This is a genomic window from Shinella sp. WSJ-2 (assembly GCF_003432075.1).
Lineage (GTDB): Bacteria > Pseudomonadota > Alphaproteobacteria > Rhizobiales > Rhizobiaceae > Shinella.
Genome location: NZ_QWBU01000001.1, coordinates 388,559 through 445,321, shown reverse-complemented (window position 1 = coordinate 445,321; position 56,763 = coordinate 388,559). Strand labels below are relative to the sequence as shown.

Sequence of the window (56,763 nt, the reverse complement as noted above, 5' to 3'; positions counted from 1 at the left end):
CGGCCTTGCCGAACTGCGCCTGGATGGCGGTTGCGATCATCACGCCGTCCTTGCCGCCGACGAGGCGGGGCGTGACGTAGTCGCCGACGGTTGGAATCATGACGATCAGAAAGGCGGAGATGACGCCGGGCAGCGAGAGCGGCAGGGTGATGCGGAAGAAGGCCTTGATCCTGTTGTCGCCGAGATCGCGCGCCGCTTCGATCAGCGTACGGTCGACCTTCTGTAGCGACACATAGATCGGCAGGATGGCGAAGGCCGCCCAGCTGTGCACCAGCGTGATGACGACGGCGTTGGAATTGTAGAGCAGCGAGGTCACCGGCTTGTCGATGAGGCCCATCGAAATGAGACCGGTGTTCATCACGCCGCCGTAGCCAAGAATGACCTTCCACGACATGACGCGCAGCAGGTAGCTCGTCCAGCAGGGCACGGTGATGAGGAAGAGCCAGAGGTTCTTGTGCACGCCGCCATGGAAGGAAATGAACCAGGCGACTGGATAGGAAAACACGACGGTGACGACGCTGACTGTCAGTGAAATCCACAGCGAGCGGACGAAGAGGTCGCGGTAGATCGGTTCCGTCAGCGCTTGCCGGTAATTTTCCAGCGTGAAGGTGCGGTCGATCTCGAGATAGTTCTGGGTCCAGAAACTGTAGGCGATGACGATGAGAACCGGGAGGAAGAGCAGCGCCAGCGCATAGAGAAAGGTCGGTGAGATCATGGCGAGGCCACGGGCCTCTTCGCTCCGCATCCAGGCCCGGCGTCTGGAGGGAGAGGATGTTTCGGCGATCGGTCCGAACGCCGCCGCCGTCATCGGGCAAGGCTCCCGCGACGACAACTTTCATAAAGGGTGAGCTTTCCCATTCCCATGGCGGTCGCCTTTTCGGCTTCGTTGTTCCCGAAACGAAACATGCGCCCAAATCCCCGTTGAAATCAAGCCCTGTTTCTGCAATATTGATTGAACGAACATTCAATATGATCGGGAAATACGAGATCTTTCATATTGTTGATCGCAGATTCTTTTCGCAAATTATCGATGGAGAGGGACATGGCGGCAATTCCGAAAACGGCGAACGAACCGGTCGAAGAGGTGGCCGACGATCTGACCCGGCTTGCCGAGCGGCATCTCGTGCAGCCCTGGCCGGTTTCGGGCTCCATCGGCGCGGAGGCGCGCGGAAGGATCGAGTCGGGCGAGGGCATCTATGTGACGGATGCGGCCGGACGAAAGCTGATCGACGGCCCCGCCGGCATGTGGTGCGTCAATGCCGGCCATCGCAACCGCGAGCTTGCCGATGTGATGGCCTCGCAGGCCATGGAGCTCTCCTATAACTCGCCCTGGTACACGACCAACACGCCGTCGGCCGTGCTCTCGGCCCGGCTCGCCGGTCATGCGCCTGATGGCGTCGACCACGTTTTCTACACGACGGGAGGCTCCTCGGCGGTCGAGACGGCGCTGCGCTTCATGCAGTTCGCCAACAATGTGAAGGGCCGGCCGGAGAAGAAGCTGATCGTCTCGCGGCAGGGCGGCTATCACGGCTCGACCTATCTCTCCGCCTCGCTCAACGGCCGGCCGCGCGACCATGACTGGATGGACAGCGCTTCCGAGCTGGTGGTGAAGCTTTCTTGCCCGAACCCGTTCCGCCGGCCTGACGGTATGAGCATCGACGCCTTCTGCGATTTTCTCGTCGAGGAGTTCCGGCAGGTCATCGAGGAAAAGGGGGCGGACAATATCGGCGCCTTCATCGCCGAGCCCGTCATGGCCTCGGGCGGCGTTATCGTGCCGCCGCCGGGCTATCTCAAGCGCATGCACGCCCTTTGCCGCGCCAATGACATCCTGTTCATCGCCGACGAGGTGGTGACGGCCTTCGGCCGGCTCGGGCATGTCTTCGCCGCGAAGGACGTTTTCGACATTGAGCCCGACATGATCACCTTCGCCAAGGGGGTCACCTCGGGCTACTTTCCGCTCGGCGGCGTGATGATCGCGGGGCGGCTGTTCGAAGAACTGCGCCGCTCGAACCATTCCGAGGCGATGTTCGCGCACGGGCTCACCTACTCCAGCCACCCCGTGGGCTGCGCGGTGGCGCTGAAGAACCTCGATATTCTCGAAGGTGGACTGCTGGCGCATACGCGGGCGGTCTCGGACCATTTCCAGGCAGGCCTTAAGGCGCTGGAAGCGTTGCCGCTGGTCGGCGAGGTGCGCGGTCTGGGGCTGATGGCCTGCGTCGAATGCGTCGCCGATCGCGTCAGCAACAATCCGCTGACGCTCGATCTGGAAGTCGGCAAGCGTATAGACAAGCATTGCCAGGAACTCGGCCTTCTGGTGCGTCCGCTCATTAACATGTGCGTGATGTCGCCGCCGCTCACCATCTCGCTTTCACAGATCGACGACATGACGGCAATCCTGCGCAGCGGCATTGAACTCACCATGGACGATCTCGTCCGGGAGGGGCTCTGGAAGGGCTAAGTCCTTCAAAAGGCTTGTTTGGAACGACCATTCCCCGGTCCAAACATTTGAGGCGCGCGAAAGCGGGCCTCTTTTTTATGCGCCCTTCAGCCTGCGTTCGGCGCGGGAGGAGCGGCCCGACCGGCTGACGCCCGACCGCAGCAAAAGCTTGCGCTGACGCGGCCCATGATGGCATTAGGGCTGCTTCTTCGGAGAATGGATATGAGCAACGACACAACAGCAGAACGGCCGTGGAGGAGACAGGCCCTTTTTGCATCGCTTTTCGCGCTGGCACCGGTTTTCACCGGGGCGCCGGCCCTTGCCACGCCGGTGCTGGTCGTCGACGCCGACAGCCGTCAGGTGCTCTACCAGGAAGATGCAGGCGCGCCGTGGTATCCGGCCTCCACGACCAAGTTGATGACGGCGCTCGTCGTCTTCGAGGCATTGAAGGCCGGTGAAGTCACCATGTCGACGCATGTGACGATGACGCGCAATGCAACGAAGCAGGCGTTCCTGGAGTCCGGCCTGACGCTCGGGCGGGCGATGACGCTGGAAGACGCGCTCTATGCCGTGATCACCGCCTCTGCAAATGATGTCGCCGTCGCGCTCGCCGAAGCCGTGGCTCCCGACCAGGCCGCGTTCGTCGCGCGGATGAACAAGACGGCCGAGCGCCTCGGGTTGACCGGCACGCATTTTTCCAATCCGAACGGCCTGTTCGACAAGGCGAACTACACAACCGCGCGAGATCTCGCGATCCTCGGCATGGAAGTGGACCGGGCGTTTCCCGGCTACCGTCGCTTCTTCCAGGCGTCCGCTGTTACGATCGACGGCAAGGAGATCAAGTCCAACAACCTGCTCCTGACCCAATTCAGCGGCACGATCGGCATGAAGACCGGCTTTATCTGTGCCTCCGGCCGCAACATCGTCGGGCTCGCGACGCGGGGCGGCCGGCGCATGATGGTGGTCATTCTCGGCGCGACGACGGAGCGCGAGCGCAACGAACGCTCGGCGCAATATCTGACGCAGGCCTTCGATGGCCGCTTGCCGACCGGTGCGGGGCCTGTCGAGGGTCTTCAAAACAAGGTCGGCGCGGTGCCGGAAGACATGCGCATCCGCCTGTGCACCGATAAGGCCGCGGCCTATGAGGCAAGCCGCGACGCGCTCTATCCGATGGGCCTGCCGGGGCAGGAAACTTTTCTGAAGGACCGCATCGCCGAGCAGGTCCACACCATCAAGACATGGGTAGATGAAACGGTGAAGGACGTGCCGCTGCCGAAGCCGCGCCCTTCATAAGGCCTGCTCAGCTTTTGAGGCCGCTGTTGGCGTCTGCCATCGCCTTCTCGTCCGGGGCTTCCTTCAGCGTCATGACCGGCAGCACCTTGCGCAGGTGGTCGTGATGGGTGCGCACGCCATATTCGAGGTCGGAGAGGTAGAAGCCGGCGAAGGCGTTCGACGTCATCGCCTCGTTTGACCAGACGGTGAGCTGCACGTCTTCGGCCTGCGTGTCGCGGTCGATGCGGAAGGCGAGGTAGCGGGCGAGCCGGTGGGCGCGGTCTTCCTTGCGGTAGCGGTAGATGCCGCCGCGCAGCATGGTCTTGCCAATGGCAAGCGGGAATTCCTGATAGAACTGGATGGTTTCCGGCGTCACCGCGATGACGCAGTTCGGGAAAAGGCCGAAATAGATCCAGGCCTTGCGCAGACGCTCCGGCAGCGTCGTATTCTCGGGGGAAATCTTCACGTAGTTGCGCACGCTCCAGCGGCGACCGGCATGTGGATTGTAGGTCGCAAACGACCGGCAGAGCCCATCGACGAAGGGCTCGTCGTAGTAGGTCGAGCCGTAGAGGTCCTGCAGCGCGGGATGGGCCATGGCGACGTGATAGCCCTCGTTGTCGACGTCGCGCACGGATTTCCAGTTGACGGGTGTTTCCTGTGTCCAGATGCCGCCGGTCGGGATCATCTCTTCGGATCGGTAGTGGGACAGCTCGGCTTCGAAGGGCTTCATCACTTCGGCGACGGAGGGCTGGGGGCCAGGGGCGAAGCGGATGAAGACAAAACCTTGCCAGACCTCGCATTCCAGCGATTTCAGCGCGAACTCGTCCTTGTCGAGCGGCGGGAAACTGCGAGGGCGGGCAGCGCCACGCAGCGTGCCGTCGAGATTGTAGACCCAGCCGTGGAACGGACAGACCAGCGCGTTGCGGCAGCTCCCCGTCTCGTCCGCCACCAGGCGGGAGCCGCGATGACGGCAGATATTGTGGAAGGCGCGCACCGTGCCGTCCTGTCCGCGCAGGATCAGTGCACGCTCTCCGACGACATCCATGGTGAGGTAGTTGCCGGGTTCGGGAATGTCGGAGACATGGCAGGCGATCTGCCAGTGCTCGCGAAAGACATGCTGCTTCTCCAGCTCCAGAAGCGCGGGGCTGTGATAACACCAGCCGGGAAGTCCGCTCCGGTCCCAATCGTTGGGAATGCTGATATCGCGGATCATCTCGTTCATGTCGCTCCCCATTATTTTGCTGAACGTTCATTCAATATAAGCACGATTTTCGTTCAAAAGGAATAGCTTGCGAAACCAGGGCGTTTTTCAATAGTGAAAACCCCTGTCACAAGGCGACCGGGGAAGGGAGATTTTCCTGCGAAGGCCGGGATGGCGACCCCGCTTAATGGCAGGCCTTGACGTGCTTGTTGACCGAGTTGCCCCAGTCGTGATGACCACCCGGCCATGGTCCCCGCCAAAGCCGATATGGAAGGCGCCGGCCTGCGAGGGGCCGCGGTGGATGTTGCGATGGTCGCGGCAACGGCGGACGGGGCGTCAAGGGCGCTGTTTTTGCTGGGACAGGCTCTAGGTTTCTCTGTTTTCGTTTGTCTTTTCGGAAAACCGGTTCCCACTTTTTCCTGACAAGCTTTAGCGATCGAGTTCGGGGTAGTAGCGGTCCATGTTGCTCGGGCGCAGCCGCTCGCCGATCAGGCAATCGACATCGCTTCCGGCGGCCCGCAGGATGCGCGCGGGCGGTTCTGCGCCGCTCACTTCGAGGATCAGCTTGCGGCGAATGGCGATGGCGAAATCCTCCGGTTCCTGCACCGGCAGCACGAAGGCGCCGGGTCCGCCGATGACGCAGTTAGAATAATAATCGTCCAGCGAGCCATAGGCGGCCGACGGACGGATCATGATGGCGAGGCCGTTGATGATGATGCCGAGCGCATTGGCGGCATCGCGCGCCGGCGTGACGGGCAGACCGAAATTGTTCGGGCCGTCGCCGGAGATGTCGATGACGCGGCGCATGCCGGAATAGCTGTTGGCATCGAAGAGCTTTGCGCCATAGGCGATGGCGCTGGAAATGGAGGTGCCGCGGCGCGTGGCGATCGGGCGGGCCTCCAGCAGGGCAGCGAAGGCATTGGCGTCGTCTGGGCCCGAGATGATCTGCCAGGGAATGTGCGAGCTGTCGCGGACGGTGCCGGCCCACTCGAAATAGGTGATGGCGATGCGGCCGGTCAGCCCGTCGCGCACGGCATTGATGAATTCGGCGTGGCGCAGCGCATCGACATAGCCGGCGCGCTGGATCTGTGCCTCCTCGATATCCATCGACCCGGACACATCGACCGCCAGGACCAGCTCCACGTCGACCTCCTCTCCGGAAGCGGCGAGCGTGGTGCCGGATGTCAGGCTCATCAGCAAGGCAAGCATCGTCAACATGACCGTCACCCATCCATGCATTTGCCATCGTCAAATGTAGCACGCGCGCGGCTGGGAAAGAGCGGCCCGTCTTCAAAAAACGGTGATGGCGGCGAATAGCGGCCGGATGGCAGCCGTCTGCCTGTGTACCCCAGGAATTGCGGGGCAGATGGGCCTTGCCCGGGAGAGTGGAGCGACATGGGGTTCAAGACTATTCTCGCAGGTCTTGGGAGCCGGATTTTCGGCCGTGCACCGGTCGCCCCATCCGGGCCACTTTCCGACGAAGAACGACTTGTTCGCGACTACGACCTCTCCCTCGTCGAGCTCCATGACGAAATCCCGACCCTCATCCCGCAGCGTGACGCCATGCGTGCCGCCTGGCGGAACGGCGATTTCGTGGCCTACCAGCGGGCTTTCGAGGCGGCGCGGGCGAGCGGTATCATCGCGGAAAACGGCAAGCCGCTCTATTCGCTGGTGCGGGACTGGTTCCTGGAGCCCTTCAGCGAGCTGCCCGACGAGGAAGAGGCGGCCCAGGCACATGAGGACGGGCTCGCGCCTTTCCGGGCGTTTTTCGAGCGCAGTCCGTCCGCGTTTTCCGCTGCCACCTATGCCGATGCGCTGCGCGTCACGGCCTTCGTGCGGCGCGGCACCGGCTGGGGTCGGGACGTCAGAGCCGACCAGTGGAAGGGCCATGAGGCGCTGCTGAAGGAGGCGGACGCGGTGCTCGACAGTCATGCCGATCCGAATGATTTCAGCTGGCGGATGAGCGATTACCGCCGCTCGGCCAACGCGGGCAGTTTCGAGACATTCAAGGCGCGTTTCGAGCGCGTCTGGCTGCTCGATCGCTACAATATCGATCTGTGCCGCGCTCATGCCCGCATGATCATGCCGCGCTGGCTCGGCCGGGATGAACGGGATCTCGAGGATTTTGCACGCCGCGCGGCCAAGCTGACCGAGGACCGTTTCGGGATGGGTTTTTATGCGCTGATCCAGCAGGCCAATACCGATGTCGGCAACCACGAGCTTGCCGATACGCTGTGCGATCCCGATCTGGTGAAGCGCGGCTTCGAAGACCTGTTGGTGCGTTTTCCCGCGCCGAGCGTGATGAACCTCTATGCCGATGCGCTGGAATGGATGGGCGACACGCCGGCGCTGGCCGATCTGCTCGAAAGCCGCTTCCGCGTGATGGTGCCGCAGATCTGGTATGGCGAGACGCGCAGCGACCGGATTTCCTATCTTTTCGCCACGCTGCTGGAAGCGGCGGAGGTGCTGGAGCAGCGCCGCGCCGCCCTATAAAGCTTCGTCCTACAGCGCCGTCAGGTCCCGGATCGCCATGCGCTTGTAGGCCTCGACCAGCGCATCGCCCTCCGTCCGCTCGACGGAGACGGCAAGCCGCATCGTGGCTTCGCCGAGATGCATGACGAGTAGCGCGGTCGCGTCGATTTTTGCAAGATCGGCCGCCGGCCGCAGCGCCTTCAGCCGCGCGCCAAGCAGGGCGCCGTTGCGGCGGCTTTCCTCTACTTCCATCGCCCGTAAAGCGCCGTCTGCCTGCACGGCCGACCAGATGTCGCGAATGACGGGCTCGGCGAGGAAGATCGCGTAATAGGTGTCGATCAGCGCGCCGAAGGCGGCGGCGAGATCCTCCATGCTGGAGACGGTGGACAGGCCCTCGGCGATGCAGGCGCGGCTTTCCTCGTTGCAGCGTTCGGCGAGCGCATGCACGACGGCGCTCTTGTCGGGAAAGTACTGGTAGAGCGAACCGATCGAAATGCCTGTGCGCTGGGCAAGCTCGCTCATGCGCAGTGCATCGCTGCCCGTTTGCGCAATCATCTCCGTCGCATTGGCAAGGATGGCATCCACCCGCTCGCGGCTGCGCTTCTGGCTCGGCGCGCGGCGCATCTGCATGTCGTTCATCGCTGTCTCCAGAGGTCGTCGCAAATCACGCTTGACAAATACGAGGATTCCTCACATTTTGCAAATATGAGTAATGCTCACATTTTGGAGGGTTAGAGATGAAACGTATTCTGGTTCTGGGTGGCGAAGGCAAAACCGGGCGTCCCGTGGTCGAGCGGCTGCGGGCAAGGGGATATGAGGTGCGGATCGGCTCGCGCTCGGCAGCGATCCCGTTCGACTGGCGCGATGCGTCCGGTTGGCCCGCAGCTCTTGCGGGCGTGGATGCCGTGTATATCGCCTATCAACCTGATCTCGCGGTGCCAGGCTCCGACGACGATATTCGCCTTGTCTCGCGCCTTGCGGCCGAAGCCGGTGTCCAGCGCCTCGTGCTGCTCTCCGGCCGAGGCGAGGATGCGGCCGAGGTCAGCGAGGAGGCGATGAAGGGGGCGGGCGTCGCATGGACGGTGCTGCGCGGCAGCTGGTTCTTCCAGAATTTCAGCGAGGGCCTGTTTGCCGAACCGATCCTTGCCGGTGAACTCGTTCTGCCCTTGGCTACGGTGCGCGAACCCTTCGTCGATACGGCCGATGTCGCAGACATGGCCGTCGCGGCGCTGACGGAGGAGGGGCATGCCGGCAAGGCCTACGAACTGACCGGCCCGCGGCTGATGACGTTTTCGCAGGCCGTGGCGGAGTTTGCCACAGCGGGTGAGCGTGCGGTCACCTATACGCCCGTCACGATCGATGCCTATGCGGAGATGTTGCGGGACGCGCAGATGCCGGAAGACGTCATCTGGCTTGTCAGCTATCTCTTCGGCTCGGTGCTCGACGGCCGCAACGAACGCCTGAGCGACGATATTCTCCGCGTGCTCGGCCGCCCGCCGCGCGATTTTGCCGATTTTGCCCGCGATGTGGCGGCAACCGGTTTCTGGAGGACCTGATCATGGCAAGCCTGTTTCCGATCCTGACCTTCCTCGCCATTCTCGCGACGGCGCTCAATGCGGGCCTGTTCTTCATCTTCTCCGTCTGCATCATGGCGGCCTTTGCGCGCCTGTCGCCGGCCGAAGGTGCGGCGGCGATGAATGCGATCAACGCGGTCATCCAGAACCCACTGTTCTTCTCAGCCTTTTTCGGCGCGACGCTGCTGTCGCTCGTCCTCGCGGTCATTGGCTACATGCAGGGCGGGGCGGCGGGGCTGATGGCGGCGGCGGGCGGGGTCGTCTTTCTCGTCGCGGTCTTTGGCGTGACCGCTGTCTTCAACGTCCCGCTCAACGATGCGCTTGCTGCGGCCCCCGCTGGCAGCGCGGAGCAGGCGACGCTCTGGCAGCGTTATCTCGATGTCTGGGTGATGTGGAACCACGTCCGCACACTGGGCTCGCTTGCTGCGGTGGCGCTCTTGGCGCTGGCCTTCCGCCAAAGCGCACAGCTGGGCTAAAAGGCCGGGCTGGCGCTCCCGCAAACGGCCTGCTAGCTCTGTCACACACAAATGCCGGAGCCGACCTTGCAGGACATCACCGCCCTTTCCGCCCTTGCCCTTTCCGCCGCCATCGCCGAACGCCGGCTGACCTGCCGAAGCGTGATGACGGCCTATCTAGACCGTATTGCAGCGATCAATCCCCGCATCAACGCCATCGTGAGCCTGCGCCCGGCAGAGGAACTTCTCGCCGAGGCTGACGAGGCCGACCGGGCGCTCTCGGCGGGCGAATACCACGGCTGGCTGCACGGCATTCCCTTCGCCGTGAAAGACCTTTCCGAGGCGAAGGGCATCCTCTGCTCCTTCGGCTCGGCGAACTATGCGGATTTCGTGCCCGACTATGACGATATCCATGTCGAGCGCATCCGCGCGGCGGGTGCCATCATCATCGGCAAGACCAATGCGCCGGAAATGGGCCTGGGCTCGCACAGCTACAATCCGGTCTTCGGCGTCACGCGCAATCCCTATGATACGGCCAAGAGCGCCGGGGGCTCCTCCGGCGGTGCAGCGGCGGGGCTTGCGGCGCAAATCCTGCCGGTCGCCGACGGTTCCGACATGATGGGCTCGCTGCGCAACCCGGCGGGCTTCAACAATGTCATCGGCTTCCGCCCGTCCTTCGGCCGCATTCCCTCGCTCGGCAATGAGCTCTTCCTCGGCCAGCTGGCCGTCAATGGTCCGATGGGCCGCACCGTTGCCGATGTCGCCGCGCTGTTTGCCACGCAGGCCGGGCATGATCCGCGCGACCCGCTGTCTTTGACCGATGAAAGCCTGGCCTATGACCCGCACCGCGATCTCGCGGACGCCCGCATCGGCTGGCTTGGCGATTTCGGTGGCTTCCTGCCCTTCGAGCCCGGCGTGCTGGAGCTTTGCCGCGCCTCGCTCGATGTTTTCCGCGGGCTTGGCTGCACCGTCGAGGAGGTCGCGCCCGATTTCGATATGGACAGGCTCTGGCAGACGTGGCGTACGCTGCGCCATTTCCTCGTCGCCAACGGTCAGGCGGCCGATTATGCCGATCCGGCAAAGCGGGCCAACATGAAGCCCGAGATGATCTGGGAGATCGAGAACGGCCACCAGCTTACGGCAAAGGACGTCTATGCCGCCTCGCTGGCGCGCAGCGACTGGCACCGCCATGTCGCCGGCCTCTTCGAAAAGTACGATTTCCTGATTCTGCCCTCCGCGCAGGTCTTCCCCTTCGATGCCGAGATGGACTGGCCGAAGACGGTCGGCGGGCGGGCGATGGATACCTATCACCGCTGGATGGAGGTGGTAATTGGCCCGACGCTCGCGGGCCTGCCCGTTGCGGCCATGCCGGCGGGCTTCGGCGACAACGGCTTGCCGGCCGGCATCCAGATCATCGGTCCGGCGCGGGCGGACCGGGATGTGCTCTCGGCGGCCGCGGCTTACGAAAAAGCGACCGACTGGTTAAGCCGGCATCCCCAATTCTAGGGATGGGGCGGCGTTCGGACACGCGAGCGCCGCATTCTCGTGAGAGGGCAATTTCGCCGGGTGGTGAGGACTGCCCAGCAAACTCCTTCAAAAACACGAGGCGCCGTTTAGGAATTGCTTACCATATTTCGTCATTCTTTGCTCGTTCGGCGGAACTCTGGAGCCCGTTGCTCCCACCGCCGCCAGCGTAGCGGCTCTCGGAGTGTTGTTTCCGCGGCTGCGTCGAGTAACGAGTTTCGGGTAACGAGTATCATGGCGTCTGTGTACAGTTCCGCGCGTTCCGCGGCGAAAACCCGTTCGGGTCGTTCCGGCGGTATCCTTCTCAGCGCATTGCTTGCCTGCGGCGTCATCGCCGGGTCCGCCTGGGCCGTCGTCTCGACGCTCGGCGCAATGCAGCATGCGGCCTCTTCGCTCTCCGAGGGTAAGAAAAGCCTTTCGGCTCCCCTTCATGTCGCGTCGCTCGCGACGGACAGGAACAGCGCCGAACGCTCGCTGAAAATCCAGAAGTTCGGCCGTCTTTCCAAGCCGTCCGAAAGCGAGCTTCGCCAGAAGCTTCTGACCGCCGAGGCGATCCAGGTCGCGCACCAGCGCAAGATTTCCCTGCAGCTTGCCGCCGTCGTGAAGCGCGAAAAAGCGAAGGCCGCGATGATCGACGCAGCCGTGGCCCGCGCCGAGCGTTCGGTCGAGCAGGAAAAGGCCATTACCGGCCAGCCGACGCTCGTCACCGCGCTCATCGAGGATCAATCCGCCCGCAAGGACATCCAACCCTTCGGCCTCGTCATGAAGAAGCCGGATGTGGAGGAGGAAAACCTCCTCAGCGAAATTCCGCTTCCGGAAGCGCGGCCGGCGCTTGAGACCGTCACCATCGAAAAGCCCGTCGTCGAGGAAAAGCCCGTTGCGCGCACCAACAAGCGCGACGATGCCAAGGCGAAGGACAGGCAAGAAGACGTCGCGCTCGTGAAGCCCGAGCGTTCGCTGTTCGGCGACCTCTTCAAGAGCAAGGGTTCCAGCACCGGCTGGCCGGGCCGTGGCACGAAGGTCGCGATCTATGACGTCTCCAACGCGACGGTCTACATGCCAGATGGCACGAAGCTGCGCGCCCATTCCGGCATCGGCAAGATGCGCGACAACCCGGACTACGAGCATATCAAGATGACAGGCCCGACGCCGGCCGGCATCTACCGCCTCAGAATGCGCGAGCAGCGTTTCCACGGCGTTGAAGCCATTCGCATGCTCTCTGTCGACGGGCGCGATCCGAAGAACCGCACGGGGCTTCTGACCCACACCAATCTTCTGCGTGGCCAGAAGGGCTCGCATGGCTGCGTTGCCTTCCAGAACTACGAGCCGTTCCTCAACGCCTTCAAGCGCGGCCACATCACGATGATGGTCGTGGTGCCGGAAATCCCGTCCTCCCGCACGCAATTGGCTGCGCTCTACCGCAAGGCTGGCGCCTGACCTGATCGCGAACCTTTCTCTTCAAAAAACGGCGCCTGTGGGCGCCGTTTTTTGTTTTGTCGTACTTTTCTTGCAAATGTTATGCGCAACAACGGTTTGGTTTAGCGAACGCTAACAATTTTCGGTCATTTCTTGCCAAATCCACCGGTTTGGGGAGCGAACGTGACTACTTTCGATTTTGGAATGAATGCCCGCGCCGTGCTTGCCGCGATGAACAAGTCGCAGGCGATCATCGAATTCGATCTGACGGGCAAGATCCTGCATGCCAACAAGAATTTCCTCGATGCAGTCGGCTACGAGCTTTCGGAGATCGTCGGCAAACATCACCGGATCTTCGTTGAGCCGGAAGAGGCGCGCTCGGCGGACTATGCGGCCTTCTGGGCGCAGTTGGCCGAGGGACGCTTTGACCAGCGCCAGTACAAGCGTGTTGCCAAGGGCGGCCGCGAAATCTGGATCGAGGCGTCCTACAACCCGGTCTTCCGCGGCGGCAAACCTTACAAGGTCGTGAAGTTCGCGACCGACATCACTGCCGCCAAGCGAAAGGCGATGGAGGACGACGGCAAGCTAACGGCGCTCAGCCGCGCGCAGGCCATCATCGAGTTCACCCCCGACGGAAAGATCCTCACGGCCAACGGCAATTTCCTGTCGGCACTCGGCTATCAGTTGTCCGAGATCGTCGGCCGGCATCATTCCATGTTCTGTCAGCCCGAGCAGGTAGCAAGTGCGGCCTATCGCGACTTCTGGAAGCGGCTTGCCGAGGGACATTTCGTTTCCGACCAGTTCACGCGTATCGCCAAGGGCGGCGGCAAGATCCACATCCAGGCTTCCTACAATCCGATCCTCGATGCCGACGGCCGGGTTTTCAAGGTCGTGAAGTTCGCGACCGACGTGACAGAGCGCGTGCGGGCGATCGAGGAGATCGGCGCGGGTCTTGGTCGTCTGGCCGAGTGCAATATCCGCATGACGATCGACAACGACTTCATTCCGGAATTCGAGCCGCTCAGGCGCGACTTCAACAATTCGATCGGCGCGTTCCAGGAAACCCTCTCGCAGGTTCTCGACCAGACTTATACGCAGAACCGCAGCGGACAGGCCATGCGCAAGGCGGCCGAAGACCTTTCCGAGCGCACACGCCAGCAGGCCGTCGCGCTCGAAGAGACTGCGGCCGCACTGACGCAGGCGACGGTTGCCGTTCGCTCCTCGACGGAGCGCACCCGCGAGACTCGCAAGCTTGTGCAAGATGCCCGTCTTTCGGCCAACACATCGGCGAATGTCGTGAACGACACGGTGAGTGCCATGCAGCGAATCGAGGCTGCATCGAGCGAGATCGTCCAGATTATCGGCGTGATCGATGAAATCGCCTTCCAGACGAACCTTCTGGCGCTGAATGCCGGTGTCGAGGCCGCGCGTGCCGGTGAGGCTGGCAGGGGTTTCGCCGTGGTCGCGCAGGAGGTGCGGGAACTTGCGCAGCGGTCCGCCAAGGCGGCGCGCGAGATCAAGACGCTGATCACCAATTCCAGCGCGGAAGTGCAGGAGGGCGTGCGGCTCGTCGGTGAAACCGGCCGGGCGCTGCGGGAGATCGAGACCTTTGTCGAAGAGATCGACCACAATGTCGATGCCATCGCCACCTCCGCCGCCGAGCAGGCGAGCGGCCTGGAGGAGATCAGCGCGGCGGTCAGCGACGTCGACCGCATCACACAGGAAAACGCCGCCATGGTCGAGCACACGACCGCGACCAGCCAGAGCCTTGCGGAAGGCGCCATCACGCTCAGCGAGCTGGTGAACCGCTTCCAGCTCAACCGCCGCGCCCGCCGCCGGGACGGTAGCGAAATCTGGACGCCGGAAGAGCGCGCCGCGCGTCTGGGGACGATGCGTAAAGCATCCTGAAGACGGAAAAAGAGCGGGGCCGGCAGGTGGCCCCGTCACGCCTTGTTGACGAAACCGTCGAGCACGCGTTTCTGGCCGGCGCGGTCGAAATCGATGGTCAGCTTGTTGCCTTCGATGGCCGACACATTGCCGTTGCCGAACTTCATATGGAAGACCCGATCGCCGACGGCGAATTTCGACGGTTCGCTCATGGTGGACTTCGCCACCAGTTCCCCGTCGATCGTCTTCGAGCGCGGGCCGCTTTCGCCATAACCGATGCGCTCCACCGCGTGGCCGGAGCGTGAGCCCCAGTTGTCGCGCGTGGCATCGGTGCGGTTGGCCTGCGCCCGACGCCAGCCGGGCGTCGAATAGGCGTTCTGGAACGGCTCCTGCTTGTCGAAGCGCGACTGGCCATAGCCGCCGCCCCGGCCATAACCGCCATAGGATTGCTCGACTTCCGCCACTTCGACATGGCCTTCCGGCAATTCGTCGAGGAAGCGCGAGGGCAGGGTCGATTGCCAGAGGCCGTGGATGCGGCGGTTGGAAACGAACCAGATGTGGCAGCGGCGCTTGGCGCGCGTGATACCGACATAGGCGAGGCGCCGCTCTTCCTCGAGGCCGGAGCGGCCGCCTTCATCCAGCGCGCGCTGATGGGGGAAGAGACCTTCCTCCCAGCCGGGCAAAAAGACGGTCTCGAATTCGAGGCCCTTGGCCGAATGCAGGGTCATGATCGAGACGGCATCCAGATCCGCGTTCTGTTCGGCATCCATGACGAGCGAAACGTGATCGAGGAAGCCGCGCAGCGATTCGAACGCTTCCATCGAGCGGATGAGTTCCTTGAGGTTTTCCAGCCGGCCCGGCGCTTCGGCCGATTTGTCCGCCTGCCACATGGCGGTATAGCCGCTCTCGTCGAGGATCTGCTCGGCAAGCTCGGTGTGCGGCGTGGTCTCCAGCAGCGATTGCCAGCGGCGGAAATCCGTGACGACGTCGAACAGCGCCTTGCGTGCCTTCGGCTTCAGCTCGTCCGTCTCGATGATATCGGCCGCGGCGGCGAGCATGGGGATGTCGCGGGCGCGGGCATAGTCATGCAGGTTGCGGATCGTCGTATCGCCAAGGCCGCGCTTGGGCGTATTGACGATACGCTCGAAAGCGAGGTCGTCGGCCGGCTGGCTGACGAGGCGCAGATAGGCCATGGCATCGCGGATTTCGAGCCGCTCGTAGAAGCGCGGACCGCCGATGACGCGGTAATTGACGCCGAGCGTGACGAAACGGTCTTCGAATTCGCGCATCTGGAAGGAGGCGCGAACCAGGATCGCCATGTCGTTGAGCTTGTGCTGCTTGCGCTGGAGCTGCTCGATCTCCTCGCCGACGGCGCGCGCCTCTTCTTCCGAATCCCAGGCCGCGTGAACGATGACCTTGTCATCGTCAGGATCGTGCCGGTCGGTGAAGAGCGTTTTGCCGAGCCGATCCTCGTTGTGGGCGATCAGATGGCCGGCGGCGCCGAGGATATGGGCCGTCGAGCGATAGTTGCGCTCCAGCTTGATGACTTTGGCGCCGGGAAAATCCTTCTCGAAGCGCAGGATGTTGTCCACCTCCGCGCCGCGCCAGCCATAGATCGACTGGTCGTCGTCGCCGACGCAGCAGACATTCTGCGGCGTGCCCTTGGGGCGCTGGGCAAGCAGGCGCAGCCACATATATTGGGCGGTGTTGGTGTCCTGATATTCGTCGACGAGGATATAGCGGAATTTCTGATGATACTCGGCCAGCACATCCGGATTGGCGCGGAACATGCGGATCGGGTGCAACAGAAGGTCGCCGAAGTCGCAGGCGTTCAGCGTCTTCAGGCGGTTCTGATAGGCGACGTAGAGTTCGCGGCCCTTGCCGTTGGCGAAGGCGCGGGCGTCGCCTTCCGGAATCTGCGCCGGATCGAGACCCTTGTTTTTCCAGCCGTCGATCATGCCGGCGAACTGTTTGGCCGGCCAGCGCTTGTCGTCGATGCTCTCGGCCTGGAGGATCTGCTTGATCAGGCGCACGACGTCGTCGGTGTCGAGGATCGAGAAATCCGAGCGCAGGCCGACGAGTTCGGCATGGCGGCGCAGGAGTTTCACGCCGATCGAGTGGAAGGTGCCGAGCCACGGCATGCCCTCGACAGCGCCGCCGACAAGCAGGCCGATGCGCTCTTTCATCTCGCGCGCCGCCTTGTTGGTGAAGGTCACGGCAAGCAGCTGGCTTGGGAAGGCGCGGCCGGTGGCGAGGATATGGGCGATGCGGGTGGTGAGCACGCGCGTCTTGCCGGTACCGGCGCCGGCAAGCACCAGAACGGGGCCGTCGACGGTCTCGACCGCCTCGCGCTGTTCGGGGTTCAGGCCGGACAGGTAGTCCGGCGCGCGCTGCGCATCGCGGGCTGCCATGGCGCGTGCGGCAATGCCGATACCGCCCGCCGGCTTGGCCGGGGCGGTGGGCTTGGCGCCGAGCTGCGGGTCTTCATCGAAGAAGGGAATGTCGTCGTAACCGCTGATCATGCGGCTCAATGTAGTGATTCGGGTCCGAAAGACCAGTTTTCCGTTCTGCTTTTATTCCGCAGGGAAAAAGATTGGCCCAGAGATTGTGGAAAGCGCCGCCGGCTCAGGGCTTTGCACGCTCCGCATCGAACACGGCATCCACGGGCAATTGCAGCGCTGTCGCCAACTGGTTCGTCTTGCCGGCAAGCGAGATGATGGCGAGCAGTTCGCCATATTGCGCATCCGTCATGCCCTTGGCCTTGGCGGCGGCAGTGTGGGAGTGGACGCAGTAGGAGCAGCCGTTGGTGACGGAGACGGCGATATAGAGCATTTCCTTGACCAGCGGATCGAGCGTCGAGGGCGTCGCGATTACGGCCTTCACCTCCGCCCAGGTGCGCTCCAGCAGCGCCGGATCGAAGGCGAGGTAGCGCCACATATTGTTGACGAAATCCGATTTCCTGACGGCGCGGATATCGTCGAAGACCGCCTTGACGCGTGGATCCGCTTCGATGTCTTCGGCTGGCTTGATGGTGCTCATGGGTGTCTCCTCCGGAAAAGGCCGGCGGCGAACCGCCGGCCGGCAGGTATCAGGCGAGGGCGAAGACGCGTGACGGGCCGCCCGTGCCGCCGCGCACTTTTGGCGCGCCGACGAAGATCGTGGCGCCCTTTGCCGGAAGCTGATCCAGATTGGCCGCGCCTTCAAGCCCCCAATGGCCGGAGGAGAGCCAGGCATAGTGCGTGGCGAAATCCGGTGAGACCCCGTAGTCGAGCGAGAGCGTGTCGACGGCGATGCCGACGGCGCTGGAATTTTCCGCGAGATATTGCACGGCTTCGACATGGAAGCCGGGAAAGTGCATCTTGCCCTCGGCATCGGCATTGCGGAACTTGTCGGTGCCGAGATGTTTGCCCCAGCCGGAGTTGAGCGCCACGCAGGCTTTCTCCGGCAGGTCGCCATTGGCTGCGATCCAGGCCTTGATATCGTCGGGCGTCAGCTGCGCATCCGGGTTGGCGTCGGCCTTTGCCCTGATATCGATGACGGCGAGCGGCACGACGAGATCGGAGACCGGGATTTCGGCGACCGACGTGCCGTCCTCGGAAAAGTGCAGCGGCGCATCGAGATGCGTGCCGGTGTGTTCGTTGACGCGCAGCTCGAAGAGATTGAACTTGTGTTCCTTGTAATTGAACTTCTGCTCGCGCCAGAACTGCTGCTGGCCGAAGAAGGTCGGGAAATCCTCGTAGAGCTCGTGCGTCAGGTCCGTCACCTTCGTTGGCGTCTGAGCGAGCGCGGGGCTCAGCGCGCCGGAACTTGCGGCGGCAACGGCCGCTCCGCCCGCAGCGGCGGCGCGGAAGAAGCTGCGTCTCGAAAGCATGCGGGATTTCACGGAGTCAATAATGCAAGCGTCGCACATGGTTTCCCCTCTCGTTCGATAGGTTTATGAAAGAATACTGAAATAGTTCGCGGCCTACGAGCCGATGGAAACGCTATCACAAGGGAAAGGAGCGTCCAGTCACGCCTATGCTCGGATAGGGCGCGGCGAGGGAAGATTTCTCCACGTTTTCTTACATTTCGGTAACGGATCGAACCTTCAATCTTACAATTCCGTAATGATCCGATTCTTTCATTGCCGGTTCATTTCCAAAACGGGATACTTGCCCTATGTCGCACTGCAAAAGGTGACGTTCGCTTCCATCGGAGAAAGAGTGCATGCGGGTTTGGAAACAGCTCCTTATCGGCCTTGGCGTCATTTCGGCCGGGGTCCTGCTCTGGGGTCGCTTCGCTCCCGGTGCAAACGGAGTGCTGACGGCCGCCGGCCTGCCGGCGTCGCTCGTCGCGGCCATCGCGCCGGCTTCCGATGAAAAGGCAGATGACGGAAATCAGGGAAGCGGCCGTCGCGGTGGTTTCGGCGGCGGGCCGACGCTTGTCGCCACCAGGCCGGTCGCCATGGCAACCGTCAACGATCGGCTGAACGCCATCGGCGACGGCGAGGCGATCCGCACGGTGACGGTCACGCCCTATGCTACCGGCAATCTTACAGAAGTCCTCGTCGAATCCGGAACGCGCGTGGAGCAGGGGGCGGTCATCGCCCGGCTCGACAGCGACGAGCAGAAGATCGCTGCCGATCAGGCGCGCGTCACCGTCGAAGCGGCCCAGCAGAAGCTTAAACGCCTGGAAAACCTGCGGTCCTCCACCAGCACGGCCGACCTGCAGGATGCGCAGACCGCGCTGAAGGCGGCGGAGCTTGCTTTGCAGAACGCCGAACTGACGCTGCGCCGCCGTGATATCACCGCACCCTATAGCGGCGTGGTCGGTATCATCTCCGTCAATCCCGGCGACTATGTCACGACCTCCACCGCCATTGCCCGCATCGACGACAGGTCGGAAATCCTCGTCGATTACTGGGTGCCGGAGCGGTTTGCCGTGAGCGTCAAGGTCGGCGGGGAGGTGAGTGCGACAGCCGTCGCGCGGCCGGGCGAGACCTTCACCGGCAAGGTGCAGGCGATCGACAACCGCATCGACCAGGAAAGCCGCACGTTGCGCGTCCGCGCGCGCATCGCCAATCCCGACGACGTGCTGCGCGCCGGCATGTCCTTCCAGGTGACCATGCGCTTTGCCGGCGATCTCTATCCGAGCGTCGATCCGCTCTCGCTGCAGTGGAGCGCCGACGGGTCCTATGTCTGGCGCGTGAAGGACGATAAGGTGGAGCGCGTGCCCGTCCATATCGTGCAGCGCAATCCTGATAAGGTGCTGGTCAAGGCCGAGCTTGCCGAGGGTGACGCGATCGTGACCGAAGGTGTGCAGACGCTGCGGCAGGGTGGCGCGGTGCGCACCGCCGAAGAGCGGCCCACGAAAGACAAACCCGCCGTCGCGGAGGGCACGTGATGTCGGGCGAGGCGAGTGGGATGAACGATGGCGGCAAGGCGGGCTTTACCGCGCTTTTCATTCGCCGGCCGATCCTTGCCCTTGTGCTCAACACGCTGATCATCATTGCCGGCCTTGCCGCTTTCACTGGCGTCGAAATTCGCGAACTGCCCTCCGTCGACCAGCCGGTCATCACCGTCACCACGGATTTCGATGGCGCGTCGCCCGAAACCATCGACCGCGAGATCACGGATGTCGTCGAGGGCGGCGTTTCGCGCGTGCAGGGCATCAAGAAAATCTCCTCCGTCTCGTCCTTCGGCCGCAGCCGCGTGACCCTGGAGTTCTCCGACACGACCGATATCAATCAGGCCGCCAACGACGTGCGCGATGCGCTCGGCCGCGTGACGAACCAGCTGCCCGACGATGCCGACGACCCGCGTGTCGTGAAGGCCGATGCGGACAGCCAACCGATCATGCGGCTTGCGCTGACCTCCGACACGCTGTCGCTGGAAGACCTCACGCTGCTGGCCGAAAACGAGATCACCGACCGCCTTGCCTCCGTCGAGGGCGTGGCCGACGTCGCCGTTTATGGCGATCAGGAGAAGATTTTCCGTGTCGATGTCGATCAGGCGAAGCTTGCCGCACGCGGGCTGACGGTGGCCGACCTGCGCAATGCGCTCGCGACCGCCGCCTTCGACGTGCCGGCGGGTTCGCTGAAGAGCCAGAGCCAGGATATCACGGTCCGCGCCACGGCCGATCTAACAAAGCCGTCCGATTTCGAAAACCTCATCCTGAAGAACCATGTGCGCCTCGGCGACGTCGCCATGGTCACGCTCGGACCGGACGAGGGCTCGACGGCACTGCGCTCCAACGGGCGGCAGGGCATCGGCCTCGGCATCATCCGCCAGGCGCAGTCGAACACGCTCGACATTTCAACCGGCGTCAAGCAGATGGTGGCGCAGTTCGGCACGATCCTGCCCGAGGGCACGCAGATCAAGATCACCAGCGACGACGCCGTCTTTATCGACGGCGCGATCCACGAGGTGGAGATCGCGCTCGTCGTTGCCGTCTTGATAGTGACGCTCGTCATCTATCTCTTCCTGCTCGACTGGCGAGCCACGCTCATCCCGACGATCAGCATGCCGATCGCACTGATCGGTACCATCGCGGCAATCTACATGGCGGGTTTCTCCGTCAACATCCTGACGCTGCTGGCGATCGTGCTCGCGACCGGCCTCGTGGTGGACGACGCCATCGTGGTGCTGGAAAACATCGTGCGCCGCCGGGCCGAGGGCCTGAAGCCGCGCGCTGCCGCCATTCTCGGCACGCTGGAAGTGTTCTTTGCGGTTATCGCGACGACGGCCACACTTGCCGCCGTCTTCGTGCCTCTCTCCTTTCTGCCCGGCCAGGCGGGGAGGCTCTTCCGCGAGTTCGGCTTCGTGCTCGCCTTCGCCATCCTGCTATCCTCCTTCGTGGCGCTGACGCTCTGCCCGATGCTCGCCTCGCGCATGCTGACGAAGGACATGACGCACGAACATACCGGCATCCTTGCCCGCATCGGCGGTGCCGCCTCACGCTTCTACCGCGCTTCACTCAGCGCCTGCCTCGGCGCGCCCTTCATCGTCTTCATCGTTGCGCTCCTCTTCACGGCGGCGGGCGCCACCTCGTTCTTCACCATCAAGTCCGAGCTGACGCCGACTGAAGACCGCTCGATGGTGATGCTGCGCATCAACGCGCCGCAGGGCGTCTCGCTGGAATATGCGCAGGACCAGATGAAGATCATCGAGGACAAGCTGCGCCCACTCTATGACGGCGGCGAGATCGTCAATATCTTCTCGATCTCCGGGCAGGGCGGCTCGACCAACAGCGGCTTCATGGTGCTGACGCTGGCGCCCTGGAGCGAGCGCGAGCGTTCGCAACAGCAAATCGTGCAGGATATCAACAAGGTGGTTGCCGAGGTGCCCTCGGTGCGCGCGTTCGCGCAGCAGCCCAACAGCCTCGGCATTCGCGGCGCCGGCAACGGCCTGCAGGTGGCGCTTGTCGGCAACGACTATACCAAGCTCGGTAATGCCGCGGCGGAACTGGTGCGAAAAATCCAGGACAGCGGCCGTTTCGAAAACGTGCGGCTCAATTACGAGGCCAACCAGGCCCAGCTTTCGGTGACCGTGGATCGCGAACGCGCGGCCGATCTCGGGATCGATATCACGGGTCTTTCCTCCGCCTTGCAGGCGATGCTGGAGGGCACGAGCGTCGTCGATATCTATGTCGACGGGCAGTCCTACCCCGTCAAACTGTCCTCCACGACGACACCCATCAACGATCCGATGGACCTCGAAAACATCTTCCTCAAGACCGGCGACGGCAAGATCGTGCCGATGTCCTCCATCGCGTCCCTGGAGGAGAAGGCCGTCGCGCCGCAGCTTTCGCGCGAGCAGCAGCTGCGCGCCGTCTCGCTCTCCGCCGGACTCAAGGATGGGCTGGCACTTGGCGATGCGCTCAGCATGGTCGAGGAGATGGCGCAACCGCTGCTGCCCGAGGGCTCGCGCCTGATGCCGATGGCGGAAGCCGCATCGCTGCAGGAAAATTCGAGCGGCCTCATCATCACCTTCGGCTTCGCCATCGCCATCATCTTCCTGGTGCTTTCGGCGCAGTTCGAGAGTTTCGTCAGTGCTGTGATCATCATGGTTACGGTGCCGCTCGGGCTGGCCTGCGCCGTCTTCGCGATGATCCTGACCGGCACGACGCTGAATATCTACAGTCAGATCGGCCTTGTGCTGCTAGTCGGCATCATGGCGAAGAACGGTATTCTGATCGTCGAATTCGCCAACCAGCTGCGTGACCAGGGCCAGGATATCCGCAGCGCCATCGAAAACGCCTCGAACATCCGCCTGCGGCCGGTCCTGATGACGATGATCGCCACCGTCGTCGGTGCGGTGCCGCTGGTGTTGGCAAGCGGGGCGGGCGCGGAGGCGCGCATCTCGCTTGGCTGGGTTCTCGTCGGCGGCCTCGGTCTTGCGACTGTCGTGACGCTCTATTTGACGCCGGTCGCCTATTTGGTCATCGCGCGCTTCACCAGCCCGCATGCCGACGAGGAGCGCCGCCTTGCCGCCGAGCTCCAGCATGCCGAGATGCTGGCGCGCGCTCGCGAGAAGGAGCAGCCGAAAGATGAGGCGCTGGCGCAGGCGGCGGAGTGACCGCCGCCGGAAATGCTTGGCATGACCGGATATTGCGGCTGGACAGCCGGGCGTCAATTTGCTGAGTAAACCTCAGAGAGTGAGGACCTTACCATGGCATTGGCGGATATCAGGACGGGCCAGCGCAACGAGACAGGGATCGCGGAGGCGGTGGCCCGACTTTCGGAGCGTTTCGGCACGCGGTTGCAGACCGGCGAGGCGATCCGCGGGCAGCATGCCCATACCACCACCTATATTCCAGCGCAGCTTCCCGATGCCGTCGTCTTCGTGGAAAACGCGGAGGAGGTGAAGGCGGTCGTCGGGCTTTGTGCGGACCTCAAGGTGCCCGTCATCCCCTTCGGCACCGGCTCCTCGCTGGAGGGGCAGGTCAATGCCCCCTTCGGCGGTATCTCGATCGATTTTAGCAATATGAAGCGTGTTCTCGAAGTGAATGCCGAGGATCTCGATTGCACCGTCGAGCCCGGTATCACGCGCGAGGAGCTGAACGTCTATCTGCGCGATACCGGCCTGTTCTTCCCCATTGATCCCGGCGCCAACGCGTCGATCGGCGGCATGGCCTCGACGCGCGCCTCCGGCACCAATGCCGTGCGCTACGGCACGATGAAGGACAATGTCCTCGCCGTCACCGCCGTCACGGCGACCGGCGAGGAGATCCGCACCGCCCGGCGGGCGCGCAAATCCTCCGCCGGTTACGACCTCACGCGCCTTCTCGTCGGCGCGGAGGGAACGCTTGGTGTCCTGACCTCCGTGACCCTGCGCCTGCAAGGCATTCCGGCCGTCATTGCCGGCGGTATCTGCGGTTTTCCGACGCTGAAGGATGCCAGCAATGCGGTGATCATGACCATCCAGCTCGGCATTCCCGTCGCCCGCATCGAATTGCTCAACACCTTGCAGATCAAGGCCTGCAACGCCTATTCCGGGCTTGACCTGCCGGAACAGCCGACTCTGTTCGTGGAGTTCCACGGCACGGAGGAGAGCGTGCGCCTGCAATCGGAAGACTTCGGCGCGATCGCCGCCGAATGCGGCGGCGGCGAATTCCACTGGAGCGCCGACGCCGAGGAGCGGGCGAAGCTCTGGAAGGCCCGGCACAATGTCTATTGGGCTTCCAAGGCGCTGCGGCCCGGCTATGAGGCGATCGCGACCGATGTCTGCGTGCCGATCTCGCGGCTGGCCGATTGCGTGGCGGAGACCGAGCGGGACATAGAGGCCCATGGTCTGCTGGCGCCGATCGTCGGCCATGCCGGCGACGGCAATTTCCATGTCTGCGTGGTCTTCGACGACAAGGACCCGGCCCATGTGGAAAAGGTCGAGGCCTTCGTCGGCCGTCTCAATGCCCGCGCGCTCTCCATGGACGGCACCTGCACGGGTGAACATGGCATCGGCCAGGGCAAGCAGGCTTTCCTGCCGACGGAGCTTGGCGGCACGGTGACCCTGATGAAGCAGATCAAGCTGGCGCTTGATCCCGACAACATTCTTAATCCCGGCAAGATTTTTTCGACCCTGTAGCGGCCTTTCGCGTTATCCTGACGCAGGTAATTGGAATTCGAGGCATGCGGCGTGCTTTCTAGGATCATGCTTATCGGTGGCGGCTTGGTGGTGGTGGCGCTCTTTGCGGCGCTGCTGGCGCCGCTCTTCATCGACTGGACGAGTTTCCGGCAGGATTTCGAGCGGGAGGCGAGCCGCATCATGGGCCGCCCCGTCACCGTGCATGGCAGCGTCGATGCCCGCCTTATCCCGTTCCCGTCCGTGACACTAAACGACGTGCGCGTCGGCTCGCCGGAGGAGGGCAAGCCGCTGGTCGAGGTTGCGCGGTTCTCGATGGATGCGGAACTGGCGCCGTTCCTCTCCGGCGAGGCACTGATCTTCGATATGCGCATCGAGGAGCCGAAGGCGCGGATCAAGCTCTTCAAGGACGGCACGCTCGACTGGGCGCGCGGCCGCAAGTCGGATATTCCCGCCCGCACCGTCATTCTCGAAAATGTCGCCATCATCGGCGGCGATATCGAATTCGTCGACGAGCAAACGGGGCGCACGCGCCATGTCACCGGGCTCGATGCGCAGATTTCGGCGAAAACGCTGGCCGGTCCCTGGCGCATCGATGGGCGCGGCGCGCTCGATGGCGAGAGCGGGGCTTTCCAGCTGTCGAGCGGGCAAGTGGAGAATGGTGCGCTCTCCATGCGCACCCGCATCGTGCCCGACAATCTCGCTTTCACCGCCGATCTCGACGGCGCGCTCAAGATCGTCGATTTCCGTCCGCAATATCAGGGCGGGTTCACCGTTTCGGAGAAACAGCGGCCGAAGGGCGACGCGCCCGGCGATCCAATCCGCATAGCCGGCAAATTCGAGCTTTCCAACGAGCGCGTGCGCATTCCGGAATATCGGCTGGAAGCCGGGCCTGCCGCCGATCCCTATGTGGTGACGGGCGAGGCGACGCTAGACACCGGCCGCGCGCCGGAGTTCCTGTTGATCGCCGATGGCCAACAGATCGACGTTTCGCGTATCGGCGCGAGCGGCGAAACCGGCAAGACCGGCCGCGACCCGCAGCTTTCCGCCCGTCAGCGGCTTCAGGCGCTGTTGGCGATCGCCGCCGACATTCCGATCCCTCAGGTGCCCGGCCGCGCCAGCCTTTTCCTGCCCGCCGTTGTTGTGGGCGATACGACGGTGCGCGAGATCCGCCTCGACGTGAAGCCCGACGGCGATGGCTGGCGCATTGATCGCGCGGATGCGCAGCTGCCTGGACGCACCGCACTGGAGGCGAAGGGGCGGCTGACATTGCGCGAAAACCGCGGCTTCGTCGGCAACCTGCTGGTTGCGTCGAACCAGCCGTCGGGCCTCGCCACATGGCTTGCCGGCTCCGTCGATCCGGAAATCCGCAAGCTGAAGACGGCAGGGTTTTCCGCCGACGTTAACCTGACCGATGCGTTGCAGCGATTCGAGAATCTCGAAATCGCCATTGGCGGCGCGTCGCTGAACGGCCGGCTGGAACGCGAATCCCGGAGCGATGCCGCGCCGACCCTGTCCTTGGAATTGCGCGGCAACGAGGTTCAGCTGGAATCTCTGCAAGCGCTCACCGGTCTCGTCGCCGGCGATGCCTCGCTCGGCACGCTGGCCGACCACGCGATGGCGCTGGATATCAAGGCGGATCGCTTCATCGCTTTCGGTGAGACGGCCAGCGGCGTCAATGCGGCGCTGTCGGTGAAGGATGGTTTGCTGACGCTGAGCCATCTCGATGTCGCCGCGCTCGAGGGGGCGACCCTGTCGGCCAGCGGCACGCTTGGCGGAACGCTGCTGGAGCCGAGCGCCGGCATCGACGTGAAGCTGAAGGCGCAAGCCATGCGGCCGGTCGGCGATCTCCTTGCGCGGCACCTGCCAGCCCATCCGCTTCTCAGCCGTTTCATTGCCAATGCTGGCTACTATGACAATGCCGACCTCTCCATCCGCGCGACCATGGCGCAGGATAAGCCGGCGGTGCTGACCGTTACCGGCCCCGTCAACGAGGGGCGTCTGGAATTGAAGCTCTCGGCGGAAAGGCTGGCCGATCTCCTGGCCGGCAGCCGCTTCGAGTTGGAGGGCAGCCTGTTCAACCCGCAATCCGTCGTACTCGCCGGGCAGATCGGGCTCGATCCGCTGCCCTTCGACGGCGAGCCTGACGCCAGCGCCACCTTCCGCGTGGCGCAGCCGCAGGGGGGGCCGGCAATGGTATCGGCCGCCTTCAACGCGGGCAGCACGACGATTTCGGCGAAGGGTACGGCAGTGATTTCCGCCGACCGGTTCCTCGACGGCACGCTGGCCGTCACCGCCAAGAGTGATGACATCGAACCCTACCTGATGATGAACGGCATTGCCGCGCCGCAGGCGGGCGCGGGCTTGCCGGTCTCCTTGCAGGCCTCGGTCGCGATCAGTCCCGAAGCCGTCGCTATCACGCATATTGCCGGGCAAGCGGACCGCAACGCGTTTTCCGGTAACCTAAGCTTCGATCGCGCGGCGACCGTGCTCAAAGGTACGGGCGCCCTGCATTTCGATACGGTCGATTTCGCCTTCCTGGCTGAGGCCATCGCCGGCCCGGTGCAAGATGTCGTCGAGGGCGGGCTCAATACCGCGCCGCTGGTGCAGCCGCTGCAGGATGCCGCCGATGTCTCCGTCGCGCTGTCGGCCGTTTCCTTCTGGCCCGGGCTTTACGGCGCGGTTGAGGATTTCAAGGGCAATCTCCAGTGGAAGGGTGGCGAGCTGACGCTCGACGATATGGACGGCGGCTGGCTCGGCGGGCGGCTTTCGGGCCGCCTCAAGGTGGCCAATGCCGATGAGAACGGCCTCTTCGAGGCGCGCGCACGCCTGACGGGCGCCGATCTGTCGAAGATCGCCTGGACCGGACCACAAGGTGCCGTCGCCACCGGCAAGGCGGATGTGACGCTCGCCGTCGATGCCTCCGGCAAGAGCATCAGGAGTATGGTTGAGGGCGCGAGCGGTTCCGGCGAGGTGCACGTTTCCGACCTGACGCTGCACGGGCTCGATACCGGGGCGCTGGCGATGCTACTGGCGAATGCAGACCGTATCGAGGGTGATGTCACGCCTGAACGGGTCGCAAACTTCGCTGTTGATGCGGTTCTTCAGAAGGAAGCGGCCCTTGGCGAGGTGCGCATTCCCTTTGCGCTGGCCGGCGGCAGGCTGCGCGTGCAGAGCGTGACGGCCGAGGATGCGAAGGCGGCTCTGACGGGCGATGCGGATGTCGATCTTGCCGGCGATACCATGACGGCGCGGCTTGCCGTCAGCTACAAGGCGGGCGAGGAGGCGCTGGCGGGCGCCGAACCGGAAGTGGTTCTCGGCTATCGCGGCCTTGTCGAGGCGCCCGGTTTCGAGATGGACGTGCAGCCGCTGGCGAATTTCCTGTCGCTGCGCCGCTTCGAGACGGAGCGCCGGCGGGTCGAGACGTTGCAGGCCAATGTGCTGGAAAAACAGCGCCTTCGTCGGGAGGCGGCGCTTTACCGTTCCCGTGCCGAGGCGCGGGCGGCCCTTGCCGAGGCGACACGTTTGCAGGCCGAGGAAGAGGCGCGCCGCAGGGCCGAAGCGCTTGAGCGGCTGGAGCAGGAGCGTTCGACGCGCGCCGCCGCCGAGGAGGCCGAGCGCGTGCGCCGCAAGGCTGCGGACGACGCGCGCCGTCTCAAGGAAGCCGAGCAGGAGGCGCGCCGGCTTGCCGAGCAGCGGGCGGCCGAAGAGGCGCGCAGGGCGGAAGATGAAGCGAAGCAGCGCCGTCTGGTCTCGCCCGGAGAGGATGTCGAGCGCGGCGAGGACCTGCCGCCGATCGATGGTGGGCAGCTGAATTTCGACGGCCTGCCGGGCGTCAACTGACCGGGCTGTCGGCCACTCGTTCCTTCAGCCATTCCAGCACGTAGAGCCGTAGCGCCGAGGAGAGATTGTCGTCCACGGCGCGCGTATCGTCGATCTCGCGGATGAGGGCGGCGAGCGGTAGCGCTCGCCCGTCGGCGATACCCTTCAGCATGTCGTGGAAGGCCGGCTCCAGCGAAAAGCTCGTGCGGTGGCCGTGCAGGGTGGTGGAATATTTGCGGATCATGCCTTGCGCATCGATTCAAGGGTTTGGGAAATCGATTCCGGTTTTTCCGGCAAAGGCTTGAAAAGCTTTCAGTCCTTCGTCTCGTCGGGCCGGTCGGATTGATCGAGCCGGCCCTGATCGAGGGTCTTTTCCGCTTTCTCGTTGATGGCGCGCGTCAATGTCTTCTCGGCCTTCGTCCGACCGAAGGTCAGCCGGTTCTGCTCGGCCTGCTTTTCCTTTGCGGAGCGGGCCTTCTGCTTGCGGAACTGACGAAGATTGACGACGTCGCCGCTCATCGGAAGCTCAGTTCTTCTTGCGGAAGGAATCGAGCGAGACGACCGAGCCGCCCTTGTTATCGTCGCCACCCGTCGGAGGCGTGGGCTCTTCGCCCGCATCCTCGGCTTTTTCGGGGGAGGCGGGATAGGCGGTGATCTCGGCGGAGTGCTCTTCCTCCTCCTCGGCCGCCGGAACGTCGAATTCCAGCTCGAAGCTCACCGAGGGGTCGTAGAAGCCGCGGATGGCATTGAACGGAATGACCAGCTTTTCCGGCGTATCGGAGAAGGAGAGGCCGATCTCGAACAGGCTCTCGGTGACCTTGAGGTCCCAGAACTGGTGCTGCACGACGATCGTCATCTGCTCGGCATATTTCGCCTTGAGGTGCTGCGAGATGCGCACGCCGGGGGCATTTGTCAGGAAGGTGATGAAGAAATGGTGCTCACCAGGCAGGTGGCCGGTCACCGCGACTTCGGACAAAACCTTGCGAATGACGCTGCGCAGCGCGTCCTGGGCGAGAATGTCGTAGCGAATGTGGTCTTGCGCCATCCGTTCCTGTCTTTCTTCCTGCTGCCTTTATATTCAGGCATTACGTCTCATCTCATGCCTTCCGGCACGAGTCATCTGGCACAGCTATAGACCATTTCAACGGATTGGAGAAGGTGAAGGCTTCTGTTGCCAGGTGCCTTCGGACCCCGCCTGCCGGTGCGACCCGTCAGGACTTTGAGTGAAGTGTCACACCGCGATTAAGCAGCGAGACGAGCTTCCGCATAGTTGTCGTTTGCAACTACAAGTTTAGCCCGATAACGGTGGTACAATGCCGAGCAAAAAGTCGATCTTTACGCCCTTGTCGATCCTATTTCGCCCCCATCAAAAGCCGGTCCGTCAAGGATTGACCGGTTTTTGGTGGAGGCGCCGGGTACCGCCCCCGGGTCCAATGGGTTTATTACACCGCCCGTTTATTGCCATAGCTGCCGAGGCAGCACGTCACATATAGGCATTCCCCGCTTCCAAGAAAAGGGTTTTGTGACGGGAATTCCGATTTACCTTCAGGCGGTTTCGGCAAGTGGCGGGGCTTCGTTCGCCCAGCGGCTCTGGAATTCGGCGAGCGGGACGGGCCGGCCAAAATAATAGCCCTGGAAAATCGTGCAGCCGAAGGACTGGAGAAGCATCAGCTGTTCCTTTGTCTCGATGCCTTCGGCGACGACGGAAAATTCCAGCATGCGGGCAATGTCGAAGATGCTTTTCAAGAGGATGCGGTTGCGTTTGCTCTGCGGCGCGTCCTGCACGAAGGATCGGTCGATCTTGATCTCGTGGATCGGCAACTGGCGCAGGTGGCTGAGCGAGGAATAGCCGGTGCCGAAATCGTCGAGCGAGAGGATGATGCCGGTGGCGCGCAGTGAACGCATCTTCTCGACGATGCCGTCGACGTCGTGGACCATCATGCTCTCGGTCAGCTCCAGCTTGAGGCGCGTCGGATCGAGTTCGCGCGCCGTTATGCGGGCTAGCAGGGTCTCGACGAAATCGGCTCTCATGAACTGGTCGACGCTGACATTGACCGATAGTTTCAGATGGCGCGTCGGCTCCTCCTGCTGCCAGAACGCAAGCGTGCGGCAGGCCTCTCCCAGCACCCAGTCGCCAAGCGCCGGCATCAGGCCGGCCTGTTCGGCCGCGGGAATGAATTCGGCCGGCGAAATATAACCTCCGCCGGGCCGCTTGCGGCGCAGCAACGCTTCGGCACCCGACACCTTTCCGGCTTCATCCACCTGCGGCTGGTAAAAGAGCTCGAATTCCCGGTTGGTAAGGGCGGCCTTGATATCGCGCGCCTGATCAAGGTTTCGCGCGAATTTCAACTGCATCACGTAAATGCCGCCGCACAGCAGAGTGACGGCGATGATCGAGTTCACCCAGGTGCCGAAGGTGCGGAATTCGTCTGCGATCGGCTGCGTCACCGGGGCGGTGAGATTGGTGCTTGAGAAGACGATGAACGACCCGAGGCACAGCACGATGACGGCAAGCTGCAGTCGTGAACGCTCGCGCTGGTAATTGATATAGCCGAGCAAAGCGAGGACCAGAAGGAAGATATGCGTGACGCGCGGCGCCACGGTGTCCGGGACGTCGAAGACGAGGCAGAAGACCAGAATGATGAAGAAGAAGGAGACCTGAGAGAACAGCAGGGCCGCTGAGAGTTGGCGGCGATGCGCCAGGAGAAAGCTCATAAGAGCGACTGCGATAACGGCGATATCGATGCCGACCAGGGCCCAGGCCTGCCGGGATGCAAAGAAGATACCCCAGCCGAGCGCCATTGCCGCAACGGCCAGAGAGGCGGCGCCATAGGCAAGCCAGAATCTCTGCGAATGGTCTTCCGTCTGTCGCACTTGCCGCTACCGTCGTTATAGCGGCGTGACTACCGTTTGCCGCTGCCTACATCTCTACGTGGTATTCCTTCAGAAAGTGCAAAAATGTAGGTGCTGCCCCTGTGGGTTTCGGAGATCGCCCATTGTCACTTGACTCACCGCTTGTGCAGGAAAACCATGGCCGCGCGTCAGGCTCGCCATGATGGCAGCACGCATGTCGATCGTAGAGGAGACAGCATGACCGATTATCTTGCAGATGTCCGCAAATATGACAGCGGTGCCGACGAGGCCGTCGTCAAGAAGATCGTGAGCCATCTCGGCATCGCGCTGCGCAACCGCGACTCCTCGCTTGTCTCCTGCTCCGATCCCGCGGAGCTCGAGCGTGTAAAGGAGAAATGGTGCAGCAAGAAGTTCGGTGTCACGGGCGACGCTGCCGATAAGGCGGTCGAGGCCGTCTGCAAGACGATGGCCGACGATCGGACGAAGTCGCGGGTCACCTTCTACTATCTGACCGCCAAGGAACTCGGAAAACTCGGCGCGCTCGCCTGAGAAAGGCTCAGCCTGAAAAAACAACGTCCTTGAGGAAAACGGGGAAATCCCATTTCGCTCTTTGGTCGTCGCCGTTCGCGCATTAGTATCTCACGCTAAACAACGAATCGGCGGCGACCATGCAGCAATATCTCGACCTTCTCGCCCATGTGATGGAAGACGGCTCCGACCGCGGAGACCGGACCGGCACGGGCACGCGCGGCGTCTTCGGTTACCAGATGCGCTTCGACCTGTCGGAAGGTTTTCCGGTTCTGACCACCAAGAAGCTGCACCTGCGCTCGATCATCCATGAACTGCTATGGTTCCTGAAGGGCGACACCAATATCGGCTATCTCCACGACAATGGTGTCACCATCTGGGATGAATGGGCCGATGAGAAGGGCGAACTCGGCCCGGTCTACGGCTATCAGTGGCGCTCCTGGCCGACCCATGACGGTCGTCATCTCGACCAGATCGTTGCCGTTATCGATAGCATCAAGCGCAATCCGAACTCCCGCCGTCACATCGTCTCGGCCTGGAACCCGGCGCTCGTCGACGAGATGGCGCTGCCGCCATGCCATTGCCTGTTCCAGTTCTATGTGGCGGACGGCAAGCTTTCCTGCCAGCTTTACCAGCGTTCGGCGGATATCTTCCTCGGCGTGCCGTTCAACATCGCCTCTTACGCGTTGCTGACCATGATGGTGGCGCAGGTGACGGGGCTGCGGCCTGGCGATTTTGTGCACACGCTTGGCGACGCGCATATCTATGCCAACCATTTCGAACAGGTGCGCACGCAGCTGACGCGCCGGCCGAAGCCGCTTCCGTTCATGAAGATCAATCCCGATGTGAAGGACCTTTTCTCCTTCAAATTCGAGGACTTCGAGCTGGTCGGCTACGAAGCCGATTCATCCATCAAGGCGCCTATAGCCGTCTGATTTCCGGGAAACCGCATGAGCCAGGTCAAGATCGTCCTCGTCGTCGCCGTGGCGAAAAACGGCGTTATCGGCCGCGACGGCGACCTGCCGTGGCGCCTGCCGTCCGACCTGAAGCGTTTCAAGCAGCTGACGCTCGGCAAGCCGGTGCTGATGGGTCGTAAGACATGGGATTCGATCGGCCGGCCGCTGCCGGGGCGCCCGAACATCGTCATCACCAGGGATACGACATTTTCCGCACCAGGCGCGGAGGTAGTCTCCTCGCTCGACGCGGGGCTTGTTTCCGCGCGGCGCGAAGCCGAAACACTCGGCGTAGATGAGGTCTGCATCATCGGCGGCGGGCAAATCTATGCGCAGGTCTTCGACCGCGCTGATATTCTGCATGTCACCCATGTCGAAGCTGACGTCGAAGGTGACACGCGCTTTCCCGAAATAGACCCCGCCGTCTTCGAGAAGGTCGTCGAAGAGCCCATTCCCCAGGGCGAAAAGGACAGCCACGCCATGCGCCTAGTCACATGGCGTCGGAAAACAGCGGCTTAGAGCCCCAAATCGCGTCGATCACGAACTATTTTGCTGCACGGGCGCGCATCCCGTCGTGGATTTGTTGAAAGGTGCCTGAGGGATACCTATAACGGGTTCACCTAGCGTTGCGCGGCGAAACAATCCGCGAAACACTCAGCAACAGATCGATGGCTGGTTTTCGCGGTTTGCGGAGATGCGCCAAGGGGACATGAAAGAAAGAGGTATTGATGCCCTGGAGCAATCAGAATGGCGGCGGCGGCCCTTGGGGTGGCGGCGGCAGCGGCGGTGGTGGAAACAATCAGGGGCCATGGGGGCAGGGTCCGAACCGTCCTCGCGGCGGCGGTGGCGGCAATGGCGGCCCACCGGACCTTGAGGAAATCATCCGGCGCGGCCAGAACCAGCTGAAGAACGTCATGCCCGGCGGTTTCAACGGCGGCGCCGTTGTGATCGGCCTTTTGCTTCTCGGTGTCTTCTGGCTGATGAACTCCATCTACACCGTTCAGCCGGACGAGCGCGGCGTCGAGCTGCGCTTTGGCAAGCCCAAGCAGGAAATCTCCATGCCTGGCCTGCACTTCCACATGTGGCCCTTCGAGACGGTCGAACTCGTCAAGATCACCGAGCAGCAGCAGAATATCGGCCGCCGCGCGGCTGCGTCGAATTCCGATGCCTCCGGCCTGATGCTGACGGGCGACCAGAACATCGTCAACGTGCAGTTCTCGGTGCTCTATTCGGTCACAGACCCGCAAGCCTATCTCTTCAATCTCGAATATCCTGCCGAAACGCTGCAGCAGGTCGCCGAAAGCGCCATGCGCGAGGTTGTCGGCCGCCGTCCGGCGCAGGATATCTTCCGCGATAACCGTCAGGCGATCGCCGAAGGCGTGAAGACGACGATCCAGGCGACCATGGACGCCTATGGCGCCGGCATCTCGATCAACACCGTGGCTATCGAAGACGCCGCTCCGCCGCGCGAAGTGGCCGACGCGTTCGACGAAGTGCAGCGCGCCGAGCAGGACGAAGACCGCTTCGTCGAAGAGGCGAACCAGTACGCCAACCAGAAGCTCGGTCTTGCCCGTGGTCAGTCCGCGCAGATCCGCGAAGAGGCGGCCGCCTACAAGGACCGCGTCGTCAAGGAAGCAGAAGGTGAGGCGGCTCGCTTCCTTTCCATCTACGAACAGTACAAGGCAGCGCCCGATGTCACCCGCAAGCGTCTTTTCCTTGAAACCATGGAAGGCGTGATGAAGAACTCCAAGAAGGTCATCATCGATGAAAAGCAGGGCGGACAGGGCGTGGTTCCCTTCCTTCCCCTCAACGAGCTTGGTCGCACTGCCGGCCAGCAGGCAGGAGGCACGCAGTAATGGGTAACCGTTTGCCAGCCATCCTGATCGCCATCGGCGTTCTCCTGTTCATCGCCTATTCCTCGGTGTTCGTCGTCAACGAACGCCAGCAGGCGATCGTCATCCGCTTCGGCCAGATCCAGGACGTCAAGTCCGAGCCCGGCCTCTATTTCAAGCTGCCCTTCGGCTTCATGGACGCCGACAGTGTCCAGTACATCCAGGACCAGGCGCTGCGCTTCGATCTCGACGATATCCGCGTGCAGGTCTCAGGCGGCAAGTTCTACGAGGTCGATGCCTTCGTGGTCTATAAGATCACCGATGCCCGCCGCTTCCGCGAAGCCGTTTCGGGTGACCGGGAATCGGCGGAATCGCGCCTGCGCACCCGCCTCGATTCGGCTCTGCGCCGCGTCTATGGTCTGCGTGGCTTCGAATCGGCTCTCTCCGAAGAGCGCGCGTCGATGATGCGCGAGGTTCGCGGCGAGTTGACCAATGACGCCTCGAACCTCGGCCTGACGATCTCCGACGTTCGCATCCGCCGCACGGACCTGACGCAGGAAGTCTCGCAGCAGACCTTCGACCGCATGAAGGCCGAACGTCTGGCGGAAGCCGAACTCATCCGCGCCCGTGGTAACGAAGCCGGCCAGCGCCGCCGCGCCATCGCCGACCGTCAGGTCGTCGAGTTCATCGCAGCGGCCCAGCGCGATTCGGAAATCCTGCGCGGTGAAGGCGAAGGCGAGCGCAGCCGCGTGTTCGCCGAAGCCTTCTCGCAGGATCCTGCCTTCTTCGACTTCTACCGGTCGATGAGTGCCTATCGGGAAGCGATGGGGACGTCGGACACGACGCTCGTGCTCTCGCCGCAGTCGGAGTTCTTCCGCTACTTCGAGGACGCTGCCGGCACGAAGCCTGCCGCATCCGCGACGACCGGCACGGCCACCACGCCGGCAACGGCAAACTGACGACATGGCCGATTTCCTAATGGGAATCGCCTTCTTCCTGATCATCGAGGGGCTGGTGTACGCACTGGCCCCTTCGGTTTTGCGGCGCATGGCGGAGATGTTGCCGCAGGTTCCCGAAAACCAGCTCAGAGCGAGCGGGCTCTTTGCCATCGGGCTCGGCGTGCTGATGGTCTGGTTCATCCGGGGTGCGTGACGGCGGCCCTTGCAGGAACCCGCGAAGACGGGCATGACTTTCACATCAATTCACCGTGGCGGACTGATTTTTGCCGTATCCGGGGCAAACACTCGCCATGAGATCCGGAACGAATGGGGATGCCTGATATGGCTTTGAAGACGACGTCCAGCGCAGCCAAGGCGGCGCTTGCGCTCGCGGTTACTTTCTCGCTGGTGGCAGGACCAATCGCCGTACCGGCCGCCGCGCAGGTGAAGCCGACGAACAACGGTCCCGAATCCGTGGCCGACCTCGCCGAGAGCCTGCTCGACGCCGTCGTCAACATTTCCACCTCGCAGAACGTCAAGAGCGACGACAAGGCGCCCATTCCGCAGGTGCCGGAGGGATCGCCTTTCCAGGATTTCTTCGACGAATTTTTCAAGGGCGAGGGCGGCGAGGGCGGCAATCAGGGCCAGACGGTCAATTCGCTGGGCTCCGGCTTCGTCATCGACCCCTCGGGCTTCATCGCGACGAACAACCACGTTATCGAGGGCGCCGACGATATCGAGGTGAATTTCGCCAATGGCTCCAAGCTGAAGGCCAAGCTCGTCGGCACCGACCCGAAGACCGACCTTGCGCTGCTCAAGGTCGAGCCGAAAGCACCGCTGAAAGCCGTGCCCTTCGGCGATTCCCGCACCATGCGCATCGGCGACTGGGTGATGGCGATCGGCAATCCGTTCGGTCTTGGCGGTTCGGTGACGGTCGGCATCATTTCGGCACGCGGCCGCAACATCAATGCCGGCCCCTACGACAACTTCATCCAGACGGACGCCGCCATCAACCGCGGCAATTCCGGCGGCCCGCTGTTCAACATGCATGGCGAGGTTATCGGCATCAACACCGCCATCATCTCGCCCTCGGGCGGCTCGATCGGTATCGGCTTCTCCGTGCCGACCGAGCTGGCGCAGAACATCTTCACGCAATTGCGTGAGTTCGGCGAGACCCGCCGCGGCTGGCTTGGCGTGCGCATCCAGCCCGTCACCGACGATATTGCCGAAAGCCTCGGCATGAAGGAGACCAAGGGCGCGCTGGTGGCTGGCATCATCAAGGACGGCCCGGTCGATAACGGCTCGATCCAGACGGGCGACGTCATCACCCGCTTCGACGGCAAGGATGTGCATGAGATGCGCGACCTGCCGCGCGTCGTCGCCGAAAGCCCCGTCGGCAAGGCGGTCGATGTGCTGCTGCTGCGCGACGGTAAGGAGATCACGGTCAAGGTGACGCTCGGCCGTCTCGAGGACGGCGAGAAGCAGGCCGATGCCGGCGATGAGCTGGTACCGGAAGAAGGCACGATCGAAGAGGGCACGACGCCGGACACCGGCGAGAAGGCCGCGCCCGCCCCGGCCGATCTGGTGCTCGGCATGGCGATCAGCGATCTCGATGCGGATGCCCGCAAGACCTTTGATATCGTCGAAAGCGTCAAGGGCGTCGTCATCACCGAGGTCGCGCCGGATTCGGCCGCGGCCGAGCGCGGCATCGTGCCGGGCGACGTGATCGTCGAGATCGGCCAGGAAGCGGTGACCACGGCCGAGGAAGTCACGACCCGCGTCGACAAGCTGAAGTCGGAAGACCGCCGCAACGCGCTGATGATGATCGCCAACCATACGGGCGCGCTGCGCTACGTCACGGTTCGCATCGATTGAGACAAAAGGGTGAGTCCCGTCAGGGACTTGCCGGCATTCTCGGACAGAGTGAATCAGGCCGCTGGAGCATCGCTTCAGCGGCCTTTTGTATCGCTCAGCCGGTCACGAAGTCGGACTTGCGGTAGCCCTGCAGGTAGAGCAGCGCGGTGAGATCGCCGTGGTCGATGCGGATTTTCGCCTCCGCCGCGACGGCGGGCTTGGCGTGTAGCGCGACGCCGGCACCGGAGAGATGCAGCATGCCGAGGTCGTTGGCGCCGTCGCCGACGGCCATGGCTTCATCAGGGGTAATGCCGAGGCGCGTGGCGATGTCGTTCAGCGCATCCACCTTTGCCTGCTTGCCGAGGATCGGCTCGGCGACTTCGCCGGTCAGCTTGCCGTCCACGTCGAGCAGGATGTTGGCGCGGTTCTCGTCGAAGCCGAGCGTCGCGGCGATGCGGCTCGTGAAGACGGTGAAGCCGCCGGAGACGAGTGCGGTGTAGTAGCCCTTGGCCTTCATGGTGGCGATGAGTTCGCGCCCGCCCGGCGTCAGCGTGATGCGCTTTTCGATGACCTCGTCGACGACGGAGATCGGCAGGCCCTTGAGCAGCGCGACGCGCTCACGAAGGGCGGGCTCGAAGGCAATCTCGCCGTTCATGGCACGGGCGGTGATGGTCGCGACCTTGTCCTTGAGGCCGACTTCGGCCGCCAGTTCGTCGATGCATTCCTGGCCGATCATCGTCGAATCCATGTCGGCGATCAGGAGCTTCTTGCGACGCGTCTCGGCATCCTGCACGGCCAGATCGACCGGCGCGTCGCCGATGACGGCGCGGATTTTGCTACCTGCTTCACTCGGATCGCTGTCGTCCCGAAGCGCGACATCGCAGGCAATGCCGTCGGCGAGCCAGTAGAGGCCGGAGGCATTGACGGCCTCGGCGGCCTTTTCGGCGAGTGCCGGGGTCAGAACAGGGTTTGACGGATTGGCGACAAGCGTGGCAACGAAAGCCATGATGGAAAACCTTGATCGAAAGCAGGACGCGATCCTGATAACGGGCCCGACGGCCAGCGGCAAGTCCGCGCTTGCCGTGCGGCTGGCGGCCGAGCATGGCGGCGTGGTGGTCAATGCCGACAGCATGCAGGTCTATGACACGCTAAGCGTTCTGACCGCCCGCCCGCAGCCCGAGGATATGGGCGGCATCGAGCATCGCCTCTACGGCCATGTGCCGGCCGGGGTGGCCTATTCCACCGGCGACTGGCTGCGCGAGGCGACCGCGCTTGTGAGGGAGCTACGGGAGCGCGGCAAACGACCGGTCTTCGTCGGCGGCACCGGCCTCTATTTTCGCGCGCTGACTGGCGGGCTCTCGGATATGCCCGCCATTCCCAACGGTGTCCGCGAAAGGGTGCGTGCGCGACTCGCAGCCGAAGGCGCCGAGGCGCTGCACTGGGAGCTTGCGGAACGTGACCCGGAAACGGCGGCACGGCTGATGGTTGGCGATGGCCAGCGCATCGTGCGGGCGTTCGAGGTGATCGAGGCGACGGGCAAGTCGATTTCGACCTTCCAGTCGGCGTCCGGGCCGGCGGTGATCGATCCGGAGCGGGCAGAGAAGATCGTCGTACTGCCGGACCGCGCGGTGCTGACTGCCCGCATCGACCGGCGTTTTGGCCTTATGCTCAAGGCGGGGGCGGTTGACGAGGTGAAGGCGCTGCTTGCGCAAGATCTCCCGCCGGCCATGCCGGTCATGAAGGCGATCGGCGTGCCGCAGATTGCGGCGATGCTAGCGGGCGAGATGCGCGAGGCGGACGTGATCGAGCGTGGCGCGGCCGCGACCCGGCAATATGCCAAGCGGCAGATGACGTGGTTCCGCAACCAGCTCGACGAAAGCTGGCGGCGGATCGATCCTCTGGTTGCGATTTAGCGGCGGATGAGGCTGCTGAGTGGTTTCTTGAGAAGCTGTTCGCGGATGGAGCCTTCGCGCCTTGGCGTTTCCTGTTGCTGTTCGCCGAAGGCCGGGCGAGGCGGCTGGCGATAGGGATCGGCCGCCGGGCGTGGCTGTTCCGTCGTCAATTCGCGGCGAATGGTTTCGAACCGGTCCTGCGTCGGCTGATCATAGGCGCTGGCTGCGCCCGGAAGCATGTCCGGACGGTAGGGCTCGTGCGTCGGCGGCGCGGATGCGGCCGGACGATAGGGATCCTGCACCGGCGCTGCGGTAGCCGGGCGGGGGGCGTGGGCTGCGTTCTGCAGCGTGTCGATATAGTCCTCCTCGTCCTCGTAGGGCGCATCCTCGTAGCCGGTCGGCAACGCGGCGCCTTGGCCTTGCGTGGCGAGATAGGAATTCTGGAACCCGGAAATATCCGGCCCGGTTATGGCGCGCATGCGCGCGACGATATTGCGCAGATCGACGCTCTGCGGCGTGTCATCGGTGACCTTCACACCGGTGCCGTTCGCTCTCGGCAGGCGGCTTGCTTCGACGCGGGAGAAGCGCATGCGCATCGGCACGGCGACGGCCTCGCCAAAGGCGATCGCCTCGCCGTTGCCGATCGAGGAGATGAAGCTCGTGGTCGAAGATGAAGAATTCGGGATCGCCGAGCGGATGATTTCCTGGTCGTGATCGTTGGCAAGGCGCATCGCGAAGATCGTCGAGCACTGCGACAGGATCGTCGGATCGAGTTCGCCGGGGCGCTGCGTGATGATACCGAGCGACACGCCGTATTTACGGCCTTCCTTGGCGATGCGGGCAATGGCCTGACGTGTCGGGATGAAGCCGAGCTTCGGATCGGCCGGCACGTAGCGGTGCGCCTCTTCGCACACCACCAGCATATGCACGCCGCCATTGCTCCACAGACCGATTTCGAAGGCCATGCGGCAGAGCACGGAGGCGACCGAGTTGACGACCTCCGAGGGAATACCGGCGAGCTGGAACGTCGTGACCGGCTTGCCTTCACCGGGAATGCGGAAGATGCGGGCAATGGTGTCGAGGATCGTGTCGGTGATCGTGTTCGAGGAGAACATGAAATGGTAGCGCGGATCGTTGATCGCCGACATGATCTTGACCTTGAGCGAGCGCAGATGCGGCTTTTCCGCCCGCCCTTCGAGCCGGCCGATACGCTCGTCGATGAGCGCCAGCAGGTCGGCGATGCGGAAGGGCACCGGCGTGTCCGAGGTCACCGAGCTTTTCTCGCTGGTGCGGCGCATCAGGCCGTTGTCGCTGGAGCCGCGGAAGGCGCGCTTGGCCTCTGGGATCAGGTCGCGCAGAATATCCATTTCTTCCGGCACCGGCGGGCGGCCGCGGAAAACGACTTCGGCGAATTCCTCCAGCCGGAACAGCCAGAAAGGCAGGTCGAGCGTATCCGTGTCGATGACCACGGCGAGGTCGCCGAAGGCAGAAGCGAATTCGTTGTGCGGGTCGAGGATCAGCACGCGCAGGCGCGGATCGGCCTGGATGGCCTTGTGAAGCAGAAGCGTGATGGCGGTCGACTTGCCGACACCGGTCGTGCCGACGATAGCGAAATGCTTTTCCAGCATGGAAGGCACATGGAGCGTTGCGTCGATGCTTTCGTCCTGTGTCAGCTTGCCGATGGCGCAGACATCGTTCTTGCCGGTGTCGTAGACCTTGGCGAGGTCGGAGGCGCGGATGCGATGCGCGATGGCGCCGAGATGCGGATAGTCGGTGATACCGGCGGAGAATTCCTCGCGGCCATCAGGGCCGACATGGACCTCGCCGAGCAGTTCGACTTCGATGCGAAAGACGGTGTCGCGGTTTTCCACCCAGCTCTGCTGGTCGGTGGACATGGAGTAGACGAGGGCGACGACGCGGTTACGGCCGACGGAGATCGAGATGAGGCGGCCGACTGCCCAAAGTTCCGTTAGCGCTGTCTGCCCGCTTTCGGCGACGGCACTGATCGTAGCATGCGAGCCGTTGCAGGCCACGACGCGACCCATCAGACGGTTGCCCTGCAACGCGTCGTCCCGGCGTTCCTGTTCGCCTGCCACTATAGAACTTTGAAAATCATTGTTCAGCAATCACGGCACTCCTTGCCATCAAAGGCGAATTCTAGCCGAGGCCGCTTAATAAGACGTTTCGTGTTGATGCGGCTTTGCGCCACCCTTTCCCGCCGGCGCCGAGTTGCGTGCCATTTCGGAGCAGAGGGAAAAGCGTTGACGCGCCCCGTCTTTGTGGCTAACACTTCGAGCCATGAAAAATCTGATGGTTGTTATTCTTGTGGTGGGAACGCGCATGGGCAGGGTGGTGTAACCACCCGGCGAAAGCACCCATGCGCGGTAAGCAGGCTCCTCCAAGGGGCCTTTTTTTATGCCCGAAAATTCGATAAGCACCCTGGAAATACGAAAGAGACGGACGGGAATCCGATGAGCGGAACAGAAAACCAGATGACAGGCGCCGAAATTGTCTTGCAGGCGCTGAAGGACAACGGCGTAGAGCATATCTTCGGCTATCCCGGCGGCGCGGTGCTGCCGATCTACGACGAGATCTTCCAGCAAGACGATATCGAGCACATTCTCGTTCGCCACGAGCAGGGCGCCGGCCACATGGCCGAGGGCTACGCTCGGTCCACCGGCAAGGTCGGGGTCATGCTCGTCACGTCGGGTCCGGGTGCGACGAATGCGGTCACGCCGCTGCAGGACGCGCTGATGGACTCCATCCCGCTCGTCTGCCTCACCGGTCAGGTTCCGACCACGCTCATCGGCTCGGATGCCTTCCAGGAATGCGACACGGTCGGCATCACGCGCCCCTGCACCAAGCACAACTGGCTGGTCAAGGACGTCAACGACCTCGCGCGCATCATCCACGAGGCGTTCCGCGTCGCGCAGAGCGGCCGTCCGGGTCCCGTCGTCGTCGATATTCCGAAGGACGTGCAGTTTGCCACCGGCACATACACGCCGCCGTCGGCTGCGCCGATTCAGAAGTCCTACCAGCCGAAGCTCTCGGGTGATGCCCGCGCCATAGAAGCGGCCGTCAGCCTGATGAAGGGTGCGCGCCGCCCGATCATCTATTCCGGTGGAGGCGTCGTGAATTCCGGCCCGGAAGCCTCGCGCCTGCTGCGCGAACTGGTCGAGATCACCGGCTTCCCGATCACCTCGACGCTTATGGGCCTCGGCGCCTATCCCGCCTCGGGCAAGAACTGGCTGGGCATGCTCGGCATGCACGGTTCCTACGAGGCGAACATGGCGATGCATGACTGCGATGTCATGGTCTGCATTGGCGCGCGCTTCGACGACCGCATCACCGGCCGCCTCAACGCCTTCTCGCCGAACTCGAAGAAGATCCACATCGATATCGACCCGTCCTCGATCAACAAGAACGTCCGCGTCGACGTTCCGATCCTGGGCGATGTCGGCAATGTCCTGGAAGACATGGTCCGCCTGTGGCGCGCCGGCGCTAAGGACTACGACAAGGCCATCCATGCCGACTGGTGGACGTCGATTGCCAAGTGGCGTGCCCGCAACTCGTTCGCCTACAAACACAGCGACGATGTGATCATGCCGCAATATGCGATCCAGCGTCTCTATGAGCTGACCAAGGACCATGACACCTACATCACGACGGAAGTCGGCCAGCATCAGATGTGGGCGGCGCAGTTCTTCGGCTTCGAGCAACCGAACCGCTGGATGACGTCGGGCGGCCTCGGCACGATGGGCTACGGTTTCCCGGCGGCGATCGGCGTGCAGGTCGCGCACCGCGACAGCCTCGTCATCGATATCGCCGGCGACGCCTCGATCCAGATGTGCATTCAGGAAATGAGCTGCGCGGTTCAGTACAATCTGCCCGTCAAGATCTTCATCCTGAACAACCAGTATATGGGCATGGTGCGCCAGTGGCAGCAGTTGCTGCACGGCAACCGCCTGTCGAACTCCTATACGGAAGCCATGCCGGACTTCGTCAAGCTGGCGGAAGCCTATGGCGGCGTCGGTATTGCCTGCGACAAGCCCGGTGATCTCGATGCGGCCATCCAGGAGATGATCGACGTCAAGCGGCCTGTGATCTTCGATTGCCGCGTGGCGAACCTCGCCAACTGCTTCCCGATGATCCCCTCGGGCAAGGCGCACAACGAAATGCTGCTGCCCGACGAGGCCACGGACGAAGCGGTCGCCAACGCGATCGACGCCAAGGGCCGCCAGCTCGTTTGATGAAAAGGTAGACACTGATATGAACGCACACCTTCAACCCACCGGTTCTGCCTACTTCATCGCCAAGGAAACCCAGGTTGCGGAGAGCCACACGCTCTCCGTGCTCGTCGACAACGAGCCGGGCGTCCTTGCCCGCGTCATCGGCCTGTTCTCCGGCCGCGGCTACAACATCGAAAGCCTCACGGTTTCCGAGACAGAGCATGAATCGCACCTGTCGCGCATCACCATCGTGACGCGCGGCACGCCGAGCGTACTCGAGCAGATCAAGTCGCAGCTCGAGCGCATCGTGCCCGTGCACCGCGTCGTCGACCTCACCGTGCGCGCCAAGACGCTCGGCCAGGAACGGCCGATCGAACGGGAAGTGGCGCTGGTCAAGGTCGTCGGCTCCGGCGAGCTTCGCCAGGAAACGCTGCGCCTCGCCGATGCCTTCCACGCCAAGGTGGTCGACGCGACGACGGATCACTTCATCCTGGAAATCACCGGCAAGTCCTCGAAGATCGACCAGTTCGTCGCGATCATGAAGCCGCTCGGCCTCGTCGAAGTCTGCCGCACCGGCATCGCGGCGATGAACCGCGGCCCGCAGGGCATGTGAGGTTTCTCACGGTTTGAGTTCGGCAAAGGGCCTTTCCGGAAACGGAAAGGCCCTTTGTTTTGCTCAGATCATCTCCAGCGGCCGCTTGCGGGTCGATGGCGGGAAGGCTTCGTCGAGCAGGCGCAGGTCTTCCGAGGTCAGGCGGATTTCCGAGGCGCGGAAATTGTCGCGTACGCGCTCCGGGGATCCAGATTTCGGGATGGCGATGACCCCGGCCTTGGTGAGCAGGAAGGCAAGCGCCACCTGGGCGGAGCCGACATTGTGGATGCGGCCGATCTCCTCCAGAACAGGATGGCCAAGCAGGCGACCCTCGTCGAGCGGCGAATAGGCCATGATCGGGATGCCCTGTACCTGGCTCCAGCGCAGCAGATCGAATTCGATGCCGCGGCGGGCGAGATTGTAGAGCACCTGATTGGCGGCCGGGCGATGCGGCTCGGCGTCTTCCAGGAGTTCTTTCATGTCGGAGACATCGAAGTTCGAGACGCCCCAGGCGCCGATCTTGCCCTGCGCCTTCAAGGTTTCGAAGGCCTCGACCGTCTCGGAGAAGGGGTGACGGCCGCGCCAGTGCAGAAGGTAGAGTTCGATATGGTCGGTGCCAAGGCGCTTGAGGCTAGCCTCGCAGGCGGCGATCGTTCCGGCGCGGCTGGCATTGTAGGGCAGCACCTTGCTTACAAGGAACACCTCCTCGCGCCGCCCCTTGATGGCTTCGCCGACGACTTCCTCGGCGCCGCCATCGGCATACATCTCCGCCGTGTCGATGACGGTCATGCCGAGATCGAGCCCGGCGCGCAGGCTTGCGGCCTCCTCGGCCATCGATGCTTCGCCTTCGCCCATATGCCAGGTGCCAAGGCCAAGGGCCGGGACCTGTCGTCCGCCGGGAAGGGTGACTGCCGGTAGTTCCGCTTTCATGCTGCACTCCACGAGAGACGCCATACATCAGCAACCGGAATTGTATGTATGACAAGAATTGGCTGGTCGTCCCCAAGAGATGGACTATCAATCGGAAAAAACAATCCGGATCAGAAGAGACTGCCATGCAGATCGAAATCTTTCTGGCGCTGCTGGTCTTCGCCTTCACGACATCCGTCACGCCCGGTCCGAACAACATGATGCTGTTCGCCTCGGGCGTGAATTTCGGTTTCGTGCGCACGATCCCGCATATGTGTGGCATCGGGGTCGGCTTCCTTGTGTTGCTCTTGGCCGTCGGTTTCGGGCTCGGCGCGCTGCTGGAGGCCGTGCCGCTGGTCTATACCGCGCTGAAATTCGCGGGCGGCGCCTATCTCGTCTGGATCGCCTGGAAGATCGGCACCTCGCGCTCGCTCGGCGAGGGCAAGGCCGGCGCGCGGCCGATGAGCTTCCTTGAGGCTGCCGCCTTCCAGTGGGTCAATCCGAAAGCCTGGGTCATGGCCGTCTCAGCCATGGCGACCTATACCAATTCGGCCAATTATACGATGAGCGTCCTGATCGTCGGCATTGCCTTCGCCATCGTCAATTTCCCGAGTGTTTCGACCTGGGCCGGCTTCGGCTCGGCGCTGCGTGAGTGGCTATCCGTTCCGGTGCGGTTGAAATGGTTCAACATCACCATGGCGCTGCTGCTCGTCGCCAGCCTCTGGCCGATGTTGCGCTAGCGGCGTATGAAAGGGCGAAGCCGGAGGAACAGCCGTGTCGCACGACCACGACCATGACGACCATCACCATCACGACAATCATTTTTCGCCGATGGAAGCGCGCGTGCGGGCGCTTGAGACCATCCTGACGGAAAAAGGCCTGATCGATCCCGCGGCGATCGACGTCATCGTCGAGACCTATGAGACGAAGATCGGTCCGCGCAACGGTGCCCGCGTGGTGGCCAAGGCTTGGGCGGAGCCGGATTTCGCCGACTGGCTGAAGCGCGATGCCACGGCGGCCATCGCTAGCCTCGGCTATACCGGCCGGCAGGGGGAGCATATGCGGGCGGTGTTCAACGATGGTGAAACGCACAACCTCGTCGTCTGCACGCTGTGCTCCTGTTACCCCTGGTCCGTGCTCGGTCTACCGCCTGTCTGGTACAAGGCGCCGGCCTATCGCTCGCGTGCCGTCATCGATCCGCGCGGCGTGCTCGCCAAATTCGGTGTGACTCTTCCCGAGACCCAAAAAATCCGCGTCTGGGATTCGACGGCCGAGCTGCGCTATCTCGTCGTGCCGCAGCGGCCCGAGGGGACCGAGGGGCTGGACCAGGAAGCGCTCGCCGATCTCGTGACGCGCGACGCCATGATCGGCACGGGGCAGGCGCTGGCGCCGGAGGCCCGGTCATGAACGGACCGCATGATCTCGGCGGCCAGCATGGCCTCGGTCCGGTCGCGCCGGAGCCTAACGAGCCGTATTTTCACGGCGACTGGGAAAAGCGCGCTCTGGGCGTGACGCTATCCTGCGGTGCCTTCGGCGCCTGGACGATCGACGAGAGCCGGCATGCGCGCGAAAACATCCCGCCCGCCACCTATCTCTCGGCGAGTTACTACGAGATCTGGATCCGCGCGCTCGAGACGCTGTTGCAGCGCCATGGCTTCGTCAGCCGCGAGGAGCTGGCCGCGGGCCGGATGCTGGAAAAGGGTGCCGCGCCAAAGCGCATCCTGAAGGCCGATATGGTGCCGGCGGTGCTTGCCAAGGGCGGTCCCTGCGACCGGCCGGTGGAGGCCGCACCGCATTTTGCCGTTGGCGCGTGCGTACGAACCCGCAACTTCAATCCGACGACCCACACGCGCCTGCCGCGTTATGCCCGCGGCAAGGTCGGCGTGGTCGAGACCGTGCAGGGTTCCTTCGTGTTTCCCGACGACAATGCGCACGGCAAGGGGGAGAGCCCGCAATGGGTCTACACCGTCGTCTTCGATGGTGGCGAAATCTGGGGCGAGGGTGCAGCCCCCGGCCTGACCGTCTCCATCGATGCCTGGGAGAGCTATCTTGAGCCGGTGTGAGACGCTTGCCGACACGCCCGGCCTGCCGAAATCCGCCGAGGGTGATCCGGTCTTCGCCGAGCCCTGGCAGGCGCAGGCCTTTGCGATGACGGTGCGGCTGCACGAGCAAGGCGTGTTTTCCTGGGCCGAATGGGCCGAGGCGCTTTCACGCGAAGTGCATCGGCCCGGCCGTGCCGCCGATGGCGCCGACTATTTCGATTGCTGGGTGGCTGCTCTGTCGTCGTTGCTCTCCGAGCGAGGTGTGGCAAGCGAGGCGGAACAAACAGCACTTTCCGATCGCTGGGCGCGTGCCGCCGAGGCGACGCCGCACGGCAAACCCATCCTGCTTGAAAACGCCGGCTAGATCCGGTCCGCCACGAAGCGGGCAAGCCACGGGCCGATGAAGGTCACGAGGATCAACCGCGCCGTCTGCAAGGTCATGACGAAGGCGATGTCGACATTCGCGGAGGCGGCGATGACGGCGACGGAATCGAGGCTGCCGGGGCTGGTGGCGAGATAGGCCGTCAGCGGATCGACGCCGAGCAGGAAGACGAGCGCTGCCGCCAGCAGGCCCGAGAAACAGAGCAGCGCGACGATGGAGAGCACCGTCGGCAAGAGGGCGCGACGCGCATGCAGGAGGATGGCGCGTGTGAAGCCGAGGCCGATATTCCAGCCGAGCAGTGCAAATGCGATGACCAGCAGCCACTGCGGCAGGACGATCGTCACTGTGCCGGAGGTGTTGAGCACCGAGGCAAGCGCAAAGGGCAGGAGGAAGGCGCCGGCCGGGATGCGCAGTTTCTGAGCGGCAAGGCCGGCGAGGATTCCGATGGCCAGCATCGCAACGAGCGGAAGCAGAGGCACCGGTTCGAACCAGGCATGCGGCGGTGCGGCGCCACCCTCATGGCCGGCGAAATGCGCGACCAGCGTGGCAAGGCTCGCGACGAACAGCACGCGCAGATATTGCATGAAAGCGACGAGGCGCATATCGGCGCCATAGGCTTCCGCCATCATCAGCATGGAGGAGGCAGCGCCTGCCGAAGACCCCCAGATCGCTGTCGTGCCAGGCAGGACACCGGTGCGCGCGATCATCCAGCCGCTGAAGGCGCTGACCGCGATCACGGAAAAGACGATGGCGAGGATGAGCAGCCAGTTGTCCAGGAAGGTGGCTACGAAATCCTGCGACACCGTGCCGGCGATCATCAGGGCCAGAACGACCTGCACGACGAAGAAGCAGAGGCGCGGCAGCCGGATCGTGCCGCCCGCGAGCGCCACGACGATGCCGGCAAGCATTGGGCCGATCATCAGTGCCGCCGGAAAGCCGGTCATGTAAAGCGGCGTGGTCGTTACCAGGGAAAGGCCTGTAACGCAGGCCCATTGCAGGGCGGCTGGCAGCTGTCCGACGCCGGAGGGGCCGGATACGGTTTCGTCTGGGGTCGGGGAGGCGGGGGACACATCATCGCTCCGTGGATCGCGTTTTCCATACAGCGGCGACGTCGTGGCGAATAGGGCCAAAACAGGGGGTAGGTGGATCGGGCGACCGGTGAACGAAGCCTCGCCCCTTGCTTCAAGCGCGCGAATCCTGCCAAGTCCGGGCATGGAATTCGCACCCCAACAGGATGAAGCGCTCAAGGCCGTCGCAAAGTGGCTGAAGGATGGGCGCGAACCGCTTTTCCGACTGTTCGGCTATGCCGGAACGGGCAAGACGACGCTGGCGCGGCATTTTGCGGAAAATGTCGACGGGGAGGTGCTGTTTGCCGCCTTCACCGGCAAGGCCGCGCAGGTTCTTCGTTCCAAAGGCGCAAGCAATGCCAAGACGATCCATTCGCTGATCTATCGTCCACGCGGCGAGGAAGAGGTATCGGACGAGGAGACGGGCAAGACCTCGATCTCGCCGATGTTCTCGATCAACCGCCAGAGCCCGGTCGCCAAGGCGGCCCTCGTGGTGGTCGACGAATGCTCGATGGTCGATGAGGCGCTCGGCCGCGACCTGATGAGCTTCGGCACGCCGATCCTCGTGCTCGGCGATCCCGGTCAGCTGCCGCCTGTTTCCGGCGGCGGCTATTTCACCAATCAGGAGCCGGATTACCTTTTAACGGATATTCACCGGCAGGCGCGCGACAACCCGATCATCCGCCTCGCCATGCAGGTGCGCGAGGGTAACGAGATCGGTTATGGCGACTACGGTGCTGCCCGCGTCATCGGCCGCAACGAGGTGGACCAGTCCCTGGTGCTGGAGGCCGATCAGGTGCTCGTCGGTACCAATCGTACGCGCCGGCGCTACAACCAGCGCCTCCGCGAGCTGAAGGGGTTCACCACGGACTATCCGCAATCCGGTGACAAGCTGGTTTGCCTGCGCAACGACCCGGCCAAGGGCCTGCTCAACGGTTCGCTCTGGCAGGTAATGAGTTCGTCCAAGGAAACGGTGAAGCCCGGCATCAACCTGATGATCCGGCCCGAGGACGACGACATGGATCGCGGCGCTGCCAAGATCAAGCTTTTGAAGGCGGCGTTCGAGAACCTCGAGGAGGAAATCCCGTGGTCGACGCGCAAGCGCTATGACGAGTTCGATTTCGGCTATGCGCTGACCGTGCACAAGGCGCAGGGTTCACAGTGGAACGACGTCGTGCTGTTCGACGAGAGTTTTGCATTCCGCGACACGCGTGAACGCTGGCTTTACACTGCCATTACGCGCGCCGCGGAAACGCTCACCGTCGTGCGTTAAAGGGTGGGACCCGCACGACGCCCGCTTTTTTCAGGAAGCGGATGGTAAAGGCCGGTCATCATGTCCGGCCGCTTGACGCCAGCCTTAATGGCCGACGATTCCGAGCATGACCGCCTTGGCGACGGCCTGGAAACGGTTGTTGCTGCTGAACTTGGCGATGATGTTCTTTTCCATCACTTGCACTTCGCCGGGCTCGACTTCGAGCGCGCGGGCGATGCGGCTCGTCGGATAGCCCTCGGCCATCAGCGTGAGACAGCGCAGTTCCGCCGCGCTCAGGTGCGCCTGCGGCGTATTGTCGTTGGTCTCGGGTTCGAGCGCGCCGGTGAAATCGAGCAGTTCGTTGATCTGCTGCATCTGGCGGCGGATTGTTGACTGCTGGGCGGCGAGCTCGCGTTTGCGCGCCGTCATCGCCGTGCGGAAGATCGCATCGGCCTCGTCCTGGCTCTCTGCGGAGGACAGGCGCTCCAGCAGTTCCTGGATGACGGCGACGGGCATGCCCGTCTCGCGACAGGTGTTGACCACCGACATCTGCTGAATCTCTTCAGGGCCGTAAACGCGCATCGGGCCGACGCGGGCGGCCTTCAGCAGGCCCTTTTCCTCGTAGAAATGCAGCGTGCGGTGCGTGACGCCGAAGGCATTCGCCATATCGGCGATCGCCAGGCGGCCCGCCGGCAAATTTTCCGGAAGCGGGGTCACAGGCAGATAGCGGATGGATTTACGCGCGCCGGCGCGGACGTCGGCGGTGGCTTTCTTCGACTCGTTCGTCATCATGAAAGCAACCCGCAAAAAAGAAGATCAGTCATGTCATTACCCCCGGTCGCCGGCCTGAGCCCGTGCCGAGACGAGGCTTCAAGACGACGAAAAACGCCCCACTTTCGCTTGCGTCTGCTTCGGCCTGTCCGCCAAAAAGCCGCTTACGACCCTGCCAGGGTTGCAGATCCATCTCGCGAGGAGAGTGTGCAGGGATCCGAACCCCGGAGCGGCACAGAATACCAATCCGCCAGGTTCATAAAATAAACCCTAGGGCTGAGTGTGCCTATCGTTATATCTAGGGATGTATTTTCTGGGCGGGCTTCCTGCTTTGCAGCGAGGGGAGAGCGGATTATCGCGTCAGGGTGGCGCCGGCTTCCTCGAGGATCGCCGCTTCGGCCAGAGCGGCATCCGGCGTGATCGCGCAGGCCGCCGGCTGGCGGAAATGCGGCGTGCCGCGCGGGGTTATCTGGCTGGTGTGGGAGAGGCATTCCATCACGCTGCTGGCTGTCCCCTTGCGAATGGCGTGACGGTAGAGTGGCCCGCTGGCCGATAGTGTCCGTGCGGCGAAGGCGACGGCTTCATAGGCGATGCCGGCCTCGCTGTTCAACTGTTCACGCGAAAAATGCCGGGCATAGATCGTGGCGCCGGATTGATCATGGATCAGCCGCGCATAGACACCGAGCCCATCCGGCCGGTTCTCCACGCGGATGGAATAAGAAAGCGGCAGCGGCGCGCCGGTCTGGCGCGTGTCGGCCAGGCGCACGGTGCGGTGATACTCTGCCGAATTGGAGATGGCGCGGGCAAGTGCATTGCATTCGCCGCTCTGCGGCCAACATTGCAGGATGTGCAGCTGCGGCAGCATTTCGACCATTCCGCCGAGCCTGTTCTGCATCGATAGCACCTGCTGAACCTTGGCAACGGCCGCATTGGTGGCTTCGGGATAGAAGGATGGTGCCAGGAAGAGCAATGGCAGCAGGGAGAAGAGAGCGAGCGGCGAGGAGATGGGCTTGGGAAGCCAGGAGCGTTTCGGCCTTGGAGCGTTTTGGGAGAAGTGTGGGGTCGGTTCGACCGCATCGGCCGCCAAATCGCCGCCGACTTGCGGAGCGATTTGTGCGAGGCTGTATTCCGGGACATAGCTGCCGAGCGGCACGCGGATGCGCAGCTGTTCAGCCGTGCCTTCGGTCTCGTAATACTGCTCGAGAAGCTTGCGCAGCTTGCCGGCCTGCACGCGCACCAGTGGATCATTGCCGGCATCGAAGCCCGGCGGGCGGCCGAATACGTCGATGCCGATGCTGTAGCCCTTGAGCTGGGCGGCTTTGCCCGCCAGTTCGTTTTCCACGACATAGGATAGGAACGAGCGCAAACGCTCGGAGCGGGCGAAGGTTTCGCTGGCGATGACGGCATGAAGCGCGCGCCGCACGAGATCGCACGCCGGCCTGTCGGTCCTGCTCATGGTGTCGCCACAGAGGAGGCCATCGTCGCTGCCTGAGTTCCTTCCCAATTTCGGAACAGACGCGGCCGGAATGACCGCTACCCCCAAAAATCACGGTGAGTTTAGCGGTGATTCTTGATGAACGGCAAGGGGTGGTTGACCACGTGTGCGGCAATTGTCAGCGACCGCAGGGTCATCCGGCGTTTTCAGGCGATTGCCCTTGTGGAAACAACGCGCTAGACCTTGTTTTCAGTCATAGGAGCCCGCGTCGTCATGCCTGCGAAACTGTCGGTCAATCTCAACGCAATCGCCATGCTGCGCAACCGCCGGGATCTGCCCTGGCCGAGCGTCACGGCCCTTGGCCGGATTGCGCTTGAAGCGGGCGCCAGCGGTCTGACAGTGCATCCGCGCCCGGACCAGCGTCATGTGCGCTTCAGCGATCTCGGCATGATCCGCAGCCTCATCGACAGCGAATTTTCCAGCACGGAATTCAACATCGAAGGTTTTCCAGAAGAGAACTTCATGTGTCTCATCGACGAGCACCGTCCCGAGCAGGTGACGCTGGTGCCGGATGACCCGTCGCAGGCCACCTCCGACCACGGCTGGGATTTCCGCAAGAACCACAATCTGCTCGGTAACATCATCGAGCGGCTGAAGAAATTCGGCCTGCGTGTGTCTGTCTTCGCGGATGGGGAGCCGGACCGCGAATCGCTAACGATCGCCCGCGATCTCGGCGCCGACCGGATCGAGCTTTATACCGGGCCTTATGGCGGTTGCTACGACAATCCGGCGGAAGCCGTGCGGATGCTCGAACTGCTGGGAGAAACGGCGGATATCGCGTTCGAACTCGGCCTTGGCGTCAATGCCGGTCATGATCTCACGGTCGCCAATCTGCCGGCGCTGGTCGCCCGCATTTCCCGCCTCGAGGAGGTCTCCATCGGCCATGGCCTGACCGCCGATGCGCTGGAATACGGCATGGCGGAGAGCGTGCGTCGCTTCCGCCGCGCTTGCGGCCAAGAGGTCTGACGGCAATGCGGCGCCCCTTCGGAGCGCCGCATCTTTATCGATCAGCCGAGAAACGCTGCCTTGCTGGCGGCGACGAAGTCCTCGAATTCGGTTGGCTTGCGGCCGGATAGGGCTTGCGCATCGCCGGTGACGGCTGCGATCTTGCCTTCGCGCGTGTTCGCATCGAAGGAGACGATGGTGGGGATGAAGCCTTCCGGCAGGCCGGCACCCTTCAGGCCCTCGGCAAGCTGGGCATCGGTGACATGGACGACTTTCAACGGCTTGCCGGTGGCGGCAGAGACGATAGCGGCGATGTCTTCCGCGGTGCGCGCCTTTGTGCCCGTCAACGTATAGATATTGCTCTCATTGCCGGCCTTCAGGATTGCGCCGGCAAGGGCGGCGGCGGTGTCGGCGCGGGTGATATGAGCGATCTTGCCGTTGCCGGTCGAGGTGTACCAGGAGCCTGTCTGCAGCGCGTGCGGCAGCGACATGAACAGGTTTTCCGCATACCAGCCGTCGCGCAGGATCGTATAGGGAATGCCGGTCGCCTTGATGGCCTCTTCGGTGCCGAGATGATCGGGCGCGAAGGTAACGAGCGAATCGTCCGGCTGCGGCATGGAGGTGTAGAGGATGTGCTTGACGCCAGCCTTCTTGGCGGCGGCGACGGCGGCCTTGTGCTGGGCAAGACGCTTGCCGGCTTCGCCGAGCGCGTCGGTCGAGATGATCAGCACCTTGCCGACGCCGGCGAAGGCGGCGTCGAGCGAGGCGGGGTCATCGAAGTCGGCGGCGCGCACGGTCACCCCCCTGGCGGCGTAGTCGGAAAGCTTCGTGACGTTGCGGGTGGCGGCGATGATGTCGGCGGGAGAGACCTCTCCAGAGGTCAGGAGGTTGTCGAGAACGAGGCGGCCAAGCTGGCCGGAAGCGCCGGTGACGAGAATCGTGTCGGTCATGTCTATGCCTTTCTGGGCAGGGTTTCCGGCTGGGGCAGGGGAATGCCGTCGAACCCGTGGATGTTGGTCTCTTATTGAGACTTGCTCTTATCTGGTAATCTGATAGAGCCTGTAAAGAAGGCAGTTTTTTCTCCGGTGGTTACCTGAAGGGAACCGACTATGAACAAGATCGTTGGCGGTGCCGATGGCGAACGCGTCATGCTCATCGATGGCGTGCTCATGTCGATGGACGATTGTCCGGTGCGCGACGTGCTCGATAGCGTCGGCGGCAAGTGGACGTCGCTGATGATCCTCGGCCTCGCCGACGGGCCACGCCGCTTCTCACAGCTGCGCCGCTTGATCCCCGATATTTCCCAGCGCATGCTGACCCAGACGCTGCGCGACCTCCAGCGCGACGGCTATCTCACGCGCACCGTCTACCCGACCCAGCCGCCGAGCGTCGAATACAAGCTGACGCCGCTTGGCCATTCCTTCCTTGCGCTTCTGCGCACGCTCGTGCAGTGGTCTTCGGAAAACCATGGCGCGATCCGGGCCGCACGCACGGCTTACGACGCGGAACAGGACTGACGAAGGCGCAGCGAGGACGGGCATGAAGCCACTGGATATCGGCATTGCCGGCGCGGGTCCCGCGGGGCTTGCGGCTGCCCTGTTTCTCGCGCGCGCCGGTCATCGGGTCGAATTGATCGAGCGCTTCGATCGCCCTTCGCCGGTTGGCTCGGGTCTCCTGATGCAGCCGACGGGGCTGACCGTGCTCGATGCGCTCGGACTTTCGCCCGCCATCCACTCCCTCGGAAACCGCATTGACCGGCTGCATGGTGCCGATGCCCTGAGTGGCCGCACGGTGCTCGACGTGCGCTACAACGCGCTGGCCGGTGGTCGCTACGGGCTTGCTGTGCATCGCGCCGCGCTGTTTTCGACCCTGCATGACGCGGTCGTGGCCGAAGGCCTGCCCATTCGCACTGGCATCACGCTTGCGAAAGCCGAAACGCGGCTGGCCCGCACGGCCCTTCATGACCCCGATGGCGAGATTGTCGGCGACTACGATCTGGTGATCGACGCAACTGGCGCACGCTCGCAGCTCGTCGCCGCTTCCGTCGTCGCGCCGCCGGTCAAGGAGCTGCCCTGGGGCGCTTTCTGGGCGACGCTGGACTGCGATGGCATCGCGCATGACTCTACGGCACTGACGCAACGGTATGACGCGGCGAAAGTCATGATCGGCGTGTTGCCGGTCGGCCGGGCGCATGCCGGCGAGGGACGCAAGGTCGCCTTCTTCTGGAGTCTCAAGACCGCAGAAGCCGAGGCGGTGAAGCGGGCTGGCCTCGACCGCTGGAAGGCGGGCATTGCTGGCTATTGGCCGGAGGCGGTGCCCTTTCTCGACCAGATTGCGGACTGGGACCAGCTGACGCTCGCCCGCTACGCCCATCGCACCGCGCTGCCGCCCTATGCTGACGGTATCGTCTTCATCGGCGACAGCGCGCATTCGACCAGCCCGCAGCTCGGGCAGGGCGCGAATATGGCGCTCCTGGATGCCGCGGCTCTGGCGCATGCGCTGTCGTCTGCGGCGACGCTGGACGAGGGGCTGGCAGCTTATGCCACAGCGCGACGCAACCATGTGCGCCTGTTCCAGCTGCTCTCCTATCTCTTCACGCCGTTTTACCAGTCTGATTCGCTGGCGATCGCCTGGCTGCGCGACCGGCTCGTCGCGACGGTCGCGAAAATTCCGCCGGCTCCGCAGATTCTCGCTGCCATCGTATCCGGCACGCTGACCGACCCGTTCTCACGAGCCGGACTGGAAGAGTGCCGCTGGCGGGAAAACCTGCTTCAGGAAGCCTGAGCGATTGGCGCCTGCCAACGCACAAGATCGAGCGCCCAGGTCTGGCCGACGAGGTCTTTGCCGAAGCTGTGATGCGCTTCTTCCTTTTCCAGCACGAAACCGGCCGCCTGATAGATGCGCCGGGCCGCGATCAGGATGTCGTTCGTCCAGAGTTCCAGCCTGCTGTATCCGGCGTCCTGCGCAAAACGGATGCACTCCGTCACCAACCGCGTGCCGAGCCCCTGGCCGCGTGCGGCTTCCGCAACATGCAGCAGGCGCAGCTTCGCTGTCGTCTCGTTCGCCTTGACCAGAAAGATGCTGCCGACGAACTGGCCGTCCTGTTCGGCGATCCAGCAATGTTCGCGCGCGGGATCGAAATGGCGCAGAAACTGCGCGCAGATTTCCGAAACGAGCGCCTCATACTCCGCGTTCCAGCCGTAGGTTTCGGTGTAACTTTGGGCCTGGCTGGCGATCACGCGGCCCATGTCGCCGGGGCGGTGGGGGCGGATGACGGCTTTGGCGGGCGCGCCGGCGAGCAGGGTGGTAGCACGGTGCAGCGCCGCCGTCAGGTCCAGCCGTTCGCTTTGTGCCAGCGGTTCGATGAGCCTTGCGATGCTCTCGCGGGAACGCGTGGCGAGGTCGGCTGCGACGGCACGACCGTCTTCCGTCAGGGCGAGAAGGCGTCCGCGGCCATCCGACGGATCCTTGCGGGCATCGACAAACCCCTTGCCGATAAAGGTCTTCAGCAGGCGGCTAAGATAGGCGGGATCGAGCGACAGCTCTTCGGTGAGCTCGGAGGCCGATGTGGTGCCGCGCGCGGCGAGCTCATAGATCACGCGCGCTTCCGTCAGCGTATAGGGCGTGTCGAGATAGGCGCGGTCGAGCACGCCGATCCGGTTGGTGTAGAAACGGTTGAAGGCACGGACCGTCTCGATCGGATCGGTCGCGGCTTCGTCACGGGCATGGGCAGTCATGATGATCTCCTTCGATTACCATGTGCCCCAATTTACTTGACTGAGTCAAATAAATTATGCCGCCTTGCTGGTAGCCACCTTGCCTAGTGCGAAATCGACGGCGGCCCGGGCGTGGATTGCGGTGGAATCGAAGCCGGGCAGGGCAAGCGCATCGGGATCGAGCAGCAGGCAGATTTCCGTGCAGCCGAGGATGACACTGTCGGCGCCCTCAGCGCGGGCGGCATCGATCAGCGCCAGAACGCGCTCGCGCGAGGTGTCGAGTACCTTGCCCTGGCACAGTTCGTTGAAGATGACGTCGTGCATCAGGATGCGGCCGGCCTCATCGGGCACCATGACATCGAGCCCGACGGCCTTCATGCGCTCGGCATAAAACC

Annotated in this window: 50 protein-coding genes and 1 other RNA gene (2 of these 51 only partly in view); 30 read left to right on the top strand and 21 right to left on the bottom strand. The window is 63.3% G+C overall.

Going from position 1 to position 56,763, the window contains the following annotated elements; genetic code table 11:
* On the bottom strand, positions 1-808 hold the 5' portion of the coding sequence (locus tag D0Y60_RS02195) for an ABC transporter permease (protein ID WP_117366494.1). 110 nt of this gene lie to the left of the window's left edge; only the first 808 of its 918 coding nucleotides appear in the window; its start codon is at positions 806-808; its stop codon lies off the left edge, out of view.
* 234 nt (positions 809-1,042) lie between these two features.
* Here D0Y60_RS02195 and D0Y60_RS02190 point away from each other — a divergent pair, with 234 nt between their 5' ends.
* Positions 1,043-2,458 carry an aminotransferase gene (locus D0Y60_RS02190; protein ID WP_117366493.1) on the top strand — a complete coding sequence of 472 codons (1,416 nt, stop codon included), beginning with the start codon at positions 1,043-1,045 and terminating at the stop codon, positions 2,456-2,458.
* A 201-nt stretch (positions 2,459-2,659) separates the two neighbouring features.
* On the top strand, positions 2,660-3,730 hold the full coding sequence (locus D0Y60_RS02185; RefSeq protein WP_117366492.1) for a D-alanyl-D-alanine carboxypeptidase family protein: 1,071 nt from the start codon (positions 2,660-2,662) through the stop codon (positions 3,728-3,730).
* 7 nt (positions 3,731-3,737) lie between these two features.
* On the opposite strand, the gene D0Y60_RS02180 is transcribed toward D0Y60_RS02185, so the two are convergent.
* A complete protein-coding gene (locus tag D0Y60_RS02180; RefSeq protein ID WP_117366491.1) occupies positions 3,738-4,931 on the bottom strand; it encodes an aromatic ring-hydroxylating dioxygenase subunit alpha in 1,194 nt (397 codons plus the stop codon).
* Positions 4,932-5,339: 408 nt separating this feature from the next.
* On the bottom strand, positions 5,340-6,128 hold the full coding sequence (locus D0Y60_RS02175; RefSeq protein WP_117366490.1) for a DUF1194 domain-containing protein: 789 nt from the start codon (positions 6,126-6,128) through the stop codon (positions 5,340-5,342).
* A 177-nt stretch (positions 6,129-6,305) separates the two neighbouring features.
* On the opposite strand from D0Y60_RS02175, the gene D0Y60_RS02170 reads away from it, so the two are divergent.
* Positions 6,306-7,403, top strand: a complete 1,098-nt coding sequence (locus tag D0Y60_RS02170) for a hypothetical protein (RefSeq protein ID WP_117366489.1) — start codon at positions 6,306-6,308, stop codon at positions 7,401-7,403.
* Between the two features lie 9 nt (positions 7,404-7,412).
* On the opposite strand, the gene D0Y60_RS02165 is transcribed toward D0Y60_RS02170, so the two are convergent.
* The gene (locus tag D0Y60_RS02165; protein WP_117366488.1) at positions 7,413-8,021 is read right to left on the bottom strand and encodes a TetR/AcrR family transcriptional regulator; all 609 of its coding nucleotides are present in this window, start codon (positions 8,019-8,021) and stop codon (positions 7,413-7,415) included.
* A 98-nt stretch (positions 8,022-8,119) separates the two neighbouring features.
* Between D0Y60_RS02165 and D0Y60_RS02160 the strand changes: the two genes are divergently transcribed.
* From D0Y60_RS02160 to D0Y60_RS02140, 5 genes are all read left to right on the top strand, one after another.
* On the top strand, positions 8,120-8,938 hold the full coding sequence (locus D0Y60_RS02160; RefSeq protein ID WP_117366487.1) for an NAD(P)H-binding protein: 819 nt from the start codon (positions 8,120-8,122) through the stop codon (positions 8,936-8,938).
* Between the two features lie 2 nt (positions 8,939-8,940).
* On the top strand, positions 8,941-9,432 hold the full coding sequence (locus D0Y60_RS02155) for an anthrone oxygenase family protein (protein WP_117366486.1): 492 nt from the start codon (positions 8,941-8,943) through the stop codon (positions 9,430-9,432).
* Positions 9,433-9,498: 66 nt separating this feature from the next.
* Positions 9,499-10,917, top strand: coding sequence for an amidase (locus D0Y60_RS02150; protein WP_245409064.1), 1,419 nt, complete (start codon positions 9,499-9,501; stop codon positions 10,915-10,917).
* 252 nt (positions 10,918-11,169) lie between these two features.
* Complete coding sequence (locus D0Y60_RS02145) at positions 11,170-12,372, top strand: DUF2778 domain-containing protein (RefSeq protein WP_117366484.1); 1,203 nt, start codon at positions 11,170-11,172, stop codon at positions 12,370-12,372.
* 183 nt (positions 12,373-12,555) lie between these two features.
* Positions 12,556-14,259, top strand: a complete 1,704-nt coding sequence (locus D0Y60_RS02140; protein ID WP_117366483.1) for a PAS domain-containing methyl-accepting chemotaxis protein — start codon at positions 12,556-12,558, stop codon at positions 14,257-14,259.
* 35 nt (positions 14,260-14,294) lie between these two features.
* Here the strand turns inward: D0Y60_RS02140 and D0Y60_RS02135 are convergent, their stop codons facing one another.
* From D0Y60_RS02135 to D0Y60_RS02125, 3 genes are all read right to left on the bottom strand, one after another.
* On the bottom strand, positions 14,295-16,760 hold the full coding sequence (locus D0Y60_RS02135) for a UvrD-helicase domain-containing protein (protein WP_117367038.1): 2,466 nt from the start codon (positions 16,758-16,760) through the stop codon (positions 14,295-14,297).
* A 103-nt stretch (positions 16,761-16,863) separates the two neighbouring features.
* A complete protein-coding gene (locus tag D0Y60_RS02130) occupies positions 16,864-17,277 on the bottom strand; it encodes a carboxymuconolactone decarboxylase family protein (RefSeq protein ID WP_117366482.1) in 414 nt (137 codons plus the stop codon).
* Positions 17,278-17,326: 49 nt separating this feature from the next.
* Positions 17,327-18,148, bottom strand: a complete 822-nt coding sequence (locus D0Y60_RS02125) for a cyclase family protein (RefSeq protein ID WP_117366481.1) — start codon at positions 18,146-18,148, stop codon at positions 17,327-17,329.
* 296 nt (positions 18,149-18,444) lie between these two features.
* On the opposite strand from D0Y60_RS02125, the gene D0Y60_RS02120 reads away from it, so the two are divergent.
* The 4 genes from D0Y60_RS02120 (at position 18,445) to D0Y60_RS02105 (ending at position 28,139) form a co-directional block, all read left to right on the top strand.
* On the top strand, positions 18,445-19,620 hold the full coding sequence (locus D0Y60_RS02120; RefSeq protein WP_117366480.1) for an efflux RND transporter periplasmic adaptor subunit: 1,176 nt from the start codon (positions 18,445-18,447) through the stop codon (positions 19,618-19,620).
* A 20-nt stretch (positions 19,621-19,640) separates the two neighbouring features.
* Positions 19,641-22,793, top strand: coding sequence for an efflux RND transporter permease subunit (locus D0Y60_RS02115; protein WP_245409063.1), 3,153 nt, complete (start codon positions 19,641-19,643; stop codon positions 22,791-22,793).
* Between the two features lie 93 nt (positions 22,794-22,886).
* On the top strand, positions 22,887-24,299 hold the full coding sequence (locus D0Y60_RS02110) for an FAD-linked oxidase C-terminal domain-containing protein (protein ID WP_117366478.1): 1,413 nt from the start codon (positions 22,887-22,889) through the stop codon (positions 24,297-24,299).
* A gap of 51 nt (positions 24,300-24,350) precedes the next feature.
* Positions 24,351-28,139: an AsmA-like C-terminal region-containing protein gene (locus D0Y60_RS02105; protein ID WP_245409062.1), complete on the top strand. Its 3,789-nt coding sequence runs from the start codon at positions 24,351-24,353 to the stop codon at positions 28,137-28,139.
* On the opposite strand, the gene D0Y60_RS02100 is transcribed toward D0Y60_RS02105, so the two are convergent.
* From D0Y60_RS02100 to D0Y60_RS02080, 5 genes are all read right to left on the bottom strand, one after another.
* Positions 28,132-28,362 (bottom strand): ribbon-helix-helix domain-containing protein, encoded by a 231-nt coding sequence (locus tag D0Y60_RS02100; RefSeq protein ID WP_117366477.1) that lies wholly within the window; start codon positions 28,360-28,362, stop codon positions 28,132-28,134. The two genes, D0Y60_RS02105 and D0Y60_RS02100, sit on opposite strands and share 8 nt — an antisense overlap.
* Positions 28,363-28,430: 68 nt before the next feature.
* Entirely contained in the window at positions 28,431-28,637 is a 207-nt protein-coding gene (locus D0Y60_RS02095) for a DUF4169 family protein (protein ID WP_117366476.1), read from the bottom strand.
* 7 nt (positions 28,638-28,644) lie between these two features.
* Positions 28,645-29,163, bottom strand: coding sequence for an SspB family protein (locus D0Y60_RS02090; RefSeq protein WP_117366475.1), 519 nt, complete (start codon positions 29,161-29,163; stop codon positions 28,645-28,647).
* A gap of 112 nt (positions 29,164-29,275) precedes the next feature.
* Positions 29,276-29,637, bottom strand: a transfer-messenger RNA (tmRNA) gene (gene ssrA, locus D0Y60_RS02085).
* Between the two features lie 26 nt (positions 29,638-29,663).
* On the bottom strand, positions 29,664-30,992 hold the full coding sequence (locus D0Y60_RS02080; RefSeq protein WP_117366474.1) for an EAL domain-containing protein: 1,329 nt from the start codon (positions 30,990-30,992) through the stop codon (positions 29,664-29,666).
* Positions 30,993-31,208: 216 nt separating this feature from the next.
* Between D0Y60_RS02080 and D0Y60_RS02075 the strand changes: the two genes are divergently transcribed.
* From D0Y60_RS02075 to D0Y60_RS02045, 7 genes are all read left to right on the top strand, one after another.
* Positions 31,209-31,520: a DUF2853 family protein gene (locus D0Y60_RS02075; RefSeq protein WP_117366473.1), complete on the top strand. Its 312-nt coding sequence runs from the start codon at positions 31,209-31,211 to the stop codon at positions 31,518-31,520.
* Between the two features lie 119 nt (positions 31,521-31,639).
* A complete protein-coding gene (locus D0Y60_RS02070; protein ID WP_117366472.1) occupies positions 31,640-32,434 on the top strand; it encodes a thymidylate synthase in 795 nt (264 codons plus the stop codon).
* Between the two features lie 15 nt (positions 32,435-32,449).
* On the top strand, positions 32,450-32,971 hold the full coding sequence (locus tag D0Y60_RS02065) for a dihydrofolate reductase (RefSeq protein WP_117366471.1): 522 nt from the start codon (positions 32,450-32,452) through the stop codon (positions 32,969-32,971).
* Positions 32,972-33,180: 209 nt separating this feature from the next.
* Positions 33,181-34,308, top strand: coding sequence for an FtsH protease activity modulator HflK (hflK, locus tag D0Y60_RS02060; protein WP_117366470.1), 1,128 nt, complete (start codon positions 33,181-33,183; stop codon positions 34,306-34,308).
* Positions 34,308-35,243: a protease modulator HflC gene (locus D0Y60_RS02055; RefSeq protein ID WP_117366469.1), complete on the top strand. Its 936-nt coding sequence runs from the start codon at positions 34,308-34,310 to the stop codon at positions 35,241-35,243. Before hflK ends, D0Y60_RS02055 begins: the two co-directional genes overlap by 1 nt.
* 4 nt (positions 35,244-35,247) lie before the next feature.
* Positions 35,248-35,436, top strand: coding sequence for a DUF2065 domain-containing protein (locus D0Y60_RS02050; RefSeq protein ID WP_117366468.1), 189 nt, complete (start codon positions 35,248-35,250; stop codon positions 35,434-35,436).
* 128 nt (positions 35,437-35,564) lie between these two features.
* The gene (locus D0Y60_RS02045; RefSeq protein ID WP_245409061.1) at positions 35,565-37,097 is read left to right on the top strand and encodes a DegQ family serine endoprotease; all 1,533 of its coding nucleotides are present in this window, start codon (positions 35,565-35,567) and stop codon (positions 37,095-37,097) included.
* A gap of 94 nt (positions 37,098-37,191) precedes the next feature.
* On the opposite strand, the gene serB is transcribed toward D0Y60_RS02045, so the two are convergent.
* Positions 37,192-38,082, bottom strand: a complete 891-nt coding sequence (serB, locus tag D0Y60_RS02040) for a phosphoserine phosphatase SerB (RefSeq protein WP_117366466.1) — start codon at positions 38,080-38,082, stop codon at positions 37,192-37,194.
* Here serB and miaA point away from each other — a divergent pair.
* On the top strand, positions 38,081-38,989 hold the full coding sequence (miaA, locus tag D0Y60_RS02035; protein WP_117366465.1) for a tRNA (adenosine(37)-N6)-dimethylallyltransferase MiaA: 909 nt from the start codon (positions 38,081-38,083) through the stop codon (positions 38,987-38,989). The two genes, serB and miaA, sit on opposite strands and share 2 nt — an antisense overlap.
* On the opposite strand, the gene D0Y60_RS02030 is transcribed toward miaA, so the two are convergent.
* The gene (locus tag D0Y60_RS02030; RefSeq protein ID WP_117366464.1) at positions 38,986-41,094 is read right to left on the bottom strand and encodes an ATP-binding protein; all 2,109 of its coding nucleotides are present in this window, start codon (positions 41,092-41,094) and stop codon (positions 38,986-38,988) included. The two genes, miaA and D0Y60_RS02030, sit on opposite strands and share 4 nt — an antisense overlap.
* Positions 41,095-41,439: 345 nt before the next feature.
* On the opposite strand from D0Y60_RS02030, the gene D0Y60_RS02020 reads away from it, so the two are divergent.
* Both D0Y60_RS02020 and ilvN read left to right on the top strand, forming a co-directional pair.
* A complete protein-coding gene (locus D0Y60_RS02020) occupies positions 41,440-43,218 on the top strand; it encodes an acetolactate synthase 3 large subunit (RefSeq protein WP_117366462.1) in 1,779 nt (592 codons plus the stop codon).
* 19 nt (positions 43,219-43,237) lie between these two features.
* Positions 43,238-43,810: an acetolactate synthase small subunit gene (gene ilvN / locus D0Y60_RS02015; protein WP_117366461.1), complete on the top strand. Its 573-nt coding sequence runs from the start codon at positions 43,238-43,240 to the stop codon at positions 43,808-43,810.
* A 63-nt stretch (positions 43,811-43,873) separates the two neighbouring features.
* On the opposite strand, the gene D0Y60_RS02010 is transcribed toward ilvN, so the two are convergent.
* Positions 43,874-44,719 carry an aldo/keto reductase gene (locus D0Y60_RS02010; RefSeq protein ID WP_117366460.1) on the bottom strand — a complete coding sequence of 282 codons (846 nt, stop codon included), beginning with the start codon at positions 44,717-44,719 and terminating at the stop codon, positions 43,874-43,876.
* Positions 44,720-44,844: 125 nt separating this feature from the next.
* Here D0Y60_RS02010 and D0Y60_RS02005 point away from each other — a divergent pair, with 125 nt between their 5' ends.
* From D0Y60_RS02005 to D0Y60_RS01990, 4 genes are all read left to right on the top strand, one after another.
* Entirely contained in the window at positions 44,845-45,438 is a 594-nt protein-coding gene (locus D0Y60_RS02005; protein WP_117366459.1) for a LysE family translocator, read from the top strand.
* 91 nt (positions 45,439-45,529) lie between these two features.
* Positions 45,530-46,105, top strand: a complete 576-nt coding sequence (gene nthA / locus D0Y60_RS02000) for a nitrile hydratase subunit alpha (protein WP_117367034.1) — start codon at positions 45,530-45,532, stop codon at positions 46,103-46,105.
* Positions 46,102-46,761, top strand: coding sequence for a nitrile hydratase subunit beta (gene nthB / locus D0Y60_RS01995; RefSeq protein WP_117366458.1), 660 nt, complete (start codon positions 46,102-46,104; stop codon positions 46,759-46,761). The genes nthA and nthB overlap by 4 nt, the downstream gene beginning before the upstream one ends.
* On the top strand, positions 46,748-47,104 hold the full coding sequence (locus tag D0Y60_RS01990; protein WP_245409060.1) for a nitrile hydratase accessory protein: 357 nt from the start codon (positions 46,748-46,750) through the stop codon (positions 47,102-47,104). Before nthB ends, D0Y60_RS01990 begins: the two co-directional genes overlap by 14 nt.
* Here D0Y60_RS01990 and D0Y60_RS01985 read toward each other — a convergent pair.
* Positions 47,101-48,192 (bottom strand): AbrB family transcriptional regulator, encoded by a 1,092-nt coding sequence (locus D0Y60_RS01985; protein ID WP_245409059.1) that lies wholly within the window; start codon positions 48,190-48,192, stop codon positions 47,101-47,103. The genes D0Y60_RS01990 and D0Y60_RS01985 overlap by 4 nt on opposite strands.
* A gap of 142 nt (positions 48,193-48,334) precedes the next feature.
* Between D0Y60_RS01985 and D0Y60_RS01980 the strand changes: the two genes are divergently transcribed.
* Entirely contained in the window at positions 48,335-49,462 is a 1,128-nt protein-coding gene (locus D0Y60_RS01980; protein WP_117366455.1) for an ATP-dependent RecD-like DNA helicase, read from the top strand.
* Between the two features lie 84 nt (positions 49,463-49,546).
* Here the strand turns inward: D0Y60_RS01980 and D0Y60_RS01975 are convergent, their stop codons facing one another.
* Complete coding sequence (locus tag D0Y60_RS01975) at positions 49,547-50,233, bottom strand: MerR family transcriptional regulator (protein WP_245409058.1); 687 nt, start codon at positions 50,231-50,233, stop codon at positions 49,547-49,549.
* Between the two features lie 331 nt (positions 50,234-50,564).
* A complete protein-coding gene (locus tag D0Y60_RS01970) occupies positions 50,565-51,668 on the bottom strand; it encodes a hypothetical protein (RefSeq protein ID WP_117366454.1) in 1,104 nt (367 codons plus the stop codon).
* A 252-nt stretch (positions 51,669-51,920) separates the two neighbouring features.
* On the opposite strand from D0Y60_RS01970, the gene D0Y60_RS01965 reads away from it, so the two are divergent.
* On the top strand, positions 51,921-52,673 hold the full coding sequence (locus D0Y60_RS01965; RefSeq protein WP_117366453.1) for a pyridoxine 5'-phosphate synthase: 753 nt from the start codon (positions 51,921-51,923) through the stop codon (positions 52,671-52,673).
* A 41-nt stretch (positions 52,674-52,714) separates the two neighbouring features.
* Here the strand turns inward: D0Y60_RS01965 and D0Y60_RS01960 are convergent, their stop codons facing one another.
* Positions 52,715-53,602: an SDR family oxidoreductase gene (locus D0Y60_RS01960; protein WP_117366452.1), complete on the bottom strand. Its 888-nt coding sequence runs from the start codon at positions 53,600-53,602 to the stop codon at positions 52,715-52,717.
* A gap of 159 nt (positions 53,603-53,761) precedes the next feature.
* Between D0Y60_RS01960 and D0Y60_RS01955 the strand changes: the two genes are divergently transcribed.
* A complete protein-coding gene (locus D0Y60_RS01955) occupies positions 53,762-54,169 on the top strand; it encodes a helix-turn-helix domain-containing protein (RefSeq protein WP_117366451.1) in 408 nt (135 codons plus the stop codon).
* A 22-nt stretch (positions 54,170-54,191) separates the two neighbouring features.
* Positions 54,192-55,436, top strand: a complete 1,245-nt coding sequence (locus D0Y60_RS01950) for an NAD(P)/FAD-dependent oxidoreductase (RefSeq protein WP_117366450.1) — start codon at positions 54,192-54,194, stop codon at positions 55,434-55,436.
* Here D0Y60_RS01950 and D0Y60_RS01945 read toward each other — a convergent pair.
* Both D0Y60_RS01945 and D0Y60_RS01940 read right to left on the bottom strand, forming a co-directional pair.
* Complete coding sequence (locus D0Y60_RS01945) at positions 55,424-56,389, bottom strand: helix-turn-helix domain-containing GNAT family N-acetyltransferase (RefSeq protein WP_117366449.1); 966 nt, start codon at positions 56,387-56,389, stop codon at positions 55,424-55,426. The genes D0Y60_RS01950 and D0Y60_RS01945 overlap by 13 nt on opposite strands.
* A gap of 54 nt (positions 56,390-56,443) precedes the next feature.
* Positions 56,444-56,763: the 3' end of an aspartate/glutamate racemase family protein gene (locus tag D0Y60_RS01940; protein WP_117366448.1), read on the bottom strand. Its footprint extends 394 nt past the window's final position; only the last 320 of its 714 coding nucleotides appear in the window; its start codon lies beyond the right edge, outside the window — the gene reads right to left on this strand; the stop codon is at positions 56,444-56,446.

Coding starts and splice junctions, on each gene's coding strand:
- hflK (WP_117366470.1), top strand. CDS start 33,181: ATGCCCTGGAGCAATCAGAATGGCGGCGGCGGCCCTTGGGGTGGCGGC.
- nthA (WP_117367034.1), top strand. CDS start 45,530: ATGGAAGCGCGCGTGCGGGCGCTTGAGACCATCCTGACGGAAAAAGGC.
- D0Y60_RS02170 (WP_117366489.1), top strand. CDS start 6,306: ATGGGGTTCAAGACTATTCTCGCAGGTCTTGGGAGCCGGATTTTCGGC.
- serB (WP_117366466.1), bottom strand. CDS start 38,082: ATGGCTTTCGTTGCCACGCTTGTCGCCAATCCGTCAAACCCTGTTCTG.
- ilvN (WP_117366461.1), top strand. CDS start 43,238: ATGAACGCACACCTTCAACCCACCGGTTCTGCCTACTTCATCGCCAAG.
- D0Y60_RS01970 (WP_117366454.1), bottom strand. CDS start 51,668: ATGAGCAGGACCGACAGGCCGGCGTGCGATCTCGTGCGGCGCGCGCTT.
- D0Y60_RS02110 (WP_117366478.1), top strand. CDS start 22,887: ATGGCATTGGCGGATATCAGGACGGGCCAGCGCAACGAGACAGGGATC.
- D0Y60_RS01945 (WP_117366449.1), bottom strand. CDS start 56,389: ATGACTGCCCATGCCCGTGACGAAGCCGCGACCGATCCGATCGAGACG.
- D0Y60_RS02160 (WP_117366487.1), top strand. CDS start 8,120: ATGAAACGTATTCTGGTTCTGGGTGGCGAAGGCAAAACCGGGCGTCCC.
- D0Y60_RS02115 (WP_245409063.1), top strand. CDS start 19,641: ATGAACGATGGCGGCAAGGCGGGCTTTACCGCGCTTTTCATTCGCCGG.
- D0Y60_RS02005 (WP_117366459.1), top strand. CDS start 44,845: ATGCAGATCGAAATCTTTCTGGCGCTGCTGGTCTTCGCCTTCACGACA.
- D0Y60_RS02050 (WP_117366468.1), top strand. CDS start 35,248: ATGGCCGATTTCCTAATGGGAATCGCCTTCTTCCTGATCATCGAGGGG.
- miaA (WP_117366465.1), top strand. CDS start 38,081: ATGATGGAAAACCTTGATCGAAAGCAGGACGCGATCCTGATAACGGGC.
- D0Y60_RS02120 (WP_117366480.1), top strand. CDS start 18,445: ATGCGGGTTTGGAAACAGCTCCTTATCGGCCTTGGCGTCATTTCGGCC.
- D0Y60_RS02020 (WP_117366462.1), top strand. CDS start 41,440: ATGAGCGGAACAGAAAACCAGATGACAGGCGCCGAAATTGTCTTGCAG.
- nthB (WP_117366458.1), top strand. CDS start 46,102: ATGAACGGACCGCATGATCTCGGCGGCCAGCATGGCCTCGGTCCGGTC.
- D0Y60_RS01965 (WP_117366453.1), top strand. CDS start 51,921: ATGCCTGCGAAACTGTCGGTCAATCTCAACGCAATCGCCATGCTGCGC.
- D0Y60_RS02180 (WP_117366491.1), bottom strand. CDS start 4,931: ATGAACGAGATGATCCGCGATATCAGCATTCCCAACGATTGGGACCGG.
- D0Y60_RS02055 (WP_117366469.1), top strand. CDS start 34,308: ATGGGTAACCGTTTGCCAGCCATCCTGATCGCCATCGGCGTTCTCCTG.
- D0Y60_RS02090 (WP_117366475.1), bottom strand. CDS start 29,163: ATGGCGCAAGACCACATTCGCTACGACATTCTCGCCCAGGACGCGCTG.
- D0Y60_RS02165 (WP_117366488.1), bottom strand. CDS start 8,021: ATGAACGACATGCAGATGCGCCGCGCGCCGAGCCAGAAGCGCAGCCGC.
- D0Y60_RS02190 (WP_117366493.1), top strand. CDS start 1,043: ATGGCGGCAATTCCGAAAACGGCGAACGAACCGGTCGAAGAGGTGGCC.
- D0Y60_RS02175 (WP_117366490.1), bottom strand. CDS start 6,128: ATGTTGACGATGCTTGCCTTGCTGATGAGCCTGACATCCGGCACCACG.
- D0Y60_RS01960 (WP_117366452.1), bottom strand. CDS start 53,602: ATGACCGACACGATTCTCGTCACCGGCGCTTCCGGCCAGCTTGGCCGC.
- D0Y60_RS01980 (WP_117366455.1), top strand. CDS start 48,335: ATGGAATTCGCACCCCAACAGGATGAAGCGCTCAAGGCCGTCGCAAAG.
- D0Y60_RS02130 (WP_117366482.1), bottom strand. CDS start 17,277: ATGAGCACCATCAAGCCAGCCGAAGACATCGAAGCGGATCCACGCGTC.
- D0Y60_RS01975 (WP_245409058.1), bottom strand. CDS start 50,233: ATGATGACGAACGAGTCGAAGAAAGCCACCGCCGACGTCCGCGCCGGC.
- D0Y60_RS02045 (WP_245409061.1), top strand. CDS start 35,565: ATGGCTTTGAAGACGACGTCCAGCGCAGCCAAGGCGGCGCTTGCGCTC.
- D0Y60_RS02075 (WP_117366473.1), top strand. CDS start 31,209: ATGACCGATTATCTTGCAGATGTCCGCAAATATGACAGCGGTGCCGAC.
- D0Y60_RS02145 (WP_117366484.1), top strand. CDS start 11,170: ATGGCGTCTGTGTACAGTTCCGCGCGTTCCGCGGCGAAAACCCGTTCG.
- D0Y60_RS02140 (WP_117366483.1), top strand. CDS start 12,556: ATGAATGCCCGCGCCGTGCTTGCCGCGATGAACAAGTCGCAGGCGATC.
- D0Y60_RS01950 (WP_117366450.1), top strand. CDS start 54,192: ATGAAGCCACTGGATATCGGCATTGCCGGCGCGGGTCCCGCGGGGCTT.
- D0Y60_RS02135 (WP_117367038.1), bottom strand. CDS start 16,760: ATGATCAGCGGTTACGACGACATTCCCTTCTTCGATGAAGACCCGCAG.
- D0Y60_RS02095 (WP_117366476.1), bottom strand. CDS start 28,637: ATGAGCGGCGACGTCGTCAATCTTCGTCAGTTCCGCAAGCAGAAGGCC.
- D0Y60_RS02155 (WP_117366486.1), top strand. CDS start 8,941: ATGGCAAGCCTGTTTCCGATCCTGACCTTCCTCGCCATTCTCGCGACG.
- D0Y60_RS02010 (WP_117366460.1), bottom strand. CDS start 44,719: ATGAAAGCGGAACTACCGGCAGTCACCCTTCCCGGCGGACGACAGGTC.
- D0Y60_RS02125 (WP_117366481.1), bottom strand. CDS start 18,148: ATGTGCGACGCTTGCATTATTGACTCCGTGAAATCCCGCATGCTTTCG.
- D0Y60_RS02070 (WP_117366472.1), top strand. CDS start 31,640: ATGCAGCAATATCTCGACCTTCTCGCCCATGTGATGGAAGACGGCTCC.
- D0Y60_RS02185 (WP_117366492.1), top strand. CDS start 2,660: ATGAGCAACGACACAACAGCAGAACGGCCGTGGAGGAGACAGGCCCTT.
- D0Y60_RS02065 (WP_117366471.1), top strand. CDS start 32,450: ATGAGCCAGGTCAAGATCGTCCTCGTCGTCGCCGTGGCGAAAAACGGC.
- D0Y60_RS01955 (WP_117366451.1), top strand. CDS start 53,762: ATGAACAAGATCGTTGGCGGTGCCGATGGCGAACGCGTCATGCTCATC.
- D0Y60_RS02100 (WP_117366477.1), bottom strand. CDS start 28,362: ATGATCCGCAAATATTCCACCACCCTGCACGGCCACCGCACGAGCTTT.